Raw genomic sequence first — 57,671 nt, forward strand, 5'->3', positions numbered from 1 at the left:
ACCATACCTTTTTTGAACATAACAGTCATATGATTAAAGGCACTTCTCATACGTTGGTAGGTAATGATATCCTCATGCTTAGTCGGTACACGACGGTAAGACACAATCTCGTCAGGTTGGTCGATAAACTCTGCGATATGACCACCTAGCAGGTCTAAGTTTTCTTTTTCCATCAATTCGAACTGTTGTTCGAAACGGTCTTCAACAGCAATATCATCTGTATCCATACGAGCAATGACATCATATTGGCACTGTAAGACACCGTACTGAAGAGCTAAACCTAAGCCACGATTTTGCTCAAGTGGGCAACGTTTGATTGGAATACTTGACTGTGCTTCTAATTTCTCCAAAACTTGATACAGTTCAGGTGTCAGCGAACCATCTTCGACGATTACCACTTCGCTAGGTTTGAGCGTTTGATGTAAGATGCTCTCTACTGCCTCTTCCAGAAAGGCTGGATTTTCTTTAACATAGACTGACATCAGGACGCTAAATTTACGATTTTCAGACACAGTAGTTCTCCAATTTATAGATTTTCTTTCACTATTTTATCACAATTTCCCTGACTTTCCTATTTTTATTTGAATCCCAGAAAAAAACTAGTAAATATATTGTCCTTCTTTACTATGATTTCTATCGGCCACGTAACGAATCACGTCAGGTCAACTTGACATCTATAGGAAAAAAAATTAAAATAAGCTGTTATCAAAATCAGCTTATTGAGGTTCACATGAAAAAACGATCACTCTTTTTTATTCTAGGAATTATCTTAATCGGAGCGGTCTTAAGAGCTCCTTTCACAGCTTTACCAACTGTTTTGGGAGATATTGCCCAAGGTTTAGGCGTGGAAGTTAGTTCACTTGGTGTTTTGACCAGCCTCCCTCTCTTGATGTTTGCCCTCTTCTCCTCTTTTGCGACTCGTTTAGCTCAAAAAATTGGACTCGAGCACCTTTTCACCTATAGTCTTATCGTATTGACCATCGGTTCAGTGATTCGTATCTTTAATCTTCCTCTACTCTATCTAGGGACTTTACTCATCGGAGCAAGTATTGCGATCTTTAACGTGCTCCTTCCTAGCGCCATTCAGGCCAATCACCCACAAAAGATTGGCTTTCTGACAACCATCTATGTGACCTCTATGGGGATTACAACGGCTCTTGCTTCCTATCTCTCTGTACCCATTACTCAGGCGACATCTTGGAAAGGCTTGATACTCTGCCTATCCTTGGTCTGCCTACTAACTTTAGTTGCCTGGTTCCCCAATCATCGTCACAATCATTTTCTAAAAGGAAGTGAGAAAAAACAAAAGAAAGAGAATATCTTAAAAAACAAGGAAGTTTGGGCTATTATTGTATTCGGTGGACTTCAGTCCTTACTCTTCTATACCAGTATGACCTGGTTACCTACCATGGCAATCAGTGCTGGCTTATCTCACACAGATGCCGGTCTTTTAGCTTCGATCTTTTCTCTAACTAGTATCCCCTTCTCGATGACTATTCCAAGTTTAACGACTCGTTTGTCCAATCGTCACCGTCAAATCATGCTGATAGTCATCTCTATCGCTGGATTGCTTGGAATTGCCATGCTCTTATACCCGAGCAAGAGTTTCCTCTACTGGTTAGTAGCGCATCTCTTGATTGGTACTGCCTGTAGCGCTCTTTTCCCTTATCTCATGGTTTGCTTCTCCGTCAAAACTAGCTCCCCTGAAAAGACAGCCCAATTGTCTGGGCTTGCCCAGACCGGAGGCTACATTTTGGCAGCTGTCGGTCCAACTCTCTTTGGTTACAGCTTTGACATGTTCCATTCCTGGATCCCAGCTGTATTGGCTCTTCTAGTTATTGATATCATCATGACAATCTCCCTATTTATGGTAGATCGAGCAGATAAAATCCTCTAATCTTCTAGTTTTCACTAGAAGATTTTTTATATATAAAAATTTTATACATATTGCTTGACAGGGCTTACATTTAGATGTATGATGTATGTGTAGAATAATTATATATAAAATTTTTATATACTATAAAGGAGGTGCCCCATGTATTTTCCAACATCAGCGGCCTTGATTGAATTTCTCATCTTGGCCATCCTAGAACAAGGGGATTCCTATGGTTATGAAATTAGTCAAACCATTAAACTCATTGCCAAAATCAAGGAATCTACCCTCTACCCCATCTTGAAAAAACTGGATACCAACCGCTACCTGACTACATACTCTCGCGAATACCAAGGTCGGATGCGGAAATACTACTCCCTAACAGAGATTGGGGAGGAGCAACTATTTGTACTCAGAGAAGAGTGGACACTCTATACTGACACTATCAACGGCATCATAGAAGGGAGCATTCGCCATGACAAGAACTGAATATTTGAATCAGCTTGAAGCCTATCTGATGAAGCTTCCTCAATCTGATCGTATCGAAGCTATGGACTACTTCAAAGAACTCTTTGATGATGCTGGTCCAGAAGGTGAGGAAGAACTCATAGCTAGCCTGGGTAGTCCTAAAGAAGCTGCCCACGATATACTGACAACGCTTCTTGATAAGAAAATCAACGAAGAAAATTCAAGTAATAATAACCGTCAAGTGATACAAATCGCTATCCTAGCACTTCTTGCGGCTCCTATCGGAATTCCTGTCGCAATTGGAATTCTCATGACTATCATCGGGATTTTTATCGCAGCGATCAGTGTACTGTTGGCCTTCTTTGGCGTATCCGCAGCTGGAATGGTGCTCGGAGCTGTCCTCCTATTTGAAAGCTTCTACGTTCTGGCTGAATCTACATCTGCCTTTATGCTGATTTTTGGTGGAGGTTTACTGGCAATCGGAGCTTCGTCCCTAGTTTTGCTAGCAACTTCCTATGTGACCCGTTTCTTTGGAATACTAATCCTTCGACTCATTCAGTGGATTCTTAATAGAGGAAAGAGAGGTGAAAGTCATGCGTAAATTAACAAAAGGATTTCTTATCTTTGGTGTTGTTACTAGTATCATCGGTTTTACCATGATGATCATCGGCATCCAAACCGATGGTGTCAGAAGCCTACTTGCAATGTCTCAAAATCCAGTCTTTGAGAGCCGAATGGAAGAGCTTACATTTGATCAAGATATCGAAAATCTTAACATCTCACTAACACAACATTCTCTAGTTATTACGGAGTCAAACGACGATAAGATTCACATCCAGTATCATCCAACCATCTCTGAAAAAGAGAATCTTCAACATTCTAGCAAAGAAAAAACTCTTGAGATTTCCGACACCAAGTCAACTACACGTCCTTCTGTTGGTTCTAGTATCCAGGGTATCCTCTATATCGTAAGCGGAGTTTCTAGTCGCAATGATGAAGTTGTTCTCTCATTACCAAGAGGAAAGGACTTAAAAAATCTAACTGCCCAGGTAAACCATCGTATCCTTTCAATTTCCAATGCAAAAATCAGCAATGCCAAAATTCTGTCAAATGGATATCTCCTTCGTATCACTGATAGCGAGATTAAAAATAGCCAACTGATCACAACTGGAATTGTCAATGTATTTGAAACCAGTCTAACAGATAGTCGCATCCAAGCAGACCATGAACATATCTCTGCTGACGACATCCAAGTCCATGGTCGTGTGGAATTAGAGGCAGAAAAAGACATGACCCTAAAGCTAACCCAAAAAGAATTTGACAGAATCAATCTAGAACTTTCTTCTGACCATGGTTCCATCTACCATCGCAGTCGGGAAGGATATAATCCGTATGAGGAAAACAAGGAAGATGAAGAGTTCTCTAATCCTTACAATTCAGAGAAAAAAGATACACAAGATTTACTTGTCGCAAAAGCTGGTCAAGACATCAATCTACCAAAAGAGGAGGTTCGCTCGCCTTCTTATAGACATCATGAATAAAAAGTTACTAATCAAAAAGGAGGTCTCATCATGACTCAAGAATGGTTCGAAAGTGCTGATTTCGAGAAAACAGCCAACAATGAAAAAAAAGATAACCCATCTGACCCAGTCATTCCCCGAGAAGAGTTAAAAGAAAAAGAAGAGTTGCCAGTGGTTGAGGAAAATCCTCAAGCCAATCCAGAAGATAAGGAAACTGACCTAGAGAAAGTAGAGAGTGACGAACACGAAGAAATCGTGGAAAATACAGAAAAGATAGACAAGTCAGAAGAACCTGTAGAGACTGAAGAACAAGAAGAACTGGTAACAAAGACAGATCAAGCAGAAAAACCAGTTAAGGAAGCACCTCAGCCTAGCAAATCTTTGGAAAGTCCATTTGTCCCAGATCCTGTCCCTACAAAAACTACAATTTTCAGGGAAGAAATGGCTGATTTTTGGACTTGGTTACAGGGTGCTATTAAAGAACCGACCTCTAGTGTTTACACAGATAAAAAACACAGTTACACCGCCTTTGCGCTCCTATCTATCTTTTCTGCTACGAGTTTCTTCTTTTGCATCTATCACATCAAGCAAGCCTACTACGGCCATATGGCAGCCATCGACTCTAAAGCTCTCCAGCATTTCCCTTCACTGAATCTCTTTTCTATCTTCTCTATCTTGGTAGCTACAAGTCTCTTCTTCTTTTCAATCCTTATGGGTGGATTTGTAGTCAAACGCTTTGTCGACCAGGACAGTGACTGGACACTAGATAAAACCTTCCAAGAGTACAGCCGACTCTTGGCCATCCCAGTTCTCTTGACAGGTATTGCTAGTTTCTTCGCTCTTTTTAATGGTCTACGATTTGCAGTATTGCTTTGCCTGATTAGCATTGGTCTGGTACTTCTTGCCAACCTCTATACCATCTCAAAACCAAGTAAAGATAGCCAAACCGACTCCTTCTATCGCCTTCTCTTGGCTTTCCTAGTCAACGGAAGCATCCTATTTCTCTTTTTCCTAGCAGAAATGGCACTGGTTTTTGATTATCTCCGAATCCTAGCTTTTATGTAAGATAAAATCCTGTCACTCTTGACAGGATTTTTCTAATTTTGCAAATACTAACTCCCTATAAAGAATTAAATACTCTAGATTATCTCCACGATTCGTTTTGGGAAGTAGTAAGAAATGATTGTCTTTACACAAGCCAGCAAAGTTGCTTGTTTATAGTGACTAACCATTATTTTTTCCTTTTTCAACACTTATCTTACTATAGCCATCAACTTCAATGATGCTATTCGAAGTTTGATTTGTGGTAGGAACCCTTAAAATTTCTCCTGTATTATTTGTATGCAAAGTATAGATTCCATCAAAATCTTTAGGAACTGTAATAGATACATCGCCAACAAGAGTATCTATAAATATTTTTTCGAAAGTAGTATTTTTTCCTAAGGAAATAGTTACATATAACTTGTCTTTCCCTTCTGAACTCAGAGCCAAATTAAAGCCATGTTGCGAAAATGGAAGATACAGACTATCTGAACTTATCTTAACGTTTTTAGATATGTTATTCGCTGATTCTTCAGAAACATTTCCTTCTATTTGAACAGTTGTTTCATCTGAATCACTCTTTACAACTTTAACATCAATTGCTTGCTTTGATCCATAAAACTCTATCGTTTTAATACTTTTAGAGGAAAGAGTCCATGATTGTTTTATACTGATTGTTGTTTCTCCCCGCTTTAAGGTTAATAAAATTCCAGCTACTACAAACAGTAACAACAGCCCAATTACAATTCCTATTTTTTTCATCGCTAGTCCTCCTATTTAAATTCTTTTTTACTGAATACAGCTAACGCAAGTACAAGCACTGCTATACTCACCACTATAGGATAGCATACGTTTGTAAGGGTAAATTGACTAAAACTTGGTGATACTTTCAAATTTAAAGTCATTAGTAAATAGTCTCTCACACTCTCACCAGAGTTTGGAAGAACATAAACCAGTAGGTTATCAAATAGTAAAATGTAGAGTGTATAAATCATACATGATTCATAAACCTTATCAAATATTTGAAAAATCAATAAGGAGATACTGATAATAACCAAATAGTATGGTAGTTGATGTAAAAATGTCGAAACAATCAACACCATGTCCCCTTCCAAATAAACAAGAGCTGTTAAACTATAAAAAATAGTTACATATAGGAAAGACAAACAAAAGGTTCCCAAAGTTTTATATAAAAATAACTTCCATCGTTGTTTTTCTTTTGTGAGCAGAATATTGATCGTACGGAAACTATAATCTTCCCCCCAGAAAAATAAATTAGCAGAGATGAAAAGCAAAGGAATAAAACCACTCACATTTGAAATCAACACTCGAAATGCTGGTTCATTTTCATTTGATGACTTAAAAAATAGGTAGAATAACAAAACTAATAACCCTATCAACAAACTAGGAAGCACTCCTCTTTTTTCCCAGTAAAATTTATACATATCTGCCTTAAGAGAATTCATGACTCTCCTCCTTTCTTAAATCATCAGATAATATTACGCAAATAGTAGTCCTCAAAGCGTTCCTTCTTAATATAAATATCCTGTATCACTAGATTTGAACCAATACTATATTCCAAGATAGCCATTAACCTATCCTTTTCTGTCACAACCAGATAGTCATCCTGCTCAAAATGAACAATGCCCTCTTCTTCTAAAAATATTTTTAAAATCTGATTATCACTTGTTTTTAGGAAAATTTTTTCAGATAAATCATTCGCTAGCTCTTTTGAACTCATCACATTTAGAATTCTTCCCTTTTTCATGATGATATACTTATCTGTTATAAACTCCAACTCTGATAGGATATGGCTTGAAATTAAAAAAGTAACTCCCAACTGATCCCTTAAATTCAAAATCATTTTTCTTAAATCTGAAATCCCTTGAGGATCTAAACCATTCACTGGTTCGTCTAGGATAATGAGCTCTGGATTATCCAAAAGGGCAATTGCTATCGATAATCTTTGTTTCATGCCAAGAGAATAGTTTTTGACTTTTCGATCCCATGATGGTTCAGACAAGTGAACCAATTCCAACATTTCTATGATATCTGTCTTTAAACCAAATCTTGTCTTGTAATATTGCAAGTGTTGGCGTCCAGTCAGGTTTGGATAGAGGGCAGGTGATTCGATAATACTGCCAATCTTATGCTGAGAAACACTCTTGATTGCTCCCTTATCAGCTCGAATGAGTCCTAGGAGAATTCTCATTAATGTTGTCTTGCCAGCACCATTTTCACCAATAAGGCCACATATTTCCCCTTGCTCAATATCAAAGGAAATATTATGGAGAACCTGTTCTTTTCCATATGTTTTATCGATATTTTTAAGACTTAAAATCACACGATTCATAGTTTCTCTCCGTTCATTATATCTTTTGGCTTCATGAATTATCCTCCACCTCTGAAATTCCAAAATTCTTTACATCTGTAACTTCCTCAGGCAGAATTAAAACTCGCTCTTCGCCAGCATATAAAATTGCTAGGCGAAAGATTTCGTTATTTAATACTATCTCTACCAACTTTTGCTCAGTCGTGTTATTTCGAAACACCAAACTGTGGCGAGTATGTGTAAAAGTCTCTAGCGAGATACTAAGATTCTCCATCTCTTCCTCCTACTCTAAATAACTCAATTAACCCTTCATTACATCTCTAGTTTACCGCTTTCAAAAACAAAAAAACATGACAAAAATGTCATGTTAGCTCTTCATTTCCTCAAAAGTTTTTAAATCTCTTTCTCTCTCTCCAGAGATGCGCGCTTCTAATACTTGGTCTCCAAATGCTTGAGCGCAGATAATGGCTCTGTCATATAATTGGATAGCTTTTTCCTTATCCCGTTTATGAAATAAGGTACACATAGCTTCTAGCATATCTACGATTGGTTTCTTTTGAAAGTCCTGGGATAAAATCATCAATCTATTCATTGCCTTAACATAAGGCTCAAAAGTAGAGTAGGACTTTTCCATCCATTGAACAGCTAAAGAATCAAGCACCGTTTTCTTTAACATATAAGCTGTCTCTAAATCGGATGAATTCGTTTCTCTCAGAAGTTTTTTAGAAAGTTCCCAAAATAGTTCATGATTATACTCAGTCGGTCTTGCTATACATGAAACAAAGTACAATTTTATGAGAAGCAAATCATTCACCGAATAGTTTTTCCTTATCCTTACTTGCTCAAAATGCTCATCAAGCAAAGCATCGCCAAACCCTGCATCTTCACTTACAAAAACATCAAAACTAGCTTGTAAGGCACTAACTGCAATCTGCTCATCCTCAGGTAAGCTGTCATAATAGTGTTCGTAAACTCTGTCAAACAACTCTTCTTTAATATGGATTCTATCATCATCCCCATAAGTTTGGAACTTAATGAGTTTATCCTTTAATATCAAGTAATCTGAGGGTAAGATTATATGATCCATATCTACTATATGTGAAATTGGACAACCTAGTTTATAAGCTATATACTCTACCTTGGGTAAACTTGGAGAAGATTGACCTGATTCAATTCGTGCTAGTTGGCGTACTGTTATCTCGCTTTCATCATCACAAAGAGTTTCACGAGTGATATGTTTCATCTCTCGCAACATTCGGATTCTTTTCCCTACTTCCTTCTTAATATCCATATGCTCGATCTCCTGATAGTCCTTTGACAAACAATAGCATTTCTATTTTGTTATATTATACTGTCTTTTGCTAAGATAAGCAATGTTTAGAATCTCGTATTACGAAATATCACTAAGCTACTCTATCTATAAAATGAGATTGCATTCTAAGATATTCTGTGAAAACCTAGACTATGGCTTTTACCTACTTTTTCACATTTACTAAATTCTCAAAATCTTCCCCTAAAACAGGTCCTACCACTATTTGGTTGGCATCCAAGTCCTGATAAAGTTCTTTTGGAAGAGCTTCTAAGAAGGCTTTGTAATCTAATCTAGCTACTGCTTCATAGTCTTCTGGTTTTGAACCATCTCCAGAGATTTTTACCAAATCAATCTCCCAAACAAGTTCCTTGCCTACCAATTGCTCAACGTAAGGAGCTGGAATCACCGGTTCTTTTGGCAAAATGGTTTTTACACCCTGAGCTAGGTGGTAGACCCCATGAACCTTACCCTCACCATCTGGATAGAATTTAGCACTGGAAGGATAGGCATCAGACCCTTGAACTTTCTTGACCAACTCTTCAAAACGTGCCAAGCCATCTTCTTCCAAGAAACTTTCCAAATCCTTCTTATCAAAGTAAATAGTTGATAGAATACCCTGACAGAAACCTAAACGAGCAGCCTTATCAGCTAGATAGTTCTTAACCGTTTCTTGGAAATAGTTTTCCAAACCAAAGTCTGCCAAGCCTTCAACTGCTTCACCAACCTTGCTAGACAAAGCTCGCAAGAGCTCTTCTACTATCTCCCAGTCAGCTCTTGTAATCAAGTCAGGAATAATTACTTGATAGCCGTTTTGAGAGTCAAGGTAGCGAACTTTAAAGAGAAACTGAGATTTTCCCACAACAGCACACTCGATATACTCAAGGCGATTAAGAGGTTGACGGAGGTAAACAGCATCATAACTATGCGACTCTAGGCCTTCTACTAAGCCTAAAATTGATTTAGCTGTAAGGATCTCCTGTTGTCCTAAAATACTTTGTTTATTTGGAATAAAAAATGTTTTCACCATAATGGTCTCCTTTGAAATCGTTTACATATAGTATACACCATTTTCCTGAAAGATGCAGAAACAAATTTAAGATTTTTTGGTCAAAAGCATAGAAAAACAGCCCTTTAGGACTGTTAATATTTATTATACAACTTCAGAATGGTCTAGGCTCTCACCAATTGCTGCTAGACGCTCGATGACTTGATCTTGTGTCAATTCATGTTCCAAAACATAACGATTACGTGGGTGAACACGGCACTCGTGCGAGCAACCACGGAGATATTTGTCTTCGTTCTCTTCTGATGCCAAGATACGGCGGTTACAGAATGGATTTCCACAGTTGACATAGCGTTCACATGGTGTTCCATCAAACCAGTCTTTCCCTACAATGGTTGGATTGACATGGTTGACATCGACTGCAATACGTTCGTCAAAGACATACATTTTCCCATCCCAAAGTTCCCCTTGAACTTCTGGATCTTTCCCGTAAGTCGCAATTCCTCCATGCAATTGACCGACATCTTTGTAGCCTTCACGTACCATCCAACCTGAGAATTTCTCACAGCGGACTCCACCTGTACAGTAAACTACGACACGTTTATCCATGAATTTTTCCTTGTTATCACGAACCCATTGTGGTAATTCACGGAAGTTGCGGATGTCAGGACGGATAGCCCCACGGAAGTGTCCAAGGTCGTACTCATAGTCATTACGAGTATCAAGGACCACTGTATCTTCATCTAGGAGGGCTTCTTTAAATTCTTTTGGTGACAAGTAAGCACCTGTTGTTTCAAGAGGATTGATGTCGTTATCAAAGTTATCATCCTCTAAACCAAGATGAACGATTTCCTTTTTGTAGCGAACAAACATCTTCTTAAAGGCTTGCTCACTTTCTTCGTCAATCTTGAACCAGAGGTCTTCCATACCTGGAAGGCTGTGAACGTAGTCCATGTATTTTTGCGTTGTTTCGTAGTCACCAGAAACGGTTCCGTTGATCCCTTCGTCAGCCACTAGGATACGGCCCTTGAGGCCAATAGACTTACAGAAAGCCAAGTGGTCTGCAGCAAATTGTTCTGCGTTTTCGATGGGAACATATTTATAGTAAAGTAAAACTCGAATATCTTTTGACATTTGCTTCTCTTTTCTAAGATTAAATTATCAGAAATTTTCATTCAACTATATCAGTATACTCTCCCAAGAAAGCGAATGCAATTTATTTGACCGAAAAATAAAAAACAAGACTCATTTTCAGATCTTATTTTAATTAAATATTCGATGAAGAAAACTTAACAAAAAGATATCCATGGCCTGTCTTGAATAAATTACTAATCATGATGCCAATAAAAACAAGACTGATAAGATTTCGAATCCAGAAAAAATTGCCAATTTGAGAAGAAAATAGCCTATAGCTTTGGATTATAAGTGTTATCTGAGAAAGCCCATATACGAAAAATAAGTAAGTGGAATAAGATTGCACTAATTTTGAAAATAAGATGGTATTTTTCATGTACCTATTACCAACGCTATTTGTACGGCAAATGCTGGTTTTTAAATACATATAATTATATTCAAATACTCAAAAAAGAATCACCACCCCGTCTGGAAAACTCCAGACAAGGCAGTGATCGCATCTTTTAGGAATGAATACACGAAATCAATCTATCTTAAGATTTTTTGTTTTTCAAGAATTCGTCGTATTGTTTTTGCATTTCATCCAATACTTTTTGGTAAGCACCTTCAGATTTAAGTTTTTCCATCAATTCTGGAATAGCTTTTTCTGGGTCTACAGTACCAGTGTTGATAGCTGTATCGAATTGTTGCATAGTATTAGTGATAGCTGAGATTTCAGATTTCACGTTGTCAGTGTTAAAGATAAATCCAAGCGCTGGAGATTCTTTTGCAGTTTCCAAGTCTTTCTTAGATTGTGCAATTTGTTCATCTGTAACGTTTTCGTTGATGTAAAGGATCCAGTTGTTACCAGTATTCCATCCTGACATGTGAGTGTTTCCTTTGTATCCATCAAGGACTTTAACACGGTTTTCTTTACCTGCAACTTTTTCCCAGTTCTTGCCTTCTGGTCCATAAACAAGTCCGTTCAAGAGTTCTGGGTTAGTGTTCAAGAGGTTCAATACTTCCATTGCTTTTTCTTTGTTCTTAGAGTTATTTGAGATTACAAAGTTTGCAACTTGAGTTGTTTGGTTTTTCTTGATGAAGTTAGTAAATGGTTTGATTTGGATGTCTCTGTTAGCAACACGAGAAAGCAAGCTGCTACCGTAGTCAGCTGGTCCTACTGTTTCTTCACGAACAAGCCAAGTATCTTGAGTAAGATCATATGAAGTTTCACTTGTTGCTACGTCTTTTGGAATGTATCCTGCTTCATAGTATTTGTGAAGTGTCTTCAAGTGTTCTACGAAACGAGGAACTTCGTAACGGTTTACGATCTTAGTAGTATCACCTTCAAGGTCGATAACGAATGGAAGACCATTTGCAACTGGGTAGTCAAAGTTTTCTGATGGGATAAAGTTTTTACCAACAGCGAATGGCATTACGTCTGGAGCTTTTTCTTTGATTTGTTTCAATACTGGTTCAAGTGTTTCGTATGAAGTTACACCTGAGATATCGATTCCATATTTTTCAAGAAGTGGGCCGTTGAAAGCAAAGTTTTGTGAAGATGCAACGTTAGCTGCAACTGGAACAGAATAAATCTTACCGTTTATAGTGTTACCTTTGATGTAAGCTGGGTCAAGCGCTTTGTAAAGGTCAGCTCCTTCTTTCTTGTACAATTCTGTCAAGTCAGCATAAGCACCTTTTTGAGCGTTTACAACGTAGTTATCTGCAAATGCGATATCATAGTTTTCACCTGATGAAGTGATAACTGACATTTTCTTACCGTAGTCACCCCATCCAAGGTATTGGATATCTAATTTAGCACCAACTTTTTCTCCGATGATTTTGTTTGCATTTTCTAGCAACTCATCCAAGTTATCTGGTTTGTCACCGATTTGGTACATTTTGATAACAGTTTTGTCACCTGAAGCTGAGTCAGCAGCTTTTTGGTTGTTACCTTTAAGGTTTCCACAAGCAGCGAGGCTAGCAGCTAAAGCTACAAGGCTAGCAGATGCAAAAGCATATTTTTTCCAGTTTTTCATGATAAAAACTCCTTTTTTTATTTTTAAATTTAAAACAATTTTAGTGATCTACTTTTCAACATAGAAAGTTAGATAGGGTAGAGAAAGCTTGTTTCTCAGCGTCTCTTATTCTTTAACACCACCGATAGTTAAACCTTTTACAAAGTAGCGTTGGAAGAATGGATAGAGAATCGCAATTGGAACAGTCGCAACTACGACCATGGCCATACGACCTGTTTCTTTTGGTAGAGCTACTGCAAGTTGTCCTGACATCCCAACTGACTTAGCAATGTAATCCATGTTGTTTTGAATTTGCATGAGCAAATATTGCAATGGATACAAGTTGTCACTCTTGATGTAAAGAAGGGCATTGAACCAGTCGTTCCAGAATCCAAGTGCTGTCAAAAGTGTGATAGTCGCAATCCCTGGAAGAGAGAGTGGTAAACAGATTTGGAAGAAGATCCGCGCCTCGCTAGCACCATCGATACGAGCTGATTCGAGGATTGCTTCTGGAATGGTTTTCTTGAAGAAAGACCGCATCAACATGATGTTGAATGGTGATAGAAGCATCGGAACAATCAAGGCCCAAATAGTATCACCCAAGTGAAGTAACTGAGTTACCACGATATAGCCTGGTACCAAACCAGCATTGAACAACATACTAAGAAGAGCAAAGATTGTAAAGAATTTGCGATACTTAAATGTTGAACGTGAAATGGCATAAGCGTATGTTGTTGTGATGAATACGTTTGTCAATGTACCGACAACTGTCACAAAGGCTGAGATAAAGAGCGCTTGTAAAATTTTGTCTTTAAACTGAGCCAAGAATTGGAATCCATCTACACCAAACTTGGAAGGAAAGAAACTATATCCATATTGAACAATACTTTTTTCGTCTGTAACTGAAATAATGATTACGAAGATGAAAGGCAAGATACAAGAGAAGGCCAGCAAACCAGATATGATACTAAAGAAGATATCTGCCTTTTTGCTGAAGGAGTGTATGCCAACATTATCAATTTTTTCTTTTTGAATTTTTTTTGCCATATGCTCCTCCTTTCTAGAATAGTGCTGAGTTAGGATCAACACGTCTTGCAAGTAAGTTTGATAGAATAACGAGAATCAAACCGACGACTGACTGGTAGAGACCGGCTGCTGAAGCCATACCGATATCTGCTGTCTGAGTCAATCCGTTAAAGACATAGACGTCCAATACATTTGTTACACTATAGAGCTGACCTGCGTTGTGAGGGATTTGGTAGAAGAGACCGAAGTCTGCACGGAAGATGTTTCCGACTGCAAGGATGGTCAATACTGTCACAAGTGGTGTCAACTGAGGGATGGTTACGTTACGGATACGTTGCCATTTGCTAGCACCGTCCACTGTCGCTGCTTCGTAGTAAGTTGGGTCAATACCCATGATAGTTGCGTAGTACATCACACTACTGTATCCAAAGCCTTTCCAGATACCTAGGAAAAGGAGGAGGTAAGGCCAGATACTGATGTCAGCGTAGAAGTTAATACCCTTCATTCCAAGGGCTTCTAAGGTGTGGTTGATAAGCCCTTTATCGATATTTAGGAAAGCATCTGTAAAGAAACTGATGATAACCCAAGATAGGAAGTAAGGGAACAACATAGATGTTTGGTAGATTTTAACCATTTGCTTAGAGCGAAGTTCACTAAGAATAATGGCAATACCAACTGATACAATTAAACCGATAAAGATAAATCCAAGGTTGTAAAGGACAGTGTTTCGAGTGATGACAAAGGCATCCTTAGAACTAAATAAGAATTTAAAGTTATCTAGTCCGACCCATCTACTATTTATAATACTGTGGACGAATCCTTCACCAGTCATATGGTAGTCTTTGAAGGCAACCACATTCCCAAAAACTGGAATGTAGAAGAATAAAATCAACCAAATTGTTCCTGGTAAAACCATTAAGAGAAAAATCCAATTATCTCTTAAAGTTTTTGAAAACTTGTTCATAATTTCCTCCCTTTTTATTTTCTAAAACTTCATAATCTCACATTTTTAGATTTGATAACGTTTACAAAAATAGTATACTCTTATTTTTAGGACAGTTTAAACTACAAATTATAGAAAAAACTCCACAAATTATTTTATGTGGAGAACTTTTTTATATAAGAATAGGTTTCACGGGAAACTTTCTTCCTGAATAGAGTTTTTCTAGGTCGTATAAATAGTTGATGCTGTCGCAATAGTATGCCACTGATTAGCCGTTGTAGCTGCGAAGTCCTTGTCTGCATAAAAGTCAGTAAATGGAAGAATTTCGACTTCTAATTCTTCGATGCGGTCAATTTGACCAGCCAAATAAGCCTCGATACGGCTTTCTGCTCGCTTGATTCGTTGCAAGAGCCCACCCATACGGATATCTACTGTATCCAAACCAAAGACCTTGTTTTCTTTCAACCATTGCTGGCTAAAGAGCTTGTGAAAGGTTTCAATCTGGCTTCTTAATTTTGGTAATTCTTCTCTAGCAATTTGTTGCAAGCTCTCTTTATCACCTGTTTGATAGGCTTGACGAATGCGTCGTCCCACATCAACCTTGCTACTTAAAATGGCATTCAACTGGGCCTGTGTTTCAAAGAGATAAGCATAGTTTCCTGCTTTTTCTTTAATAGCAACAAGAGTCTCAGCTGCCTGGGCAAAGTGAGGCTTGTCCTGTTCAGGAGTCATGTGTTTATCAAGAATTGGGCAAAGAACATCCTGGTAAAAGACATAGCGGTTGGGGTTTATCCCGCTGAGATTATCTGGTAGATCTGGTAAAAGGTTGGCAATATCAAGTTGCATAAAGTCCTCAACGGATAGGCCTGTATTGGTCTTGAAATGAGCTGACAAACGGTCTAAATCATTGCGGTAGCTGAGTTCTGCCCAGATTTGCAAGCTTGGCAGAATAGAGAACTGAGCTGTTTCACCACCATTGTCCCCCCAACCAGTCACAATGACTTCCTTGATCTGATTAGCACGGCAGGCTTTGTTAGCTTCGACAGCGATGAGACGACTGAAATGGTTGTGTGGTGTAAAACCAATCCACTTCCAAGCACCACCTGCAAAGGCAATATCCTGGCTAATCTTGTGGTGATTACCGAAGTTACGGTTGTATTTTTCTTCGCTATCCTGATAATAATCCCAGTAAACCAAGGTCACACGGTCTTTGAGACGGTCTAAGTAAACACGAGTTTCTTCTGGAATTTCGACATCACGGTCGTACTGGCCATCTGCTGACATGAGTTTGAAGAACATATCGCTCCACATCTGGCAGTGGAAACCATACTTGTCTGCAATATCCAGCACGCGCTCCAAGTGTTGGCACATAAGGAGACTACGATCCACAACACCATTGAGAATCAAATAGCGACCCAAACCAACCAAGTGGGCTTCGTCCATGCCGATATTGACCTTGCGTGTCTGCAGTTTAGACAGAGTAGCAAACATGCCGTCGATTAGGTCGTAAACTTTTTCTTCGCCGATGAGAAGAATGTCCTCTACATCACGAAGTTGCTGGACTTCTTTAACACCCCATTTGACAAAGGCTGATAAGTGGGCCAAGGTCTGGATACATGGGACAAAAGTCATGTCAAACTGCTGGGCGTATGCTTCAATTTCCTGTAACTCTTCAGCTGAATACGCTCCACGGAAATAACCAAAGTAAGGTTGCCCCTCAATCTGATAGGTGTCTTCCATATAGAGCTCAAAGGTTGAATAACCCATGAGAGCCAAGACTTCAATCATCTGTTTGGCAGATGCGACATTTATCACGGCATTTCGCGAACAGTCCGCCATATAGGCTAAATCTTCATAGGCCGCCTGCTCTTCAATCTCTACCTTGTCCCCTTCTGCTAAAGCTGTTGCTAGCACAGATAAAGCACGGTAGAGTTGATGAGGTTTACGGTAGGTCAGTTGATACTGCCCCTTATCACCCTTGATAGAGATAGAAGCTTGGTCAGATTGAGCGACTGCCACCTCTACATCTGATAGAGAAATGTGACTTTTTAATACTTCGATAGCTTGCGCTTGTTTGGAACTAAGTCCTGTAAAACTTACCATTGGTTTTCCTCCTGTAACCAGTTGACAAGGGCACCGTAGAGATTGGCATCTGCCTGATAGGTGCAAGCTTGGATCACTGGCGCAATTGTATATTCTTCATATCTTTCCACAAAGGTGTCTACTGCTTTTTGCACCCCTTTGATAAAATCTGGGTTCTGACTGATAGAGCCACCTAGGCTAATCACATCTGGATCAATCAGGTACTGGATATTGAGCAGTCCTTGAGCTAGATTACGATTCATCCGCTCAATAGCTTCCTGGCAAAGAGTATTGCCGGCTGCCGCCTCTCGGTAAACCTTTCGGCCATCCCAGTCTGACTGACCTGATTTTTCAATTACGTAGCGAACCATGTTTCCTGTAGAAGCTAGTTGTGACCAGTTATTGAGTTTTTCTGCTGGTTCGATAGTAGTCATGTAACCAAACTCTCCACCCAAGCCATGGCGACCACGGTGAATTTTGCCATTGATAATCATGGCCCCGCCAATCCCTGTGCCAATGACAACACAAGCTGCATTTTCAATCTCAGGATGAGCCAGCAGTTCACTAAGTCCAACACAGTTGGCATCATTTTCTAGATGGACAGGGAGTTGGTGATGAGCAAGGGTCTCATACCATGAAAAACCATGGATATAAGGAATGGCACTAATTCCCTCAATCACACCTGTTTCTTGATTGACCGCTCCTGGAACACTCATAGCAATCCCACGATAGTCCTGTTCTGATAAGCATTGGTCCAACCAAGCCAACAAATCTTCTAGAGTTTCTGGAGTTGGGGTGCTGGTCTTATCTAAAATCTTTCCATCAGGAGTTAGACTAGCAAACTTAATGCCAGTCCCTCCGATATCAATCGTTGCAATGGTCATTGCTTTCACCTGCAAAAAGGAGCGAATCAGCAGTTGTTTCTTACTTTTTCGCTCCTCCTTTCTGTTTATGTTTACTTTTTGAAATTAAATTTCTTCTTTTTGAATGAGTTCTGTACGAATTTCCTGTGGTGCCAATAGTCCTGAATGGACTGGGTATGGGCGTTCCAACAAGTCAAGAATGGTTTGTTGTTTTTCAGACACACGGATATTTTCTTGACTCATATTGTAGTAACGGAGGACATAACCTTCTTCATTCTCAGCTACCTTAAAGGCTGTTGGGCAGACTTGTGGCAAGTTCAGTGCCGGATGGTTAAAGAGGCTACCCGTTGCTGCAACGCTACCCTCTTGTTTTGCAACTTGAAGAGCTGTAAATGGCACCTGGAAGGCTTTGGCACGACGGAAAGCTGAGAAGCGTTCCCCTGCTTGGTGACATTCTACTGCAAATTCAACTTCGATATCACGCAAGCACTGAGCTTCCGGCGTTGGGAAGTAGCCCCAGTCACCGAGTTCACCTGAAGCACGGAGAAGGGTTACAGCCATGGTGTCGTCTCCAAGGATTTCGTATTCGTGCAATCCTTTATTGGATACGGTCACTCCTTTTACATCATCATACAAGCTGACAAAGGCTTGTTGGTGTTGTGGATTTTCAGGATTTTCCCAAGAAGCTGCCGGTTTATTTGGTCTTGTCACAACTTCATAGATGCTTTCAGAATCATTGCTTGGACGAGTGTTATGAGTTTTCACCAAGAGACGGATGCGATGATCCTTGGCTGTGTTGGTAAAGCGAGTTTTAAAGCGAATCTGTGGATTGTCCACAAAGACAGTCATTTCTGTTTCAAGAGGAATGGTTGTCAACTCTTCTGAACGACCTGCATCTCGTTTCATGAACTCGATGATACCTCTTTGTTCTGCATCCAATTTTTCATCTGCGCTAACTGGAATAGTCAAGTCATGTTTGAGCAAGATTTTGGCATAGCGAGCATTATTTTCTAAGACTTCATAACCTTTCAGTTGAGCATAGATTGGATCAGTTCCTTTTGGTTGGAAGTAAATGTACTCGTTACCAATATCTCCACGGTCCTCGAATTGGATGAAATCTTCGTAGGCTTCGTTAGTAGTCTTGTCGTAGAGTGTAATTCCTTCATCTACACTCACTGTTACGAATGGTGTATCAATGACTCCATTTTGGTAAATACCATCTCTGTATTCTACTTGACCTTCGACCAATTGGAAGCTTGCCCAAGAAAGCGGAGCAAGGTGGACTGGGATTGTCACGCGCACTTGGCGTGCAATATATGGTTGGCGGAATTTATCCTTAGGCAAAGTATAGCCAAAACTTGCTCCCAAGTCTTCAATCTTGGCTTCAAGGACATGGCCATCCAAATCTTCAACATGGTAATCTGGCAAGGTCACGGCTGCCATCTTCTTGTAACCTTCAGTCGGATGCAATTCTTTAAAATCACAAGTCACAACATCCACTACAACACTAACTGTATCAACCTTGTCATGTAAGGTTGTGTTGACAACGGTAAAGAGGTGGTCGCTTTGCGCATTTTGAGTAGCTAATTTACCCTTCCATTCGTTAAGAAGGTTAGTCTTAACAAAATTCCCAACTTGATTAACCTTGGCAAAACGAGTTTCCATTTCACGGTGAACTTCGTCAATACTACAACCACAGATACTATCGTGCGGTGCATTTTGCAGAAGTACTTTCCAAGCGTAGGTCAATTGATCCTTGTGGTTGTGTCCACCAGTGATAATGGTTAATGGTTCCACTACTTGCTCCAGCAAGTTGCTATTTTCTTGGAAGGCTTGTTTGAGATAAACACGTGAAGAAGAGGTATTGGCAAGGGTGTACCAGCCATCCGTTTCCTGGCTAGTCAACTCACCTGTGACCGTTGATAATTGTTCAGGAAGGGCACTTTCCACTGCTTGGACATATTCGTCAAATGAGCTATGAATAAAGGTCACGTCAGGGAAGAGTTCGTTGGCCACGCGAATGGCTTCACTCAGATTTCTCTGAACAGGCTGGTGGTCACAGCCGTTCATCATCAACCATTGGTTGGTCGATGCATAGTCACGAACGTCTGCTAATTTTTGCTTCCAGAAAGCCAAGGCTTCGTCTTTATCCACTGGAATTTCATTCCCGTTACTGTACCAGTTAGCAAAGAGAATACCGAGGACACGGCTACCATCAGCCCCTTGCCAGTACATCTCAGAAAATTGAGAGGTAAACTGTTCATCTTCAAGGACTTGGTTATCAAATCCGATTGGCTTGACACCGCGACCAAAGGCTGCTACGTGAATACCTGATTTTTGAAGGATTTGAGGAGCCTGCCCCATATTTCCAAAGGTGTCTGGGAAGTAACCAATTTGAGTAGATTTGCCCCATTTAGCACATTCCGCTTGTCCAATCAAGGTATTGCGGACGTTAGCTTCACTGGAAATCAAGTAATCATCCTGCAAGATATAGAATGGTCCAATCTTCAATTTGCCTTCGTCGATATAACGCTGCACCTTGTCACGGTTTTCAGGGCGAATTTCTAAATAGTCATCGAGGACAATGGTTTGTCCATCTAGGTGGAAGCTCTTGAACTCAGGATCATTTTCAAACAGATCAAACAGATTGTCAAAAAGTTCCACCAATTGCATACGGTGACTTTCAAAAGGTAGATACCACTCACGATCCCAGTGACTGTGAGAGATGATATGTACAACAACATTTTCCATGAGTAAAACCTCATTCTAACTTAAATTTAAAAATATATTTGTGATTCTTTCCTAGAATCAGTTGAGCGAAAACGTGCTCCTTATACTCAATGAAAATCAAAGAGCAAACTAGGAAGCTAGCCGCAGGCTGTACTTGAGTACGGCAAGGTGAAGCTGACGTGGTTTGAATTTGATTTTCGAAGAGTATTAGCGAATATCTAGGTAATCCAAGACCAATTCGCAGAACATCATGTTGGCCCAAGAGAACCATTCACGAGAGTAGAGAGTCGGATCATCTACGTGGAAGCTTTCGTGCATAACCCCTGTTCCGCCATCACAGGCAACTAGTTGGTCTAGCAAGTATTTTTTCTCAGCTTTATCTGTAGCTGTTAAGCCTTGGATAGATAGGGCAATCGGCCAGATATAACGATAGAAGGTATGAGAGCTTCCGAGACCGCTAGCGTATTCTCCTTGGTAGAAGTAGGGATTTTCAGGGCTGAGAATGGTGCGACGAGTTGCTTGATACACTTCGTCATTGACATCACAGTAACCAAGATATGGAGCAGCTAACAAACTTGGTACGTTAGGGTCGTCCATGATGCTGGCATTTCCTAAACCGTCTACTTCAAAGGCATAGATCTTCTCGCCCTTGCTGTTAGTCGTGTAGGCGTAATTTTCGATCCCTTCTTGTATTTCAGCTTGCAGGCGTTTTGCATCTGCAATGATACTCTCACTATCAGCTAGATTCAATGTAGCAAAAATTTCCTGGACATATCCCAAAACAACCACCGCAAACATATTTGATGGAATCAAGTAGCTATACTGACAGCAGTCATCACTCGGACGAAAGGCTGACCAGGTCATCCCTGTCACGGCAAAATTAGGACCAAAACCATCATTTACCAAGGTATCTTCCTTACGATCAGTATCACGAACGAAACGGTATGGTGAGTTATTGTGATCTTGCTCCACCGTCCAGAGATGGAGAATCTCCTTAGTCGCCGTAACAAAAGTTTCATCAAACTGGCTAGTCTCACCAGTTTCCTTCCAAAGAAGGTAAGCCAATTGCAAGGGATAGCAAAGCGAATCTACTTCATACTTGCGTTCCCAAATCCAGCCATTGAGGTCTGTATGGTCTGTCTCGTGATGCCCTTTCCAGTTCTCCTCAATATTGAAAGAGTTAGCATAGGGATCCTTGAGGATCAAGGTCATCTGGCGTTTGACCAAACCAGCAATGGTCTGACGCAAACGAGGGTCTCTTTTAGCCACATGAAGATAAGGTCTAAGCTGAGCAGTTGAGTCACGAAGCCACATAGCTGGGATATCTCCAGTCAATACAAAAGTTGAGCCGTCGTCTAAGATTTCAACTGTATTGTCTAAAGTGTCTGTATAGCAACGTTCAAAAATATCTACCCATTCAGGATGATCTTTGGCACGGTCTGCTACCTCATCTAGCCACTCTCTAATAATTTCTTTTGAATAAACCATATACTATTTTGCCTCTTTCAAACAGATTTTCATTTTCAGTATATAGCTTTTAGCCCAGAAAATATATACACAAATGTTAGTCATTATTCTACAAAATTGTTATATTTGAAACTTCTTTTCTAAAGGCTAAATTTTCTGATATAATGTAGAAAACTACTGAAGGAACTACTATGAAACCTATACTTGAAACCATTGATACGCGTTTTGGAACAGCCAGTAAACACGCTTTTTCTCGAGGCAATACACTACCGTACACTGGAGTGCCATTCGGCATGAATTACTTTGTCCCCCAAACTAGTGACCAGGAAGGATCTTGGTTCTTTGATCCCCATCTTCCTATCTTTCAGGGTATTCGACTAACCCACCAACCTAGCCCTTGGATTGGTGATTACTCCTGGCTCTTACTGACACCAATTACAGGAGAAATCAGCGACGATACTCTCTTTCATCGTCAATCTTCTTATAATCTTGAACGTGCTATTTTTAATCCTCATTTTCTAAAGATTTTTTCTGAGCGTTATCAGATTGAAACCCAACTCACACCTACTTGCTATGGGGCTTCTATTCAACTAAGACAGATACAAGGCAAGAAGCTCTCACTCTATCTGCATGCAACTGATGATTTATCATTAGAGCAAGTAAATGAGCGTACTGTCAGCCTTGGTCAAAGCGGATTAACCGAAACCAACAAAAGTCCCCTCGTCATGTTTACTGCTCTCGCATTCTCTACGGATATTCTATCTATCAATCAAGTGGGGCAAGACTGGCGTATTGACTTGGCTGGAGCAGAAGCTCTAGTTCAACTAGCTACTTCTTTTATTTCTAAAGAACAGGCCCTCTTTAATCTGCCTAGAAAAGACTTTGAAGAAACGAAGTCAGAGGCTAAAGCAAGTTGGGAAGACCTTCTAGGCCGTTTTGATGTCGTGGAAACTGGCTCTGTAGACCGAACATTTTTTGATCACTGTCTTTATAGACTCTTGCTTTTCCCACAAACCTTCTATGAGGTAAATGAGCAAGGCGAGAATATTCATATAGACCTTGCTTCAGGGACTATCAAACCAGGGCTATTCTTTACCAACAATGGTTTTTGGGATACCTTCCGCACTTCATTCCCTCTCTTTGCCTTGATTGTTCCAGAGTACTATCGTCAATTTCTTGAGGGCTTCCTCAATAGCTATAGAGATACTGGGTATCTCCCTAAGTGGCTGGCTCCTGACGAAAGAGGAATGATGCCTGGGACTTTGATTGATGGTGTACTAGCAGATAGTGCTTGCAAGGATATGGCACCTGAACTTGAAGAAGAATTTCTCAAAGCCATGATCGAAACTGCGACAAAGGCAGATCCAAAAGTTATCAACGGGCGACACGGCCTAAGCCAATACCAAGAACTGGGCTATTTATCCACAGATTATCATGAAAGTGTCAGTCACACACTTGACTATGCTTACAGCGATTTTTGTATCTCTACTTGTTCAGAAAAATTAGGTCAAGAAGAGCTAGCCCAAACCTATGCTCACTATTCTAAAAACTATCAAAACCTCTTTGACTCTGAGACGGGTTACATGAGGGCGCGTGATGTAGATGGCAACTTCCGTCCTGACTTTTCTCCTTATAGTTGGGGTCGTGACTACGCTGAGTGTTCAGCTATTCAAGCCAGTCTCGGTGTCTTACACGATATTTCTGGACTTAGCCAACTAATGGGAGGGAAAGAAGTCTTTAGCAACTATCTTTTGAAAGCTTGTCAAAGTCTCCCACTTTTTGAAACAACGGGCTATGGATATGAAATTCATGAGATGAGCGAGATGGCAACAGCTCCATTTGGTCAACTAGCCATTTCCAACCAACCAAGTTTCCACATCCCTTATCTGTTCCGCTACAGTAGTTATCCTCAATATACCAGTCTCTTAATCAAGACCCTCCGTCAAAAAGCCTTCCGAGCTAGCTGGGATGCTTATCCGGGCGATGAGGATAATGGTAGTCTTTCGGCTTGGTATGTCTGGTCTGCTCTTGGACTTTACCCAACCTGCCCAGGAAAAGCAAGTTATGACCTTGGAATTCCGCTCTTTGATCACCTTCGTGTCTATCTGGCAGAAAAAAATCAGTGGTTGGATGTTCGTACTCAACAAAATTATGAACACTTCCACTTTGTCCAAGACTGTCAACTGGACGGAAAAGAAAAACAAAGTATCAGCCATCAGGAACTGCTCAATGCTAAGACTCTTGACTTTACCCTCAGCTGGTTACCGAAGCACTAATAGATCAAATCCCTTTGTCATGCACAAAGGGGTTTTCTTATCCATATAAAGTTATCCACAGACTGTGAATAACCTTCAACTTTTTTTCGGAAAAGATTTTCAAGTTTTTCCAAAATATCTTTCCAATCCAAGTTCATAGGATGTACAAGAGAATAAAGTCTATAAACCCTGTCCTAACAAGGTTTATAAACGATTGATTTGTTTCCTATTCTGTAAATTTCGTCTCTCTTTTTCCTATTAGAATTATAAAGAGACAGTTATTGTTTTCACCTCAAGTTATCCACAGGTTGTGGATAATCTTTTTCTAAACCAACAAGCCTTATTCCCTATCTGTTAGCTAGCTTTTACTTTTTTTATAGTAAATTTCAAATTTTGTTAGGCGCTTTCAAAAAAACATGATATACTAAAATTATTAGAAAAGGAGACATTATGAAAAAAGATCAACACCAACTTAATTGGCTGATGGTTTCGCTGATTGCTTTCAACATGGTTTGGGGGCTAGGAAACGTCGTCAACAACTATTCTCAACAGGGAATTTCAGTAGTCGTATCTTGGGTTTTAATCCTCGCACTCTACTTTATCCCATATTCACTCATCGTCGGACAACTAGGTTCTACCTTCAAGGAAAGCGGAAGTGGTGTTAGTGACTGGGTTGAAAAAACATCAACCAAACGCCTCGCCTACTTTGCCGCTTGGACCTACTGGGTTGTGCATATCCCTTATCTTGCACAAAAACCTCAAGGAATCCTGATTCCGCTTGGATGGGCCTTGCAGGGTAATGGACAATTTCTAAAACAAATCGACATCCACTTGATTGTTATTCTCTGCTTGCTAATCTTTGGACTTTTCCTCTACCTTTCTACAAAAGGATTGACAACTCTAAAAGTCATCGGTAGCTTGGCAGGAAGTGCCATGTTGATTATGTCTTTACTCTTTGTGCTTTTGGCTGTCGGTCTGCCTTTCATTAAGCCAGACATCCAGTTTGCGACACCGCACATGGATCAACTGAGCACCTACATTCCAAACTTTGATTTTTCTTATTTCACAACAATCTCATTACTGGTCTTTGCAGTTGGTGGTTGTGAAAAAATTTCCCCTTATGTGAATCAGACTCGTAATCCTGCAAAAGAATTTCCAAAAGGTATGATTGTCATGGCCATTATGGTAGGACTCTCTGCTATCCTTGGTTCAGTTGCCATGGGAATGCTATTTGATGGTAATAACATCCCTGAAGACCTCATGCGTAATGGTGCTTATCAAGCCTTCCAAATGTTAGGAAATTCTTGGGGAGTTGGAAATCTTTTCGTTGTGATTTACGCTCTTACAAATATGGTCGGACAAATCGCTGCGCTTGCCTTCTCTATTGACGCACCATTACAAATCCTACTCAATAACGCTGACGAAAACTACATCCCAAGCTGGCTTCGTAAACGTACTGAAAAAGGTGTCCTCATTAACGGCTACCTCCTTACAGGCGTCCTCGTTAGCCTTATCATCATCCTTCCAATTTTTGGTATCCAAGAAATTGATGGACTTGTAAAATGGATGACCAACCTCAATTCTATCGTAATGCCAATGCGTTATCTCTGGGTATTCCTTGCCTATATGATGCTCAATCGCGCTTGGAAAACATACAAAAATGCCGAATACAAGTTTGTTAACAATCCTAAACTTGGCTTTGTGATTGGTACTTGGTGCTTCCTCTTCACTGCCTTTGCTTGTATCCTAGGTATGGTTCCAAAAATTAGCTATGCTGAGAATCCGACTGCTTGGCAATTCTCTCTTCTTACAAACATCTTGACCCCAATTATTCTGATTGGTTTAGGTGTTATTCTACCAATCCTTGCAAAAAAAGAACAAAAGAAACAAATCAAATAAATCCTACTATTAGCTAGATAGTTTTACTTTTGTCTTTTCCTGAAAGAAAAATCCCCTTTGAACCATAATGTTCAAGGGGATTTCTTTTTTGTCTGATAGGCTATTTCTACTTAGCTTCGTACCAAGTTACGCCTTCATTTTCATCAGCAATCAGGGGCACACTGAGTTGAATGGCTTCTTCCATGGTTTGTTTCACTAGAGCTTTAACAGCTGCTAGTTCTGATTTTGGAACCTCAAGGACGATTTCATCATGCACTTGCAAGAGCATCTTGGTCTGATAACCACCCTCAACTAGAGCTTTGTCTAGCTGAATCATAGCAATTTTGAGAATATCTGCAGCCGATCCTTGGATAGGGGAGTTGATAGCTGTCCGCTCTGCAAAACCACGAATGTTAAAGTTACGCGAATTGATATCTGGTAACTCACGGCGACGTTTGAAGAGGGTCTCTACATAACCCTTATCACGTGCCTCACGTACCACTTCATCCATGTAATTTTTGATACCAGGGAAGCGTTCAAAGTAAGTGTCGATGTATGCCTTAGCCTCTTTACGGCTGATACCTAGGTTATTGGATAAACCAAAGTCTGAAATTCCGTAAACCACTCCAAAGTTGACAGCCTTGGCATTGCGACGGTCGTATGGAGTCACATCTTCAGGACGTTCAATTCCAAAGACCCGCATGGCTGTCGAGGTATGGATGTCAGCCCCCTCTTGAAAGGCCTTGATTAAGTGCTCATCTTTAGAGATATGGGCTAAAACTCGCAACTCAATCTGTGAATAGTCCGAACTGAGAAGGACACTATCCTCCCACTCTGGTACAAAAGCCTTACGAATGAGGCGACCTTGTTCCAACCGAACAGGAATATTTTGCAAGTTTGGATCGACACTAGACAAACGCCCTGTCTGAGTCAAATCCTGTACATAGCGCGTGTGAATCTTGCCATCAGCTAAAATCCAGTCCTGTAAACCAATCACATAAGTAGATTGAATCTTAGCAATCTGACGGTAATCAAGAATTTTCTTGACAATTGGTGCGATTGGGGCTAAACGCTCCAAGACGTCTACTGCTGTTGAGTAACCGGTCTTGGTTTTCTTAGTATATTCTAGAGGAAGACCTAACTTTTCAAAGAGTAGTTCTCCTAATTGCTTGGGTGAATTGATATTAAACTCTTCACCAGCCAGCTCATAAATTTCTTGCGTCAGTTTTTCAATGACCCGCTCATTTTCAGCTTGCATCTCCATTAAGGTTTCTTTTTTAACCTTAATCCCAGCGATTTCCATCTTAGCAAGGACAAAGGCCAGAGGTTGCTCCATGTCATAGAGGAGGTCTAGTTGCCCGTTTTCACTTAATTTCTCAAGTAAGACAGGCTCCGTCTCAACCAATACAGCAACCTTACGAGCCAAGTGTTCCAAGAATTTCTCTCGCTCTGGGATAGCTTTTTTGACACCCTTGCCGTAGAAAGTTTCATCATCGACTAGGTAAGTTTGACCATAGAGACTAGCAATGGTTGAAATTTCATTGTTCTCTACTGTCGATAGAAGATATTTGGCTAAACGACTGTCAAAAGCAGGGGCCTGCAAAGTCAAACTAAAACGATTTAAGAGAACTTTTGCTTTCTTAAAATCATACACTTTTAGAGGTGTTTTTCCTAGAAAATCTTTAAAAATCGGATTCTGCAGCAGTTCCAACTTATCTGTAGCGTAGAGCTGATCCCCACATGACCATGCAAAACCAATCAATTCATCTGTATGGTAGTTTTCCCCAAAGAGTTCAAAGTGGAAGATGGAGTCTTCAATCAGCATATCTTTACTCACTTTATCAACCATAGTAAAGTTCAATGCTTCAGTTTGATTGGTCTGAGAAGCATTCAAGGCTTGTTTGAGCTGCTTAAAGCCCATCTCATCGTAGAATTTACCAAGGTTTTCCACATCTGGACCGCTATAAACCAAATCATCCAGTCCAATCTCAATCGGTGCTTTCGTATCGATAGTTGCGAGTGTTCTAGATAGGAAGGCTTGTTCCTTGTCATTGACAAGATTTTCCTTCATCTTAGAAGCCTTCATACTATCGATATTTTCATAAATCCCTTCAAGTGAGCCATGTTCAAGCAAAAGCTTAATACCTGTCTTTTCACCAATCTTAGTTACGCCAGGGATATTATCCGACTTATCTCCCATGAGAGCCTTAAGATCGATAAATTGAGTTGGTGTGATGCCCATCTTTTCCATGAGATAATCCGGTGTAAATGCCTCAAACTCAGCTACACCTTTCTTGGAAATCTCAACCACCGTATGTTCATCCGTCAACTGAATTAAATCCTTGTCTCCACTGACGATAGTTACATCAAAAGATTCCTTTTCAGCCAAGCGACCCAGGGTACCAATGATATCATCTGCTTCATACTGGGCCAACTCATAATGGCGAATCCCCAGATGGTCTAGCAACTCACGGATAAAAGGAAATTGCTCCCGAAACTCATCCGGAGTCTTGGCACGACCACCCTTATAATCTGCATACATCTCTGTACGGAAAGTCGTCTTCCCCGCATCAAAAGCAACCAAGATATGACTCGGTTGAATACGCTCCAACAGATGATTTAGCATCAGGTGAAAACCGTAGATTGCATTGGTATGAAGTCCATTGTCATTTTTAAAACGATCCAGTTGCTGGTAAAGCGCAAAGAATGCTCTGAAAGCAACTGAAGAACCGTCAATTAGTAATAATTTTTTCTTGTCCATACACCCATTATAAAGGAAAGCAGGGAAAAATACCATTGCTAAGAGTTAGATTATAGGAGAAGGCTTATTGAGTTGATTTTTCTACTCGCGCACCGTTACTGTCGACTTGGAAACCATCTATTGTCGTATCTACTGCCAATTCTCCAGATACGTTTACGTAATAATATTTCCCTGAAACCTGGAACCACTGACTAGACTTCATAGCACCTGAGCTTTCGAGGTAATACCAAATGCCCTTATCCTTTAACCATCCCGTCTGCATTTCTCCAGATGATTTCAAGTAGTACCACTTAGATCCGTCTTTTAGCCATCCTGTTCTCATGGCACCACTTGTTTGGAAATAGTACCAACTTCCGTCTATTTTTTTCCAACCAAGAGCCACTTTGTCATTTTCATAGTAGTACCAGATTGTCCCCTGTTTTTCCCATCCATTCTTAGAGGTTTCCGTTTTAATTAACGGGATATAACGTCTATTCCCACTTCGTGACATATAACTAATCCATCTATAACCATCCTTTTCAAGAGTTTGATCATAATGAACACTCATTCCAGGTTCGTAGTAGTCGATGATAGTAGATGTCAATGATGGCTGATTCATAATAGCTGCTTTTTCTGTAAAATAATGTGTTCCACTAGAGGCTAGTACAGATTGATAATTTCCTACACTAGCATTCCCTACATCTTTAAAATGAATGAATCCAGTCATAGAACTTGCTTTTACTGTCCTACGATGATACGTTTCTGTATAATCGTAATTGTACTCCTCGATTTCAACCATATCTCCAATCACGTTAGAAACCCAAGCTACATGACCATGAGTTCCCCTCGTGCTCCAAGCAATAGCCCCAATCGCTGGTCTCTGATCCACACGATATCCTTCTTTTTGAGCTCGATAGCCCCATTCTTTCGCATGCCCATAAGCAGCTGGTAGTTCAAATCCATTAACACTACTTAATCGAAAAGCAGCAAAAGATGTACACTGTCTGGAGTATAGGCGCCATTTATCAATATTTTGACTTCCATTTTTATAATAATAGGGATAATCATCTCCACGTGCCAACGATCCATTGTTTGCCTGATTGGCATGAACAGTTCCACCACCAAACAGAAAAGCTCCTGCTAACAATAGTGAAGCTGTACCCACAGTCGTTCTTTTAAGCAAAGTTCTCTTTTTACTAAATGCCATTCATTCTCCTTCGAATAGATAAATTTTTGAGGTTGACCTCATTTATATCATTCGAAAGAAAAAGAAAAAAGTGAGAAAACTCCCACTTTCAACCTTAATCCAAATAGTGAATCAAATTCTTTTCTGTTAAAATATCAGAATAGGTGAAGGATTCAACATAGACATTGGCTTGTTTGTCCCCTTCAACATTTCCAAATTCAACGATAAAGAGTGATGGATAAACTTCGATAAGTTTTCCTAAGCGATTCTTTTGGCGTTTACGACCATTTTCTAAGGTCATTTCCACTACTTGTCCTTCATGCGCCTTGATTTCTTCTTTGATTTTTTTCATCTTGGCTACATCTGTAAATGCATCTGTCATCTTTGTTCCTCTCTCTTCGAAATGCTTGAGAATTTGTTATATTCTTTTTGGAAAATCAATTCTACCGTTCCACGTGCACCGCTACGGTTTTTCTCGATAATAACTTCTACTTTGTTATTAGGAAGACCTTCCTCTTCTTCGCCACCACGCTCATAATAGTCGTCACGATAAAGAAAGGCTACAATATCCGCATCCTGCTCGATAGATCCAGACTCACGAATATCTGATAATACCGGTCTTTTATCTTGACGTTGTTCAACACTACGCGACAACTGACTCAGCGCGATAACGGGAACCTTCAATTCCTTGGCCAAAATCTTCAACTGACGTGAAATCTCTGACACCTCTTGTTGACGGTTTTCTCTGCCTGTTCCTGTGATTAGCTGCAGGTAGTCAATCAAGATTAATCCAAGATTGCCTGTTTCCTGAGACAATTTTCTGGCGCGTGACCGAATTTCAGTAATCCGGATTCCGGGTGTGTCATCGATATAGATGCTTGCTTTAGCAAGATTCCCTTGAGCAATCGTATATTTGCGCCATTCTTCCTCAGTAAGTTGTCCAGTACGAATAGAGTGAGACTCTACTAGCCCTTCGGCAGCCAACATACGGTCGACCAGACTCTCTGCACCCATCTCGAGAGAGAAAATTGCAACAGTCTTGTCTAGCTTAGTTCCAATGTTTTGAGCAATATTCAATGCAAAGGCCGTCTTACCAACAGCAGGACGAGCTGCTATAATAATCAACTCTTCCTCGTGTAAACCTGTAGTCATATGATCCAAATCTTGATAACCAGTAGCAATTCCTGTAATATCAGATGTTTGTTGTGAGCGAGTTTCCAAATTTCCAAAGTTTAGGTTTAGGATATCACGAATATTTCTAAACCCACTACGATTGGCATTTTCGCTAACATCAATCAAGCCCTTTTCTGCCTGAGCAATAATTTCATCCACAGGACTAGACGCTTCATAAGCTTGATTAACAGATTCTGTCAACTTAGCAATCAGGCGACGAAGCATAGCCTTCTCTGCTACAATCTTTGCATAGTATTCAGCGTTTGCAGAGGTTGGTACAGAGTTGATAATCTCAACAAGGTAGGACAACCCACCAATATTTTGCAAATCACCTTGATCATCTAAGATCGTGCGAACAGTCGTTGCATCAATGGCTTCGCCACGATCTGACAAGTCAACCATGGCCTGAAAAATCAAACGGTGAGCATACTTAAAGAAGTCTCGAGAGTCTATATATTCTCGAACAAACACGAGTTTACTCTCATCGATAAATATAGCTCCCAATACAGATTGTTCTGCCAAAATATCCTGGGGCTGAACTCGTAGTTCCTCTACTTCTGCCATCAGACTTTCCTTCCTTTTACAAAATCAATACTCAAATCTAGCTTATCCTTCTTTTACACGAAGATTGATGACACTAGTTACATCCTGATAAATTTTTACCGGAACATCAATCAAGCCAACTGCTCGAATTGGAGATTGAACTTGAATATGACGTTTATCAATTTTAATTCCAAATTGTTTTTGGAGCTCTTCCGCAATTTTCTTGCTAGTAATTGAACCAAAAGTTCTTCCATCTGGACCAACTTTTTCAACAAACTCAACAATTGTTTCTTCTGCTTCAAGTTTCGCCTTAATTTCTTGTGCTTCTGCAAGAAGTTGAGCATGTGCTTTTTCTTCAGATTTTTGCTTCCCGCGCAACTCACCAATTGCTTGAGAAGTCGCTTCTTTAGCAAGGTTTTTCTTAATCAAAAAGTTTTGCGCATAACCTGTTGGCACTTCCTTGATTTCGCCTTTTTTTCCTTTGCCTTTTACATCTGCTAAAAAGATTACTTTCATTCTTCTGTCTCCTTTTCTCTAATTTCATTAGAAATAACGGTTTTTAGTTTATCACCTGCTTCTTGCAGAGTCATATCTGTCAGTCGGGCAGCTGCCAGGTTGAAGTGGCCTCCACCTCCCAACTCTTCCATAATCCGTTGCACATTGATCTTACTTCGACTTCGTGCAGAAATGGAAATATCACCTTGGCTGTTTTTAGCAATGACAAAGCTAGCTTCAATACCTGACATAGCTAACATAGTATCAGCTGCTTTACTAATCACTACAATATCATACTCCTTACCATCCTTGGCCTGAGCTACAAGAATAGAAGGTTGTACGGCCTGTCCTTGCAAGATTAGCTCATTAACCAATCGATACTCTTCAAAGTCAGTCGCCGCAAGTTCTTGAATTACAATACTATCACTACCACGTGTTCTTAGATAACTTGCCACGTCAAAGGTTCGGCTAGTTACACGAGAGGTGAAATTCTTAGTATCCAGCATCATACCGCCCATAAGAACACTGGCTTGGATACGACTTAAGCGAGCTTTCTTAGAGTTTTGGAATTGAATTAACTCTGTTACAAGCTCGCTCGCGCTACTTGCTCCACTCTCGATATAGGTGATAACAGCATTTTCCGGAAAATCCTGATCTCGTCTATGGTGGTCAATAATGATGGTTTGTGTAAACAAATCATAAAACTCTTTTGACAAGGTTAAAGCTGTCTTAGAGTGGTCGACCATCACTAGCAAGGAACGATTAGTGACCATTCCCATAGCTTGAGTTAGAGGTATGAGTTTTGTTACTCCCTCATTCTCTATGAATTGAATGGCACGATGAATGTCCGGAGACATTTGTTCTGCATCATAGACCACATAACTTTCATCCAAGACGTTACTCGAGAACAATTGCATACCAACAGCAGAGCCTAAAGCATCCATGTCTAAGTTTTTATGACCAACCACGAAGACATGGTCAACACTTCTCAACTTTTCAGAGATTGCCGTCATCATTGCTCTCGTACGTGTTCTTGTTCGCTTAATAGAAGCTGCAGAACCACCACCAAAATAAATTGGATTTTTCGTCTCATCATTTTCTTTTACAACGACCTGGTCTCCACCTCGAACTTCTGCAAGGTTGAGATTTGATAAAGCAACTTTACCAATACCCTCATGATCGCCATCACCGTATGACAAGCCCATACTCATGGTTAAGGCTAAATCTCTCTGCTTAGCTTCTTCACGGAAGGTATCAATTACAGAAAATTTATCCTGCATCAATTGCTCTAATACCGTATAGTCGGTAAATAAGTAGAAACGATCCATGGTCACTCTACGAGAAAATATCTGATGTTTTCCGGTAAACTCTGCGACAAAATTCGCAACAAAACTATTAATGTGACTGATGTCAGATTCAGATGTTTCGTCCTCTAAATCATCATAATTATCTACCGAAATAATACCAATAACAGGGCGACTTGTAACCAATTCTACTGTGGCTTCGTACTCTCCAGAAACGTCAAAAAAGTAGAGTACACCAGAATTTCTATCTAGATGTACCGCATAACGTTTTTCTCCCACATTTGCATAAATTCCAGGAGAAGATATGGATGTTTTTATAATTTCTTGAACTTGAGGAAGGTCAATTTCTCCATCTTCCGTTGTCAGCATTAACTCTGCGTAGGGATTGAACCACTCAATCTCACTACTTTCCATGTTTAGTTTGACAACTCCAACCGGCATCTGTTCTAAGAGTGAACTTAAACTATCTTCCGCCTGATGGTTTACGTATTGGATTTGTTCAATTTCTGTTTTTTGATAAGACTTCTTCTGAAAATAAAATAGCAAAAGAAATGCCACCATTAAGAAAAATAAGCATGCTATTGTGACTAGGTTATTTTGAAGAAAAATAACCAATACAGTCATGATTATAAAGGCAATCCCAACAAATAAGTATATAAAAAAGGGATTCATTTCATTTTTTTTCATTACAAACCTCTTGCGCAATATTATACCATATTTGCACTGAAAAAGCGACCTTTAAAGAAGGAGTAGCACTTGTGCTCAATGTAGTATTCATGAACACAAAAGGTGGTTTACACTAGTGTAAACCACCTTTTTAGTCTAAGCATATTACATATTATGATTCTTTTACTTCAAGAAGACCAATATCTCCATCTTCGCGTCGATAAATGACATTTGTAGTTTCATCTTCAACATCGATATAAATGAAGAAATCATGGCCCAATAAGTCCATCTGAAGAAGTGCTTCTTCAAGGTCCATTGGTTTTAAATCAATTTGTTTTGAACGAACAACTTTAGGTTGAGCAGCATCTGTCTCTTCTACCAAGGCATCTGTAAATAGTTGGCTAGTAGAAACTTTATTTCTGTTCTTACGTTCAATTTTAGTTTTATTTTTACGGATTTGACGTTCAATCTTATCTGTCACCAAATCAATAGATCCATACATATCTTGAGAAACGTCTTCTGCACGAAGAGTTATAGACCCAAGCGGAATTGTTACTTCTACCTTAGCAGTCTTTTCACGATACACTTTCAAATTGACACGCGTATCTAATTCTTGATCTGCTTGGAAGTATTTTTCGATCTTTTCGAGTTTAGAAACTACATAATCACGAATTGCTTCAGTTACTTCTAGGTTTTCACCACGGATACTATATTTAATCATATAAGTACCTTCTTTCTAAACATATTTGTTTTTCTACATTTATTATAACGCTTTCATTATCTTTTTGCAATCTTTTTCCTCATCTTACGAGGGAAAAAGTTTTAACCTCTTCTGCTCCTGCATTCTCTAGCATACTCTTGACACGGTTAACAGTCGATCCTGTCGTATAAATATCATCAATCAATAGAATCTTCTTTGGAATCCTACTGTCTTCTTTAATAAAAAACGGAAGTTCCGTGGCCAAACGCTCCGAACGATTTTTAGAAGAACTTGCTTTCTCTTCTCTTTTCCCTAATACATCCAGATGGGAAAGTCCTGCAGCTTCTATTAGGCCTGCAACCTGATTAAAACCTCTTTTTGCATACCTCTCAGGGCTTAACGGTATTAAAATAAAATGATAATCCTTGTATTTTTTTAAATTCTCATTTAAAATCAATGCAAAAACTTTTCGGAGAATATAATCGCCATCAAATTTGTAACGATTAAAGAAGTCTTTCATGGCTTGATTATAACTAAAAATCGCTTCATGGCTTACTTCAATCCCTTCTTTACACCAAAGTTGACAATCTTGACACAAATTTGACACTCCTTTTTTATGACAATTTGGACAATGTTCTTCCCCAATCATTTCAAAACTTGAGAAACAAGCTAAACAAAGTGAATCCTCCTCCTTTTTCAACAAAAGAAGATTGCTAAAAGTTAGCCTGCTTTTCAAATGCTGTCCACATAGTAAACAAGTCATAAGCTAGCCTCCTTGTTCATCAGTTTAATTTCCTTTATAGCATTCTTAATCGAACGATTTAATCCATTATGAAAGAAAATTAGATCTCCTGTAGGTCTATCCATGCTGCGACCTACACGTCCTCCAATTTGAATGAGGCTTGATTTTGTAAAAAGACGATGGTTTGCTTCTACGACACAGACATCAACACAAGGGAAGGTAACTCCGCGCTCCAATATTGTTGTGCTTATCAATATGGTCAATTCCCTATCCCTAAAAGCTTGAACTTGCTCTAATCTATCTTCAGTAACTGAGGATACGAAACCAATTTTCTCATCTGGAAGTTTCTCTTGTAAGATTTCCTTCAACTTTTCTCCCTTTGTAATTTCTGATGCAAATATTAGTAAGGGGTAGCCAGTTCTTCTCTGGTTTTCAACATATCTTTTTAGCTTTGGTGGTAGGCGAAACTCATCCAAACATTTATCCAGATCAGATAGCCAAACGGGTTTTGGAATAATTAAAGGATTTCCATGGAACCGCCTTGGCAGGCTTAGTCGTTTTAGCTCCCCTAAGCGAACCTTCTTATCCAACTCATCTGTAGAAGTTGCGGTGAGAAAAATTCTGAGTCCATTTTCCTTTACACAATTCTTTACAGCTTTGTAAAGCATCTTGTTGTCAACATAGGGGAATGCATCTACTTCATCTACTATTAGTAAATCAAAAGCGTGATAAAACTTTAATAATTGATGAGTTGTTGCAACAACTAGTGGTGTCCGAAAGTATGGTTCAGACTCACCATGCAGTAAAGCTATTTCGCAAGCAAAGTCATTCTGCAATCGCTTATACAATTCCAAACAAACATCTATCCGTGGACTTGCTAGACAAACTGCGCCACCATCATTAATAACTTTCGCAACAACTTTATAAATCATCTCTGTCTTCCCAGCGCCAGTCACTGCATGAACTAAAGTCGCTTGCTGCTTCTCTACTGCTTGAAGTAAGCCTTCTGATACTTTCTCTTGAAATGGAGTCAATTGTCCCTTCCATATAAGAACATCTTGTTTAGGAAAATCTTCTTGAGGGAAATAATATAAGGCCTGATCACTCCTAACTCGCTTCATCAACAAACATTCTCGGCAGTAATGAGCATTAATAGGTAGAGACCATTCATCTTGAATCATACTATCACATCGTTGACAGAAGAGTTTCCCCTTCTCTTTTCTCATGCTTGGCAGCTTCTCCGCCAGTTGTCGTTCTTCAGGGCTTAATTCTTGTTCTGTAAAAAGTCGACCAAGATAATTTGGATTTATTTTCATACTTCTTTATTCGTAAAATATAGAATTTTAGACTATTTTTTAGTACAATAAAAATATGGAATTTAGAACGATAAAAGAGGACGGACAAGTCCAAGAAGAAATCAAAAAATCACGATTTATTTGTCATGCAAAACGTGTCTATAGTGAAGAAGAAGCTCGTGACTTTATCACTGCTATCAAAAAACAACACTATAAGGCTACCCACAACTGCTCTGCTTTTATTATCGGTGAGCGCAGTGAAATCAAGCGAACCAGTGATGATGGGGAACCAAGTGGAACTGCTGGTGTACCTATGCTAGGAGTTCTAGAAAATCACAATTTGACCAATGTTTGTGTAGTTGTTACCAGATATTTTGGTGGTATCAAACTGGGAGCAGGAGGTCTTATTCGCGCTTATGCAGGTAGTGTTGCCTTAGCTGTCAAAGAAATTGGAATTGTTGAAATTAAAGAACAAGCAGGGATTCAAATTCAAATGAGCTATGCTCAATATCAAGAGTATGGAAATTTTCTTAAAGAACATAATCTTATGGAACTCGAAACCAACTTTACAGATCAAGTTGACACAATTATCTTTGTCGATAAAGAAGATGAAGAGGATACCAAAGCTGCCCTCATAGAATTTTTTAATGGGAAAGTTATCCTAACAGATCAAGGCTTACGAGAAGTTGAAATTCCTGTAAACCTTGTGTAAAGCACTTTAAAATACCTTCCCTCAATTTTTAGATTTACACTGACTATTTTTCTGATTGTTATAAAAAAATCCTATCGCTTCGATAGGATTTCTATATTTTACAAAAGTTTAAGATAGCGTTATACTAGAAGCATCTTATATAAAGAGGTGCTAACATGGCTATTTATAACAATATCACAGAACTTATCGGAAAAACACCGATTGTTAAATTGAATAACATTGTACCAGAAGGTGCGGCAGACGTTTACGTAAAACTAGAAGCTTTTAACCCAGGTTCATCTGTTAAGGACCGCATTGCTCTCAGCATGATTGAAAAAGCAGAGCAAGAGGGTAAACTGAAACCAGGATCTACTATTGTAGAAGCAACAAGCGGGAACACTGGTATCGGTCTTTCATGGGTTGGTGCTGCTAAAGGTTATAAAGTTGTCATCGTTATGCCTGAAACAATGAGTGTTGAACGCCGTAAGATCATCCAAGTTTATGGTGCTGAACTAGTCCTCACTCCCGGTAGTGAAGGAATGAAAGGTGCGATTGCAAAAGCGCAAGAAATTGTTGCTGAACGCGATGGTTTCCTACCATTACAGTTTAATAACCAAGCTAACCCAGAAGTTCACGAAAGAACAACAGGAGCTGAAATTCTAGCTGATTTCGGAGCTGATGGTTTAGATGCCTTTGTTGCTGGTGTAGGTACTGGAGGAACTATTTCTGGTGTCTCTCACGCTCTTAAATCGGCTAATTCAGACATTCAAGTTTTTGCAGTTGAGGCAGACGAGTCAGCAATCTTATCAGGTGAAAAACCAGGACCTCACAAAATTCAAGGTATCTCTGCAGGATTCATCCCAGAAACACTTGATACAGAAGCTTATGATGGTATTGTTCGCGTGACATCAGACAATGCTCTTGCACTTGGTCGCGAAATTGGTGGAAAAGAAGGCTTCTTGGTAGGTATTTCTTCTGCCGCAGCTATCTATGCAGCAATCGAAGTTGCTAAAAAACTGGGGGCAGGTAAAAAAGTCCTTGCGCTTGCACCAGATAACGGAGAACGTTACCTATCTACAGCACTCTATGAATTCGAAGTGTAGTCTCCTAAATACACTAAATAGAAAAAGCAACATGACCAGCATGTTGCTTTTTCTTATATTCTATTTTTAATGATTACTAATACGTCTGCGATACTTTGGAGGTTGTCAATTTCTTCATCACTAATCTCAATTCCAAATTCATCCTCAATGGTTAGGACAAATTCCATCAAATCTACTGAATCAGCATCCAAATCGTCCTTTAAGCTCAAGTTTTCGGTTACGACAAAGTCTTCTCCTTGACGCTCTTGAATGATGGTTACGATACGGTCAAAAATTTGTTGTTCTGTCATATTGTTCTCCTTATTCCTCTGAAAATTCACGCGCAGTTTGAGCAACTACATCTGTCTCAAGCATGGTACGAATCTGGCGTATTGTGCTATAGACAGCCTTGACATCACTTGAGCCATGAGTCTTAACTACTGGTGCCTTAACACCAAACAGAACCGCACCTCCAACATCTGAATAGTTGAGCTGTTTTTTCAAACCTCTGAGGTTATCCTTAAGAAGGAAAGCCCCTAGCTTGGCTCTAAGACCGCCACCTACAATAGCATTTTTAAGCAAGCCCATGATACCCATAGCAGTCCCTTCAATAGCTTTGAGAACAGCGTTTCCCGTGAAACCATCTGTTACGACTACATCAGCAACACCATCCATCAAATCACGCGCTTCCACGTTCCCGACGAAATTCAAACTCTCGTCAGCCACTAATAGGTCATAGGCTTCCTTGCGGAGTGGATCTCCCTTGCTGCTCTCTGTCCCGTTATTAAGCAAACCTACACGAGGTTTTTCAATACCACGAACATTTCTAGCATAGAAGGAACCTAGAATAGCGTATTGATGCAGGTGATGAGCTGTATTTTCTGCATTAGCACCAAGGTCAAGCATGTCAAAACCTTTTCCATCAATAGTTGGCAAGGTTGACATAAGACCTGGTCGATCGATATTTTTGATACGACCAACGATGAAGAATCCTGCTGCTAACAAGGCACCTGTATTTCCTGCAGAAAGAACTGCATCTGCCTCTCCGTCTTTGACAGCCTTGGCCGCCAATACCATGCTAGCATTTTTCTTCTTGCGGATAGCTTTTGTAGGCTCATCGTCTGAGTCGATTTTTTCATCTGTATGGACAATGCTAACGCGCTCTGCGGCTGTTAGATATTGTTTGATTTTACTTTCGTCTCCGTAAAGTTGAATCTCAATATCTGAAAAGTCAGCAAGGGCTTGATTAACTCCCTCTACAATAGCTTGTGGTGCGTAATCGCCACCCATTGCATCAACTGCGATTTTTTTCATTTGTCTTCCTCTTTCAGTAGTTGGCCCCAGTCGGCTAGGGAATCAATAAATTTCTTTGATTTCAGATGAATGCCGACATATTCCTCGTAGATTTGGTCCATAAACTTGCGCAAGTCCTGCTTGATTTCGGCCTTAAGTGAGATAGTCTCCAAGGTCTCAAAATCAATGGCTTGAAATTGATTGAGCAGATAAGGAATATTGGGATTTAAATGACATCGTTTCTCATCTTCATGGTAATGAGCGGGACAAAGACAACCCCCGTATTTGAAGGAGAAGTCAAAGGCTTGCCCCACACGATGACAAAAGGTACACTCATTAAAGTTGAGACTGATTCCAAAACGTGTCAATATTTGAATTTCAAAAATATTTGTCAAAACTTGATAATCCAGACCCTCTTCCATCAGCTCTAAAGTCTTTTGCAAAAAAGCAAATAAGGGAGCATCTTCTTGGTTATCCTGCAAACTCGCATCTGCCAAGGCTGCAACGTAAGTTGCATAAGCCATAACAAAGAGGTCACTATTGATTTTCGGAAAAGTCTTCACCTCATGATAATCTTCTATATAACTAAGTCCATCGTCATTGACTTTTAGGAGAAAATGAGCTAAGACTAAAGGTTGAATGACAGGAGCTAGTTTGGATTGGCCGGCGTGTTTGACAAAAAACATGCGCTTGCCTGCCTGTTCTGTAAAGATTTTAACAAGCTTATCATCCTCTCGAAAATTTCGATTGTAAAGTACTAAACCCTGACTCGTAATCGATTGAATCATGCTTCTCTCATGTACTCCTCAAGTCGTTTCATAGCTTCTCTAATGGTTCCCATGCTAGCTGCATAAGATAGGCGAACATAGCCTTCTCCATACTGTCCAAAGGCAGCACCAGGGATAAAAGCAACAGCCTTCTTCTGGGCAAAATCTTTCAGAAAAGCAAAGGAATCTTGATTATAGCCTGCCGGAATCTTAGCAAAGATATAAAAAGCCCCATCTGGTTTGATAATCTCAAAACCAAGGTCAGTCATCTTGTTGATAATATAGTCCCGACGCTGGATATATTCCTTCTTCATGGGTTCTGCATCGTTCTTACCAGCTGTTAAGGCTTCTACTGCAGCATGTTGCGCCATGGTGTTTGCAGCAGTTACCAAATACTGATGACTCTTGATGAGTTGAGCTGTGAAGTTTGCTGGTGCAAAGATAAAACCTAAACGCCAACCTGTCATGGCATGGGATTTAGAAAGACCGTTAATGATAATTGCCTGATCTCTCAACATAGTTCCCAAAGATACATGATTTTCCCCTGTATAGGTCAATTCTGAGTAGACTTCATCACAGACTACGAAAATCTCATACTTACGTAAAACAGCTGCCAAGGCTTCCAAGTGTTCGCGACTATAGGTAATTCCTGTAGGGTTGGCTGGATAGTTGAGAATAACTGCCTTGAGCTTGTCACCCTGCTCTAAAATCGCTTTTTCCAACATCTCAGGCGTCAAAACAAAACCATTTTCAGTTGTGTCAATCTCGACAATCTCTGAACCAACTAGATTAACTATTGGCTCATAGCCAGGATAGGCAGGAGCTGGCAAGAGAACCTTGTCTCCTTCCTCCAAAATAGCTGTCAGAGTGGCTGATAAAGCTTCTGTCGCACCAATTGTGACCAAGATTTCATTCTCTGGATTGTAGTCTAGCTGATATTTCTCTTTTACAAAATCACTCGCCGCCTGACGCAATGTCAACAAACCACTCATCCCTGTATAGTAGGATTGGTCTTGATCAATGGCTCGCTTTGCAGCTTCCTTGACATGATCTGGCGTTGTAAAATCTGGTTCTCCCAAGGTCAATCGCAGGACACCAGGAATCTCTGAAATAGCCTGGTCAAATTGACGAATCAAGGAAACTTGTATCTTATCTAATTGTTTATTAAAGCGTTTGGTTAAGTCCATATATATCCTCCTTGATCAAAGAACATATATCTATTATACTACAAAAGCTCTCTGACCGCAAAATTCCGTTAATTTACAACCTTATTCCTACTTTCTATTTTACTTTTCTGACAGACAAGATTATAATAAGAAGTGCTTATTTTCGGAGGTTTTTATGTCATTTCTATCAAAGAATTGGGCAGGACTGTTAGCCTGTCTTATTATATCTATCATTTCTTGGGTTTTAGGAGATTTTCTGCCTGTTGTAGGAGCACCAGTTTTTGCCATTTTTATCGGAATGATTCTCCATCCTTTTATCACTTCCTATACACAACTGGAAGCCGGCTTGACTTATAGCTCCAAAAAACTGCTTCAGTATGCTGTTATCTTACTGGGTTTTGGACTCAATATCTCACAAGTTTTCGCAGTTGGAAAATCTTCCCTCCCTGTTATCCTTTCGACCATTTCTATCGCTTTAATTATTGCTTTCTTTTTCCAACGATTTTTTAACATGGATACAAAGCTAGCTACCTTGATTGGAGTTGGGTCTTCTATCTGTGGAGGTTCTGCCATTGCTGCGACAGCTCCTGTTATCCATGCCAAGGAAAAAGAAGTGGCCCAAGCCATTTCTGTTATCTTTTTCTTCAATGTCTTGGCGGCTCTCATCTTCCCAACTTTAGGTTCTTGGCTTCATCTCTCCAACGAAGGTTTTGCTCTATTTGCGGGTACTGCTGTCAACGATACTTCCTCTGTAACAGCTACAGCTAGCGCCTGGGATAGTCTTTACAATACAAACACTCTTGAGTCTGCCACTATTGTCAAACTGACACGCACCCTGGCTATTATCCCTATTACTCTCTTTTTATCCTATTGGCAAAGCCGTCAACAAGGCAACAACCAAGGGGTAAAGCTTAAAAAAATCTTCCCCGTTTTCATTCTCTACTTTATCCTAGCTTCTCTGCTAACGACCATTCTCACTTCATTCGGTGTCAGCAATAACTTCTTTGCACCTCTCAAGCAACTCTCCAAATTCCTCATCATCATGGCCATGAGTGCCATCGGTCTCAAAACCAACCTCATCGCCATGGTCAAATCCAGCGGCAAATCTATTCTTCTCGGAACCCTTTGCTGGATTGCTATCATCCTGACTAGTCTTGGTATGCAGTCACTCATCGGTAGTTTTTAATAAAAAAAGTAGCTTTTCAGCTACTTTTTTATTGTTCTAGAATCAATCGTGTATGTTCTCTCTTTATGCAACGATTCATCACGATATCATTGCATCCTCCATCACGCAAGATTTCTTCTGCTTCCAAACTTTCAAGCCCTAGTTGCGCCCAAAAAATCTTGGCATCCGCTTTGAGAAAATCACGTGCTACATCCGGTAAAAATTCACTGCGACGATATACGTTGACGATATCTACAGGAAAAGGAAGCTCAGCTAGACTGGCATAAGCCTTTTCTCCCAAAATCTCGCCACCTGCAGCTTTAGGGTTAACTGGAATAATTTTATAGCCACGAGCCTGCATTTCTTTAGTCACTCGATTGCTAGTTGTTTCCTCACGATCGGATAAGCCTACTACAGCTAGAGTTTTACTGGTTGCTAGATACCGACGGATCACTCCATCACTTGGATTGATAAATTCTTGAGTCATAGAAACCCTCCTTTTTCATCAGTATAGCATATTTTGAAAGGGTTTGTAGAAATTTGCTATGAAAATAAAAAATCCTCTTAAAATTAAACTATTCATTTAATTTTAAGAGGATCATAAAGATTTTATTTAAAGATTATTCTCTTGTTGGTTTATACTGAAGGCTTTCTCCGTGTTGTTTGACAAAGTCACTCAACTCTGAATCAGGAATTTGTCGAAGGTAGAGATTGGCACGAATCGTATCATCTTCTTCACGACAAGTAGAAAGCACAAGATATTTATCCTTAGCTGATACCTTGACATTTGGTTTCTTAACCTCTGCAGTATCATAAATAGTAGTTAGCTGTTTCTCAAAATCTGCATCATCATCAAAAGAAGTACGGTAAAAAGCTGTTTCTTCTGGAACAATAATCATGGCAACAGCTTCATAATAGTACTTTCTCTCTGGAGTTTCAATGACAACATAAGGGTGTGCATCAAAATATTCTTGGCGACTGAAATAGTTCACATCTTTAAACATACGGTGATCAGGAACTTTACTACCACGAGCGTGACCAAATAACCAAGTTAATCGATCGCTAAAATCCTTCTTGTTATCAGCGTCCATAAAGACTGTCCCCATTAAAGGCTCGTTAACTCCATCAAAGCGCTTATCTAAATAAGTCGCATTATCCGTTGTTTGAACGACTGGTTCATCTAACTGTGTACCCGGAATATATACATACCCCACAGTTTCAGAGTTTGTTGCAAGTAAACCTTTAAATTTATTAGAGAGATATTCCTTTTCTTCCTCGCTAGCAGTATAAGCTTGCTTTGACGCTTCCTGGGTAACGGTAGTTTCAGTCGTCTTATTCTCACTTGATGCTGAGAAGCTGTTATTATATATAAACAAGCCTCCCAAAGCAACGATAGCTACTGCTGCGATAGAAGCAATTATTTTAGTAATTGGTGTTTTCTTTGTTCTAGAGTGTCCACTCATTTTTCTACCTCGTTATTTACTAAAAAAATCACTGAAACAAAGTTTCAGTGATAGTATACTTCACCAAATAAATAAATTATTTAACAGCGTGTGTTTTTGGAAGGGCTTTTTGACCTGCTTTTGCAGAAGCTCCTGCTTTTTTAGCTGCTGCATCTGCTTTTTTAGCTTGGTCTACAGCACCTGGTTTACCACCTTCTGGTTGAGTTGCTGCTTGGTCAGCTGCTGCTTGATCAGGAGATACTTGTTCAGCTACACCATGGTTAAGAGCTTTATCTTCTTGATCACGCATGTCTTTTGTTTTGTTGTCTTGAACGCCAGTTGGATCGTTCCAGTATTTACCTTCAGCATAAGCAGTGTCACGGTATGCATCTTGAAGGCGAGCTACATATTTGTTGCGTACAACATTACGTGCTTCAGTACGAGCTGCTTCAAGTTTAGCAACGTAATCGCCGTAAAGGTGACCTGATCCGTATGCTTCAAGAGCTTGTTTTGCTGCTACAACTGCTGCATCGTTTTCAGCTTCAGCGTTAATTTCAGCTTCGTGTGCTGCTACTTGTGTGTTTGCTTCGTCAGCGATGTCGCGTTCTGAAACGTAGTGTTTTTGAATCAATGCATTTGAGCTATATGAATTGTCAGATGCAAATGCTGGAGCTGCTACAGAAAATACTGCAAGAGCTGCTACTGATGATAATAAAACTTTCTTCATTGTTTTATCTCCTCTTTAATTTTAAAATTTAATTATAAGGATAATCCTTATTACATCAAATTATATCATATAAATCTAAGTTGTCAAGCTTTTTTTAAAATAAATTTATTTTTTTCTGGTAAAAAATAAGTAAAATTCATTCTAATTTAAAAAATCAAATAATATTCTTGAAACAATTGATACAAAAACATTTAAAATCCGAACAATACTGACATCTATGAGCGATAGGGTTCTGAATTAATGAGCGTTTTTTTATTTCCTCAACTGTAAATTTAAATAGTCTTATCAATACTAAATAATGGAGAAAGAGGACGTTTTTCATGGATACGTACAATAGCATCACCTAGGAGATGAGCGATAGAAATTTGTTCAATCTTATCAATCAAACGTTCTTCTGGAAGATAGATAGTATCCAAAACAACCAATTTTTTAATGGCTGATTTCTGGATATTCTCCATTGCTGGACCAGAAAGAACTGGGTGCGTACAACTTGCGTAAACTTCAACAGCTCCTGCTTCTGCTAGAGCATCCGCCGCATGACAAATGGTTCCAGCTGTATCAATCATATCGTCAATCAAGATACAAGTCTTACCTTCTACCTTACCAATGATATTCATAACTTCACTAGTATTCATCTTGTCTACACTACGACGCTTGTCGATAATGGCAATTGGAGTTTTCAAAAATTCTGCTAATTTACGAGCACGAGTCACCCCACCGTGGTCCGGGCTGACAACGACATAGTCGGAACCAACCATGCCACGACGCTCAAAGTAATCCGCAATCAATGGAGCACCCATCAAGTGATCCACCGGAATATCAAAGAAACCTTGAATCTGTGCAGCGTGCAAATCAATCGTCAACAAACGATCAACTCCAGCGACCTCAAGCATATTTGCAACGAGTTTTGCAGTGATTGGCTCACGCGCTCTTGCCTTTCTATCCTGACGTGCATAACCATAGTAAGGCATAACAACGTTGACAGATTCTGCACTCGCGCGCTTCAAAGCGTCAACCATAATCAAAATCTCAAGTAGATTATCATTTACTGGTGAGCTAGTTGATTGTAGAATAAAGACGTGTTTTCCACGGATCGATTCTTCGATATTAACTTGAATTTCTCCGTCTGAAAATTGACGAACAGTCGATTTTCCCAACTCTATCCCAATCTCTTGCGCCACACGCTCTGCCAATTCTCTATTTGAAGAAAGGGCAAACAGCTTTAAATCAGAAAAAGACATGATTTCCTCCGGTATTTATGTATCACTTGTGTTTTTCACAACATTTTTCCATCTACCATTGTAGCGCTTTTTTCTCAATTTTTCAATAAAAAATAAGACAAGAGTAGACTTTTATACTCTTATCTTATACTATCTTATATTAGTGATATCAAAGGTGAAACTTGTCAATTTTCTCATCCTACTTCATGCTACTCCAGAAGCTTTTAATTAGAAAGTTAGTATATCTCCCTCATACTACCTGTATCCACATCGTAAACTGCTCCTGAAATAATAACATCATCTGGAATTAAGGGGCATTCTCGCAGCAATTTCATATCCTCTCGAACACTCTCATCGATGTCTTGAAACGGTAAAAAGTCCTGCCCAGATACATCAACTCCCAATTCACATTTTAGGTGCTCTTGAAAATCCTCGTTATTGAAGGTTTGAGCCCCGCAGTCTGTATGATGAAGAACCACAATTTCTCTCGTCCCCATTTGTTGTTGGGAAATTACAAGTGAACGAATCATATCCTCAGTCACTCGACCACCCGCATTCCGTAAAATATGGGCATCTCCCAGAGCTAGCCCCAGAGCTGGCGCAACGTGTAGACGCGAATCCATACAAGTTACGATTGCAACCTTGGTCTTGGGTTTAATGGATAAATGCAAATCTCCATGTAGTTCTACATAAGCTTGATTGGCTTTTAAAAAATTTTCAAAATAGGACATGACAACTCACTTTCTAGCCTGCCAGATAATTTGAACACCAAATTATTTATCTCCTATCTTACCATCTTTTCTTTGTCTTGTCAGCTGTCAACTTTCATATAAAAAAACTGGGACAGAGACATCCAGCAACTAGCTTGGGTTTCTGTCCTAGTTTTTTAATATTATGAACTTTTTTGGATATACTTGTTAAGAGAGCCTGCAAAGCTCTGAAGATTGAGACTTTGTACATAGACCTCACCGGTACCTCGGAAGGTATTCACCACTCCTTCGCCCGTACCTATAGACTGCCAGAAGCCATTTTCTAAGTGGATATCATAGTCCAGAGATTGACTCCAAGCCACCACATGGGCATTGTCAATCGTTATTTCTTGGTTTTGCAACTCAATTTTCTTAATAGATCCAAAAGCATTGGCCAAAAGAGTTCCCTGACCTTGGGTTGTCATCACAAAGAGACCGCCTTGCCCTCCGAACAGAGCTTTCCCAATAGACTGGCGCTCCATTGTATAGAAAGCTGTACCATCAAGAGCTAAAAAGGCCCCATCATTCAATCGATACTGCTTTTCTCCTAGCTCAAGAGCAATCACTTGACCAGGAGTATCTGGTGCTAAAGCAAGGTTTCCGTTGTCAGACTCTGCAACAGCTTGAGTGATAAAGGTACTTTCACCAGAAACCATTGAACGCCCTACAGCTTTGACAAAACGTCCCAAACCAGAACCGCTTGCATTGAGCTGGGTATTGAGACTTACATTAGGTGTGTGGTAGACCATGCTACCACGCTGAATAAAGACCGTTTCTCCCTGGTTGAGCGACAACTCTACCAAAGGAAACTGCATGTGACTATCCATAGAAAATTTCATCAGAAATTCCTCCTTACTTTTAATAAATGTTAGCAATAAAATAATTAGTAATCTAAACCTGAGTAAAACGATTAGGAGAATACTTTTTTCAAGACTTCCTGAATAGTCGTCACCCCAATCACCTGAATTTCCTTAGGTGGCTTTATACCTGTTAGGGAATTTTTTGGTACATAGATTTTTGTAAATCCAAGCTTAGCAGCTTCATTGATGCGTTGCTCGATACGATTCACGCGCCGAATCTCTCCTGTCAAACCAAGTTCTCCTACAAAACATTCCTGAGGATTGGTTGGCTTGTCCTTGTAGCTAGAAGCAATAGCAACTGCAACAGCCAGGTCAATAGCAGGTTCATCTAATTTGACACCACCAGCTGATTTGAGATAGGCATCCTGATTTTGCAAGAGAAGCCCTGCACGTTTTTCCAAAACAGCCATAATTAAGCTAGCACGATTGAAATCAAGCCCTGTCGTCGTACGCTTAGCATTTCCAAACATGGTCGGCGTCACCAACGCCTGCACTTCCGCAAGAATTGGACGTGTTCCTTCCATTGTAACAACGATGGACGAGCCAGTCGCTCCATCCAAGCGTTCTTCCAGAAATACCTCACTAGGATTAAGAACTTCAACCAAGCCACCTGACTGCATCTCAAAGATTCCAATCTCGTTGGTCGAGCCAAAACGGTTTTTAACTGCTCTCAAGATACGGAATGTATGGTGGCGCTCCCCTTCAAAGTAAAGAACCGTATCTACCATATGTTCCAACATTCGAGGTCCCGCCAAAGTTCCTTCCTTGGTCACATGCCCTACGATAAAGATAGCAATGTTATTGGTCTTGGCCAGCTGCATGAGTTCAGCTGTAACCTCACGTACTTGGGAAACCGATCCTTGTACCCCTGAAATTTCAGGAGACATAATGGTCTGAATCGAATCGATGATAAGGAAATCCGGCTGGATACGTTCGACTTCTGCACGAACGCTCTGCATATTGGTCTCAGCATAGAGATAAAACTCACTGTCGATATCACCCAAGCGCTCTGCACGGAGTTTGATCTGTTGAGCAGACTCTTCACCACTAACATAAAGAACTGTTCCCACTTGAGACAGCTGGGTCGAAACTTGTAAAAGAAGCGTTGATTTCCCGATTCCAGGATCCCCACCAATGAGGACGAGACTTCCTGGGACCACACCTCCACCTAGTACACGATTAAACTCCTCCATCTCGGTCTTAGTTCGATTAACATTGATAGATGTTACTTCAGCCAGTTTCATTGGCTTAGTTTTCTCACCCGTCAAGGACACACGCGCATTCTTGACCTCTGCAACCTCAACCTCCTCCACAAAAGAAGACCAAGCTCCACAGTTTGGACAGCGTCCTAGATACTTGGGGGAATTATATTCACAATTTTGACACACAAATGTCGCCTTTTTCTTTGCGATGATAAACCTCTTTCTAAATCTCTATCTCACACTCAATCACTTGACAAAAATCAATCTTATCATTTGCCACAAACTGCCGTATCAGCATTCGATGGGCTATAACTACCACAGTTTGATGTTCCCGATACTTAGCCATGCATTCTAGAAAACGAGTCTTCATCTCTACAGCTGTCTCATATTGAACAGGAGAATTTGGGAGCAACTCCCCATTATTTTCTAAAAATAGTCTTCTAGCTTCTTCAAATCTATCTATGCCACTTTCATAGACCTGCCATTCATGCAATAATGGCTCCACTCTCAAAGGAAGCCCAGTAGCACAAGATACATAAGAAGCCGTTTCTAATGCTCGTGTCACTGCAGAAGACACCAGTATATCAGCTGAGTCAAACAAAGGATTTTTGCAAAGTTCCTGAGCTTGTTGTCTTCCTTTCACCGATAAAGGGGCCAAGTCTATCCCAAATCCCGTATAAGAACGCTCCTCTAACTCACGGTAATCTGGCTCTCCATGACGTACAAAGATAATCTTCATCTTAGTGCCCAGTTGATCCAAACCCACCAGTACGAACTCCGTCTGCCTCATCTCCATCAGCGATTAAAAATGGTGCAAAGACAGCCTGAACTACACGTTCTCCAACTTCAAGAACAACTTCTTGATCTGTGATATTCTTCATCTGCGCAAAGATATGTCCCTCATTCCCTGGATTACCATAATAGTCTCCGTCAATGACACCCACAGAGTTAATCAAGACCAAACCTTTTTTACGAGGATTTGATGAACGGTCATAAAGATAGAGCACTTCAGTCGGCTGCATATAAGCCTTAACACCCGTTGGGACGAGAACAATCTCTCCTGGAGCGATAACCGTACGCACCGCAACCTTTAAGTCGTAACCAGCTGCATGCGCTGTCTCACGCTTTGGTAGCAAATTTTCATCTGTAAAACTAGAAACTAATTCAAAACCACGAATTTTCATATTATTCCTCTTTTTAATCATTTATTCTAGGCTATTTTATCTTATTTATTCGAAAAAAGCACGAAAAAAGAGCACACAATTCACACTCGCTTAGGGCTGCTGGATTCCTCCCCTGACCCGCTTCACGCAGAACTGTTGCTCCACTGTTTATTATACCACATTCTCCTCTATTTTTAAAGAGAAATTATTTTTTACGTCTATTACGGAAAAAGTCCTGCATAATCCCTGCGCACTCATCCTCTAAAATCCCTGTTTCAACCTCTACACGATGATTGAGACGTTCATCCGTCAAGATATCGTACAGACTCCCAGCAGCACCAAATTTTTGGTTCTTAGCCCCGTAAATAACCTTTGGAATACGAGCAAGACCAATTGCCCCACTACACATGACGCAAGGCTCAATGGTCACAAAAAGGGTACAATCGAGCAAGCGCCAGCTCTCTTCGCTCAAATTAGCATTCTCTATGGCCATAATTTCCGCATGCATAACTGCCCGTTGCAACTCCTCACGAGCATTATGCCCACGACCAATAATTTGTCCGTCCTTAACAATGACACAACCAATGGGGATTTCATCATGCTCTAAAGCAATCTCTGCTTCCTTTAAGGCCTCTCTCATAAAAACTTCTTTTTCTTCAAGCGTGTAATCCATTTCTTCTCTCTTTCCTAGCTATCAACTCTACAATTATACCACGTTTTTTTAGACAAAAAAAGCCACCAAATGCGGTGACTTTATAGGGAGATTATTATGAAAAAGAAAAGTTTAGGAAATTTGTTACAACAAGTTAGGAGGTCTTCTTGTAACTGTCTTTAGTATATCCGACCTGTCTTAAACAAATCTTAAAAAATCTCCTATGACCAAACACTTTCTAAAATATTTGTCTGTTCACGACCAGGACCTACTGAGAATGTTGAAATACGAACACCCACCAATTCGCTAACACGGCGAACATAGTTACGTGCATTTTCAGGAAGGTCTTCCAAATTACGTACTCCAGTGATATCTTCAGACCAACCAGGCAATTCTTCGTAGATTGGTTTACAACGTTTCAATTGTTCGAGACTAGCTGGGTAGTAATCAATACGTTGACCATCAAGATCATAAGCCACACAGATTTTTACTGTATCCAAGCCACTCAAAACATCAATAGAGTTCAAAGAGAGATTTGTGATACCAGAAACACGACGGCTATGACGCATAACAACTGAGTCGAACCAACCCACACGACGAGGACGCCCAGTAGTTGTTCCATACTCATGCCCCACTTCACGAATACGATCACCAACTTCATCAAATAGCTCAGTTGGGAAAGGACCATCACCTACACGACTTGTATAAGCCTTACATACACCGACAACTTTGTCAATCTTGCTTGGACCTACTCCAGAACCAATTGTCACACCACCAGCCACTGGGTTTGATGAAGTAACAAATGGATAAGTACCTTGGTCAATATCAAGCATAACGCCTTGTGCACCCTCAAAGAGAACCCGTTTACCATTATCAAGCGCGTCGTTCAAGATAACAGAAGTATCAGTCACATATTGCTTGATTTGTTGGCCATACTCATAGTATTCTTCAAAAATATCATCAATTGAAATAGGTTCACTATCATACAATTTTACAAATTGACGATTTTTCTCAGCAAGATTACGTTCTAAACGTTCACGGAAGATTTCTTTATCCAAAAGATCCGCAATACGAATTCCAACACGAGCTGCCTTGTCCATATAGGCTGGACCAATTCCTTTAATTGTCGTCCCAATCTTGTTATCACCCTTAGCTTCTTCTTGAAGACGGTCTAACTCAATGTGATAAGGCAAAATAACATGCGCACGATCAGAAATTCTAAGATTATCTGTTGTAACACCTTCTTCATGCAAATAAGACAATTCTTTGACAAGAGATTTAGGATTTACTACCATCCCATTACCAATTACAGAGATTTTTTCTGGGAAGAAGATACCTGAAGGAATCAAGTGCAATTTAAATTTCTTTCCATCAATAACAATTGTGTGACCTGCATTATCTCCGCCTTGGTAACGAGCAATCACTTCCGCATTAGCTGAAAGAAAATCTGTAATTTTCCCTTTACCTTCATCACCCCATTGGGTACCTACAACAACAACTGAAGTCATAATAATTTTTCGTCTGAGCCAAAAGGCTCGTCCTTTCTCATATACATGGTGGGACTCTCACCCACAATAATATCTTACAATTTATTATAAGAAAAAAAGCCTATTTTATCAAGAATTAACACTAGAAAAGATTAGGGAATTCTTTTACTTTTGATTAAAAAAAATCCAAAAAATTAGTATAATCTAAATAATTTTTTATAAATTACTTAATATTGTTCGTAATAAATGAAATGAAATTTTATCAAAATGAATAATTTAAATTTTGCCCTAATAGATAATTAAGATAAATCCGGTATGCTGCTCTAAAATGACAGAGAAGAAAATCCTTCTCATTCTTAATCTTAAAACGAATTAAATAATAAAGTAAAAATTTAAGATGAAGTAATTCCCATTCATCAGTACTTTGAAATAAAATTGAATATTCATTTTCGATTTGCTTTAGAAAAACCAAAGATCGATCATAATATTTTTGAAGCATATAAAAAAACCTTTCTTATTGATAAAACAAGTTTATCAGAAAGGGTAAAAAAATAGACAAATATTTCTATAAAGTAAAAATTTTAAGCTGAACAAACCTAAAACAAAGAAAAAAAGTAAAAATAGATGAAAAAAACTCTGAAAAACCCTGGTAAATAAAACCGAGAAAACAAAAAAACGTTCCTTAGAACGTTTAACTACTCCGCCAGTAGGACTCGAACCTACGACATCATGATTAACAGTCATGCGCTACTACCAACTGAGCTATGGCGGATAAAAGCTAAGCGACTTCCATATCTCACAGGGGGCAACCCCCAACTACTTCCGGCGTTCTAGGGCTTAACTTCTGTGTTCGGCATGGGTACAGGTGTATCTCCTAGGCTATCGTCACTTAACTCTGAGTAATACCTACTCAAAATTGAATATCTTTCAAATTTCACTTAAAAACTAATCACGCTTCGTATTCTCAGTTACTTTGGATAAGTCCTCGAGCTATTAGTATTAGTCCGCTACATGTGTCGCCACACTTCCACTTCTAACCTATCTACCTGATCATCTCTCAGGGCTCTTACTGATATAAAATCATGGGAAATCTCATCTTGAGGTGGGTTTCACACTTAGATGCTTTCAGCGTTTATCCCTTCCCTACATAGCTACCCAGCGATGCCTTTGGCAAGACAACTGGTACACCAGCGGTAAGTCCACTCTGGTCCTCTCGTACTAGGAGCAGATCCTCTCAAATTTCCTACGCCCGCGACGGATAGGGACCGAACTGTCTCACGACGTTCTGAACCCAGCTCGCGTGCCGCTTTAATGGGCGAACAGCCCAACCCTTGGGACCGACTACAGCCCCAGGATGCGACGAGCCGACATCGAGGTGCCAAACCTCCCCGTCGATGTGAACTCTTGGGGGAGATAAGCCTGTTATCCCCAGGGTAGCTTTTATCCGTTGAGCGATGGCCCTTCCATACGGAACCACCGGATCACTAAGCCCGACTTTCGTCCCTGCTCGAGTTGTAGCTCTCGCAGTCAAGCTCCCTTATACCTTTACACTCTGCGAATGATTTCCAACCATTCTGAGGGAACCTTTGGGCGCCTCCGTTACCTTTTAGGAGGCGACCGCCCCAGTCAAACTGCCCGTCAGACACTGTCTCCGATAGGGATCACCTATCCGGGTTAGAGTGGCCATAACACAAGGGTAGTATCCCAACAACGTCTCCTTCGAAACTGGCGTCCCGATCTCATAGACTCCTACCTATCCTGTACATGTGGTACAGACACTCAATATCAAACTGCAGTAAAGCTCCATGGGGTCTTTCCGTCCTGTCGCGGGTAACCTGCATCTTCACAGGTACTAAAATTTCACCGAGTCTCTCGTTGAGACAGTGCCCAAATCATTACGCCTTTCGTGCGGGTCGGAACTTACCCGACAAGGAATTTCGCTACCTTAGGACCGTTATAGTTACGGCCGCCGTTTACTGGGGCTTCAATTCATACCTTCGCTTGCGCTAAGCACTCCTCTTAACCTTCCAGCACCGGGCAGGCGTCACCCCCTATACATCATCTTACGATTTAGCAGAGAGCTGTGTTTTTGATAAACAGTTGCTTGGGCCTATTCACTGCGGCTGACGTAAAGTCAGCACCCCTTCTCCCGAAGTTACGGGGTCATTTTGCCGAGTTCCTTAACGAGAGTTCTCTCGCTCACCTGAGGCTACTCGCCTCGACTACCTGTGTCGGTTTGCGGTACGGGTAGAGTATGTTAAACGCTAGAAGCTTTTCTTGGCAGTGTGACGTCACTAACTTCGCTACTAAACTTCGCTCCCCATCACAGCTCAATGTTATAGAATTAAGCATTTAACTCAATTCACACCTCACTGCTTAGACAGACACTTCCAATCGTCTGCTTTAGTTAGCCTACTGCGTCCCTCCATCACTACATACTCTAGTACAGGAATATCAACCTGTTGTCCATCGGATACACCTTTCGGTCTCTCCTTAGGTCCCGACTAACCCAGGGCGGACGAGCCTTCCCCTGGAAACCTTAGTCTTACGGTGGACAGGATTCTCACCTGTCTTTCGCTACTCATACCGGCATTCTCACTTCTATGCGTTCCAGCGCTCCTCACGGTACACCTTCTCCACACATAGAACGCTCTCCTACCATACCTATAAAGGTATCCACAGCTTCGGTAAATTGTTTTAGCCCCGGTACATTTTCGGCGCAGGGTCACTCGACTAGTGAGCTATTACGCACTCTTTGAATGAATAGCTGCTTCTAAGCTAACATCCTAGTTGTCTGTGCAACCCCACATCCTTTTCCACTTAACAATTATTTTGGGACCTTAGCTGGTGGTCTGGGCTGTTTCCCTTTCGACTACGGATCTTAGCACTCGCAGTCTGACTGCCGACCATAATTCATTGGCATTCGGAGTTTATCTGAGATTGGTAATCCGGGATGGACCCCTCACCCAAACAGTGCTCTACCTCCAAGAATCTCTAATGTCGACGCTAGCCCTAAAGCTATTTCGGAGAGAACCAGCTATCTCCAAGTTCGTTTGGAATTTCTCCGCTACCCACAAGTCATCCAAGCACTTTTCAACGTGCCCTGGTTCGGTCCTCCAGTGCGTCTTACCGCACCTTCAACCTGCTCATGGGTAGGTCACATGGTTTCGGGTCTACGACATAATACTAAAGCGCCCTATTCAGACTCGGTTTCCCTACGGCTCCGTCTCTTCAACTTAACCTCGCATCATATCGTAACTCGCCGGTTCATTCTACAAAAGGCACGCTCTCACCCATTAACGGGCTCGAACTTGTTGTAGGCACACGGTTTCAGGTTCTATTTCACTCCCCTCCCGGGGTGCTTTTCACCTTTCCCTCACGGTACTGGTTCACTATCGGTCACTAGGGAGTATTTAGGGTTGGGAGATGGTCCTCCCAGATTCCGACGAGATTTCACGTGTCTCGCCGTACTCAGGATACTGCTAGGTACAAAGACTATTTTAAATACGAGGCTCTCACTCTCTTTGGCTGACCTTCCCATGTCATTCTTCTATAATCTTTGAGTCCAAATTGCAGTCCTACAACCCCGAAGAGTAAACTCTTCGGTTTGCCCTCCTGCCGTTTCGCTCGCCGCTACTAAGGCAATCGCTTTTGCTTTCTCTTCCTGCAGCTACTTAGATGTTTCAGTTCACTGCGTCTTCCTCCTCATATCCTTAACAGATATGGGTAACAGGTAGTACCTGTTGGGTTCCCCCATTCGGAAATCCCTGGATCATCGCTTACTTACAGCTACCCAAGGCATATCGTCGTTTGTCACGTCCTTCTTCGGCTCCTAGTGCCAAGGCATCCACCGTGCGCCCTTATTAACTTAACCTTACTTTTTTGACCTTTCAGTCATAAACTCTTATTAATACTACAGCGTTTTCGGTTTATTTTCTTGTTACTATTTGATATAGATATTCAATTTTCAATGTGCATTACTTGGTGATCTCTCACCAATGGAGCCTAGCGGGATCGAACCGCTGACCTCCTGCGTGCAAAGCAGGCGCTCTCCCAGCTGAGCTAAGGCCCCACAAGACCTCTCAAGACTAAACAAGACCAATGTGCATTCCTTATCCTTAGAAAGGAGGTGATCCAGCCGCACCTTCCGATACGGCTACCTTGTTACGACTTCACCCCAATCATCTATCCCACCTTAGGCGGCTGGCTCCAAATGGTTACCTCACCGACTTCGGGTGTTACAAACTCTCGTGGTGTGACGGGCGGTGTGTACAAGGCCCGGGAACGTATTCACCGCGGCGTGCTGATCCGCGATTACTAGCGATTCCGACTTCATGTAGGCGAGTTGCAGCCTACAATCCGAACTGAGATTGGCTTTAAGAGATTAGCTTGCCGTCACCGGCTTGCGACTCGTTGTACCAACCATTGTAGCACGTGTGTAGCCCAGGTCATAAGGGGCATGATGATTTGACGTCATCCCCACCTTCCTCCGGTTTATTACCGGCAGTCTCGCTAGAGTGCCCAACTGAATGATGGCAACTAACAATAGGGGTTGCGCTCGTTGCGGGACTTAACCCAACATCTCACGACACGAGCTGACGACAACCATGCACCACCTGTCACCTCTGTCCCGAAGGAAAACTCTATCTCTAGAGCGGTCAGAGGGATGTCAAGACCTGGTAAGGTTCTTCGCGTTGCTTCGAATTAAACCACATGCTCCACCGCTTGTGCGGGCCCCCGTCAATTCCTTTGAGTTTCAACCTTGCGGTCGTACTCCCCAGGCGGAGTGCTTAATGCGTTAGCTACGGCACTAAACCCCGGAAAGGGTCTAACACCTAGCACTCATCGTTTACGGCGTGGACTACCAGGGTATCTAATCCTGTTTGCTCCCCACGCTTTCGAGCCTCAGCGTCAGTTACAAGCCAGAGAGCCGCTTTCGCCACCGGTGTTCCTCCATATATCTACGCATTTCACCGCTACACATGGAATTCCACTCTCCCCTCTTGCACTCAAGTTAAACAGTTTCCAAAGCGTACTATGGTTAAGCCACAGCCTTTAACTTCAGACTTATCTAACCGCCTGCGCTCGCTTTACGCCCAATAAATCCGGACAACGCTCGGGACCTACGTATTACCGCGGCTGCTGGCACGTAGTTAGCCGTCCCTTTCTGGTAAGATACCGTCACAGTGTGAACTTTCCACTCTCACACTCGTTCTTCTCTTACAACAGAGCTTTAC

50 protein-coding genes, 2 tRNA genes, 3 rRNA genes, 1 other RNA gene and 1 pseudogene (2 of these 57 only partly in view) are annotated in these 57,671 nt (G+C 40.5%); 10 read left to right on the plus strand and 47 right to left on the minus strand.

Annotation, left to right across the window (positions count from 1 at the left end):
- Positions 1-512, minus strand: partial view of a glycosyltransferase gene (locus QM859_RS08325; protein ID WP_414262750.1) — the 5' portion only. The gene continues 319 nt to the left of window position 1, outside the view; 512 of the gene's 831 nt are visible here — the first part of the coding sequence; the start codon lies at positions 510-512; its stop codon lies beyond the left edge, outside the window.
- Between the two features lie 218 nt (positions 513-730).
- On the opposite strand from QM859_RS08325, the gene QM859_RS08330 reads away from it, so the two are divergent.
- From QM859_RS08330 to QM859_RS08350, 5 genes are all read left to right on the plus strand, one after another.
- Entirely contained in the window at positions 731-1,897 is a 1,167-nt protein-coding gene (locus QM859_RS08330; protein ID WP_414262751.1) for a CynX/NimT family MFS transporter, read from the plus strand.
- Positions 1,898-2,035: 138 nt separating this feature from the next.
- Positions 2,036-2,362, plus strand: coding sequence for a PadR family transcriptional regulator (locus tag QM859_RS08335; protein ID WP_006149048.1), 327 nt, complete (start codon positions 2,036-2,038; stop codon positions 2,360-2,362).
- Positions 2,349-2,942 carry a DUF1700 domain-containing protein gene (locus QM859_RS08340; protein WP_414262752.1) on the plus strand — a complete coding sequence of 198 codons (594 nt, stop codon included), beginning with the start codon at positions 2,349-2,351 and terminating at the stop codon, positions 2,940-2,942. The genes QM859_RS08335 and QM859_RS08340 overlap by 14 nt, the downstream gene beginning before the upstream one ends.
- Positions 2,935-3,882 carry a DUF4097 family beta strand repeat-containing protein gene (locus QM859_RS08345; RefSeq protein ID WP_414262753.1) on the plus strand — a complete coding sequence of 316 codons (948 nt, stop codon included), beginning with the start codon at positions 2,935-2,937 and terminating at the stop codon, positions 3,880-3,882. The genes QM859_RS08340 and QM859_RS08345 overlap by 8 nt, the downstream gene beginning before the upstream one ends.
- A gap of 30 nt (positions 3,883-3,912) precedes the next feature.
- Entirely contained in the window at positions 3,913-4,926 is a 1,014-nt protein-coding gene (locus tag QM859_RS08350; protein ID WP_414262754.1) for a DUF6574 domain-containing protein, read from the plus strand.
- Between the two features lie 159 nt (positions 4,927-5,085).
- Here QM859_RS08350 and QM859_RS08355 read toward each other — a convergent pair whose 3' ends face one another.
- The 15 genes and pseudogenes from QM859_RS08355 to QM859_RS08425 all read right to left on the minus strand — a co-directional run bounded on the left by QM859_RS08355 (position 5,086) and on the right by QM859_RS08425 (position 21,812).
- Complete coding sequence (locus QM859_RS08355; RefSeq protein ID WP_414262755.1) at positions 5,086-5,664, minus strand: hypothetical protein; 579 nt, start codon at positions 5,662-5,664, stop codon at positions 5,086-5,088.
- A gap of 11 nt (positions 5,665-5,675) precedes the next feature.
- Positions 5,676-6,368, minus strand: coding sequence for an ABC transporter permease (locus QM859_RS08360; protein ID WP_414262756.1), 693 nt, complete (start codon positions 6,366-6,368; stop codon positions 5,676-5,678).
- A 23-nt stretch (positions 6,369-6,391) separates the two neighbouring features.
- On the minus strand, positions 6,392-7,255 hold the full coding sequence (locus QM859_RS08365; RefSeq protein WP_414262757.1) for an ATP-binding cassette domain-containing protein: 864 nt from the start codon (positions 7,253-7,255) through the stop codon (positions 6,392-6,394).
- A gap of 31 nt (positions 7,256-7,286) precedes the next feature.
- Positions 7,287-7,508 carry a hypothetical protein gene (locus QM859_RS08370; protein ID WP_414262758.1) on the minus strand — a complete coding sequence of 74 codons (222 nt, stop codon included), beginning with the start codon at positions 7,506-7,508 and terminating at the stop codon, positions 7,287-7,289.
- 93 nt (positions 7,509-7,601) lie between these two features.
- Complete coding sequence (locus tag QM859_RS08375; protein ID WP_414262759.1) at positions 7,602-8,525, minus strand: helix-turn-helix domain-containing protein; 924 nt, start codon at positions 8,523-8,525, stop codon at positions 7,602-7,604.
- 184 nt (positions 8,526-8,709) lie between these two features.
- A complete protein-coding gene (locus tag QM859_RS08380; protein ID WP_414262760.1) occupies positions 8,710-9,573 on the minus strand; it encodes a DUF4299 family protein in 864 nt (287 codons plus the stop codon).
- 123 nt (positions 9,574-9,696) lie between these two features.
- A complete protein-coding gene (gene trhO / locus QM859_RS08385) occupies positions 9,697-10,683 on the minus strand; it encodes an oxygen-dependent tRNA uridine(34) hydroxylase TrhO (protein WP_414262761.1) in 987 nt (328 codons plus the stop codon).
- A 160-nt stretch (positions 10,684-10,843) separates the two neighbouring features.
- A pseudogene (locus tag QM859_RS08390) lies at positions 10,844-11,042 on the minus strand (CPBP family intramembrane glutamic endopeptidase); the annotation flags it as partial.
- 174 nt (positions 11,043-11,216) lie between these two features.
- A complete protein-coding gene (locus tag QM859_RS08395; RefSeq protein ID WP_414262762.1) occupies positions 11,217-12,701 on the minus strand; it encodes an ABC transporter substrate-binding protein in 1,485 nt (494 codons plus the stop codon).
- 105 nt (positions 12,702-12,806) lie between these two features.
- Positions 12,807-13,727: a carbohydrate ABC transporter permease gene (locus QM859_RS08400; RefSeq protein WP_025170531.1), complete on the minus strand. Its 921-nt coding sequence runs from the start codon at positions 13,725-13,727 to the stop codon at positions 12,807-12,809.
- Between the two features lie 13 nt (positions 13,728-13,740).
- A complete protein-coding gene (locus QM859_RS08405) occupies positions 13,741-14,670 on the minus strand; it encodes an ABC transporter permease (RefSeq protein WP_414262763.1) in 930 nt (309 codons plus the stop codon).
- A gap of 201 nt (positions 14,671-14,871) precedes the next feature.
- Complete coding sequence (locus QM859_RS08410; protein WP_414262764.1) at positions 14,872-16,752, minus strand: beta-N-acetylhexosaminidase; 1,881 nt, start codon at positions 16,750-16,752, stop codon at positions 14,872-14,874.
- Positions 16,746-17,615, minus strand: coding sequence for an ROK family protein (locus tag QM859_RS08415; protein WP_414262765.1), 870 nt, complete (start codon positions 17,613-17,615; stop codon positions 16,746-16,748). The genes QM859_RS08410 and QM859_RS08415 overlap by 7 nt, the downstream gene beginning before the upstream one ends.
- 84 nt (positions 17,616-17,699) lie before the next feature.
- Positions 17,700-20,345, minus strand: a complete 2,646-nt coding sequence (locus tag QM859_RS08420) for an alpha-mannosidase (RefSeq protein WP_414262766.1) — start codon at positions 20,343-20,345, stop codon at positions 17,700-17,702.
- 186 nt (positions 20,346-20,531) lie between these two features.
- Entirely contained in the window at positions 20,532-21,812 is a 1,281-nt protein-coding gene (locus QM859_RS08425) for a glycoside hydrolase family 125 protein (RefSeq protein WP_414262767.1), read from the minus strand.
- 170 nt (positions 21,813-21,982) lie between these two features.
- Between QM859_RS08425 and QM859_RS08430 the strand changes: the two genes are divergently transcribed.
- Positions 21,983-24,067: a GH92 family glycosyl hydrolase gene (locus QM859_RS08430; protein ID WP_414262768.1), complete on the plus strand. Its 2,085-nt coding sequence runs from the start codon at positions 21,983-21,985 to the stop codon at positions 24,065-24,067.
- A gap of 429 nt (positions 24,068-24,496) precedes the next feature.
- Complete coding sequence (locus QM859_RS08435; protein WP_414262769.1) at positions 24,497-25,945, plus strand: APC family permease; 1,449 nt, start codon at positions 24,497-24,499, stop codon at positions 25,943-25,945.
- A gap of 106 nt (positions 25,946-26,051) precedes the next feature.
- Here the strand turns inward: QM859_RS08435 and polA are convergent, their stop codons facing one another.
- The 9 genes from polA to QM859_RS08480 all read right to left on the minus strand — a co-directional run bounded on the left by polA (position 26,052) and on the right by QM859_RS08480 (position 36,789).
- Entirely contained in the window at positions 26,052-28,685 is a 2,634-nt protein-coding gene (polA, locus tag QM859_RS08440; RefSeq protein WP_414262770.1) for a DNA polymerase I, read from the minus strand.
- A gap of 64 nt (positions 28,686-28,749) precedes the next feature.
- Positions 28,750-29,871, minus strand: a complete 1,122-nt coding sequence (locus QM859_RS08445; protein WP_006150528.1) for an N-acetylmuramoyl-L-alanine amidase family protein — start codon at positions 29,869-29,871, stop codon at positions 28,750-28,752.
- A gap of 94 nt (positions 29,872-29,965) precedes the next feature.
- The gene (locus tag QM859_RS08450; RefSeq protein ID WP_000128621.1) at positions 29,966-30,232 is read right to left on the minus strand and encodes a Veg family protein; all 267 of its coding nucleotides are present in this window, start codon (positions 30,230-30,232) and stop codon (positions 29,966-29,968) included.
- The gene (gene dnaB, locus QM859_RS08455) at positions 30,229-31,587 is read right to left on the minus strand and encodes a replicative DNA helicase (protein WP_006150520.1); all 1,359 of its coding nucleotides are present in this window, start codon (positions 31,585-31,587) and stop codon (positions 30,229-30,231) included. Before dnaB ends, QM859_RS08450 begins: the two co-directional genes overlap by 4 nt.
- A gap of 42 nt (positions 31,588-31,629) precedes the next feature.
- Positions 31,630-32,082, minus strand: a complete 453-nt coding sequence (gene rplI, locus QM859_RS08460; RefSeq protein ID WP_004250991.1) for a 50S ribosomal protein L9 — start codon at positions 32,080-32,082, stop codon at positions 31,630-31,632.
- The gene (locus QM859_RS08465) at positions 32,079-34,052 is read right to left on the minus strand and encodes a GGDEF domain-containing protein (RefSeq protein ID WP_462217806.1); all 1,974 of its coding nucleotides are present in this window, start codon (positions 34,050-34,052) and stop codon (positions 32,079-32,081) included. Before QM859_RS08465 ends, rplI begins: the two co-directional genes overlap by 4 nt.
- A 151-nt stretch (positions 34,053-34,203) precedes the next feature.
- On the minus strand, positions 34,204-34,752 hold the full coding sequence (hpf, locus tag QM859_RS08470) for a ribosome hibernation-promoting factor, HPF/YfiA family (protein WP_414262771.1): 549 nt from the start codon (positions 34,750-34,752) through the stop codon (positions 34,204-34,206).
- Positions 34,753-34,831: 79 nt separating this feature from the next.
- Positions 34,832-35,494, minus strand: a complete 663-nt coding sequence (locus QM859_RS08475) for a ComF family protein (protein ID WP_414262772.1) — start codon at positions 35,492-35,494, stop codon at positions 34,832-34,834.
- Entirely contained in the window at positions 35,491-36,789 is a 1,299-nt protein-coding gene (locus QM859_RS08480; RefSeq protein ID WP_414262773.1) for a DEAD/DEAH box helicase, read from the minus strand. Before QM859_RS08480 ends, QM859_RS08475 begins: the two co-directional genes overlap by 4 nt.
- Positions 36,790-36,844: 55 nt before the next feature.
- On the opposite strand from QM859_RS08480, the gene QM859_RS08485 reads away from it, so the two are divergent.
- Complete coding sequence (locus QM859_RS08485; RefSeq protein ID WP_414262774.1) at positions 36,845-37,480, plus strand: YigZ family protein; 636 nt, start codon at positions 36,845-36,847, stop codon at positions 37,478-37,480.
- Between the two features lie 155 nt (positions 37,481-37,635).
- Positions 37,636-38,562 carry a cysteine synthase A gene (gene cysK / locus QM859_RS08490; RefSeq protein WP_414262775.1) on the plus strand — a complete coding sequence of 309 codons (927 nt, stop codon included), beginning with the start codon at positions 37,636-37,638 and terminating at the stop codon, positions 38,560-38,562.
- 53 nt (positions 38,563-38,615) lie between these two features.
- Here the strand turns inward: cysK and QM859_RS08495 are convergent, their stop codons facing one another.
- Genes QM859_RS08495 through QM859_RS08510 form a run of 4 tightly spaced genes read right to left on the minus strand, consistent with a single transcriptional unit; the run spans position 38,616 to position 41,788 of the window.
- Complete coding sequence (locus QM859_RS08495; RefSeq protein WP_414262776.1) at positions 38,616-38,852, minus strand: acyl carrier protein; 237 nt, start codon at positions 38,850-38,852, stop codon at positions 38,616-38,618.
- Between the two features lie 10 nt (positions 38,853-38,862).
- Positions 38,863-39,855 carry a phosphate acyltransferase PlsX gene (gene plsX, locus QM859_RS08500; protein ID WP_414262777.1) on the minus strand — a complete coding sequence of 331 codons (993 nt, stop codon included), beginning with the start codon at positions 39,853-39,855 and terminating at the stop codon, positions 38,863-38,865.
- On the minus strand, positions 39,852-40,622 hold the full coding sequence (gene recO, locus QM859_RS08505; protein ID WP_414262778.1) for a DNA repair protein RecO: 771 nt from the start codon (positions 40,620-40,622) through the stop codon (positions 39,852-39,854). The genes plsX and recO overlap by 4 nt, the downstream gene beginning before the upstream one ends.
- Positions 40,619-41,788: a pyridoxal phosphate-dependent aminotransferase gene (locus QM859_RS08510; RefSeq protein WP_414262779.1), complete on the minus strand. Its 1,170-nt coding sequence runs from the start codon at positions 41,786-41,788 to the stop codon at positions 40,619-40,621. Before QM859_RS08510 ends, recO begins: the two co-directional genes overlap by 4 nt.
- 154 nt (positions 41,789-41,942) lie before the next feature.
- Here QM859_RS08510 and QM859_RS08515 point away from each other — a divergent pair, with 154 nt between their 5' ends.
- Positions 41,943-42,953 carry a YeiH family protein gene (locus QM859_RS08515; protein WP_414262780.1) on the plus strand — a complete coding sequence of 337 codons (1,011 nt, stop codon included), beginning with the start codon at positions 41,943-41,945 and terminating at the stop codon, positions 42,951-42,953.
- A gap of 28 nt (positions 42,954-42,981) precedes the next feature.
- On the opposite strand, the gene QM859_RS08520 is transcribed toward QM859_RS08515, so the two are convergent.
- The 18 genes from QM859_RS08520 to QM859_RS08605 all read right to left on the minus strand — a co-directional run.
- Positions 42,982-43,419, minus strand: a complete 438-nt coding sequence (locus tag QM859_RS08520; RefSeq protein ID WP_414262781.1) for a CoA-binding protein — start codon at positions 43,417-43,419, stop codon at positions 42,982-42,984.
- A 133-nt stretch (positions 43,420-43,552) separates the two neighbouring features.
- Complete coding sequence (gene srtB / locus QM859_RS08525; RefSeq protein ID WP_004250360.1) at positions 43,553-44,395, minus strand: class B sortase, LPKTxAVK-specific; 843 nt, start codon at positions 44,393-44,395, stop codon at positions 43,553-43,555.
- Positions 44,396-44,471: 76 nt separating this feature from the next.
- Positions 44,472-45,101, minus strand: a complete 630-nt coding sequence (abpA, locus tag QM859_RS08530; protein WP_414262782.1) for an amylase-binding adhesin AbpA — start codon at positions 45,099-45,101, stop codon at positions 44,472-44,474.
- A 272-nt stretch (positions 45,102-45,373) separates the two neighbouring features.
- Positions 45,374-46,342, minus strand: a complete 969-nt coding sequence (locus QM859_RS08535) for a ribose-phosphate diphosphokinase (RefSeq protein ID WP_414262783.1) — start codon at positions 46,340-46,342, stop codon at positions 45,374-45,376.
- Positions 46,343-46,557: 215 nt separating this feature from the next.
- Positions 46,558-47,052, minus strand: a complete 495-nt coding sequence (locus tag QM859_RS08540) for a beta-class carbonic anhydrase (protein ID WP_004250355.1) — start codon at positions 47,050-47,052, stop codon at positions 46,558-46,560.
- Between the two features lie 161 nt (positions 47,053-47,213).
- Positions 47,214-47,909, minus strand: coding sequence for a TIGR00266 family protein (locus QM859_RS08545; protein ID WP_414262784.1), 696 nt, complete (start codon positions 47,907-47,909; stop codon positions 47,214-47,216).
- 71 nt (positions 47,910-47,980) lie between these two features.
- A complete protein-coding gene (radA, locus tag QM859_RS08550; protein WP_080581389.1) occupies positions 47,981-49,342 on the minus strand; it encodes a DNA repair protein RadA in 1,362 nt (453 codons plus the stop codon).
- 13 nt (positions 49,343-49,355) lie between these two features.
- Positions 49,356-49,922: a histidine phosphatase family protein gene (locus tag QM859_RS08555; RefSeq protein ID WP_414262785.1), complete on the minus strand. Its 567-nt coding sequence runs from the start codon at positions 49,920-49,922 to the stop codon at positions 49,356-49,358.
- Entirely contained in the window at positions 49,873-50,316 is a 444-nt protein-coding gene (locus QM859_RS08560; RefSeq protein WP_000701988.1) for a dUTP diphosphatase, read from the minus strand. Before QM859_RS08560 ends, QM859_RS08555 begins: the two co-directional genes overlap by 50 nt.
- A 52-nt stretch (positions 50,317-50,368) precedes the next feature.
- Positions 50,369-50,468, minus strand: an RNA gene (ffs, locus tag QM859_RS08565) — signal recognition particle sRNA small type.
- Positions 50,469-50,500: 32 nt separating this feature from the next.
- Positions 50,501-50,968 carry a tRNA adenosine(34) deaminase TadA gene (gene tadA / locus QM859_RS08570; protein ID WP_303407645.1) on the minus strand — a complete coding sequence of 156 codons (468 nt, stop codon included), beginning with the start codon at positions 50,966-50,968 and terminating at the stop codon, positions 50,501-50,503.
- 200 nt (positions 50,969-51,168) lie between these two features.
- Positions 51,169-52,455, minus strand: coding sequence for an adenylosuccinate synthase (locus QM859_RS08575; protein ID WP_004250345.1), 1,287 nt, complete (start codon positions 52,453-52,455; stop codon positions 51,169-51,171).
- Between the two features lie 241 nt (positions 52,456-52,696).
- A complete protein-coding gene (gene comW, locus QM859_RS08580; RefSeq protein ID WP_006149115.1) occupies positions 52,697-52,933 on the minus strand; it encodes a sigma(X)-activator ComW in 237 nt (78 codons plus the stop codon).
- Positions 52,934-53,132: 199 nt separating this feature from the next.
- Positions 53,133-53,206, minus strand: a tRNA-Asn gene (locus QM859_RS08585).
- Between the two features lie 5 nt (positions 53,207-53,211).
- Positions 53,212-53,327: ribosomal RNA gene (gene rrf / locus QM859_RS08590) — 5S ribosomal RNA — on the minus strand.
- An 80-nt stretch (positions 53,328-53,407) separates the two neighbouring features.
- Positions 53,408-56,308 (minus strand): 23S ribosomal RNA (locus tag QM859_RS08595).
- Positions 56,309-56,433: 125 nt separating this feature from the next.
- A tRNA-Ala gene (locus QM859_RS08600) sits at positions 56,434-56,506 on the minus strand.
- A gap of 50 nt (positions 56,507-56,556) precedes the next feature.
- Positions 56,557-57,671, minus strand: a 16S ribosomal RNA gene (locus tag QM859_RS08605); it runs 431 nt beyond the window's last position.
- The 16S, 23S and 5S rRNA genes sit together here with 2 tRNA genes alongside, the layout of an rRNA operon.

Origin of the sequence: Streptococcus infantis (assembly GCF_047463175.1) — a bacterium.
Classification (GTDB): Bacteria; Bacillota; Bacilli; order Lactobacillales; family Streptococcaceae; genus Streptococcus; species Streptococcus infantis_AC.

Coding starts and splice junctions, on each gene's coding strand:
- QM859_RS08510 (WP_414262779.1), bottom strand. CDS start 41,788: ATGGACTTAACCAAACGCTTTAATAAACAATTAGATAAGATACAAGTT.
- recO (WP_414262778.1), bottom strand. CDS start 40,622: ATGATTCAATCGATTACGAGTCAGGGTTTAGTACTTTACAATCGAAAT.
- QM859_RS08370 (WP_414262758.1), bottom strand. CDS start 7,508: ATGGAGAATCTTAGTATCTCGCTAGAGACTTTTACACATACTCGCCAC.
- QM859_RS08495 (WP_414262776.1), bottom strand. CDS start 38,852: ATGACAGAACAACAAATTTTTGACCGTATCGTAACCATCATTCAAGAG.
- QM859_RS08410 (WP_414262764.1), bottom strand. CDS start 16,752: ATGGTAAGTTTTACAGGACTTAGTTCCAAACAAGCGCAAGCTATCGAA.
- QM859_RS08540 (WP_004250355.1), bottom strand. CDS start 47,052: ATGTCCTATTTTGAAAATTTTTTAAAAGCCAATCAAGCTTATGTAGAA.
- QM859_RS08365 (WP_414262757.1), bottom strand. CDS start 7,255: ATGAATCGTGTGATTTTAAGTCTTAAAAATATCGATAAAACATATGGA.
- QM859_RS08515 (WP_414262780.1), top strand. CDS start 41,943: ATGTCATTTCTATCAAAGAATTGGGCAGGACTGTTAGCCTGTCTTATT.
- cysK (WP_414262775.1), top strand. CDS start 37,636: ATGGCTATTTATAACAATATCACAGAACTTATCGGAAAAACACCGATT.
- comW (WP_006149115.1), bottom strand. CDS start 52,933: ATGCTTCAAAAATATTATGATCGATCTTTGGTTTTTCTAAAGCAAATC.
- QM859_RS08545 (WP_414262784.1), bottom strand. CDS start 47,909: ATGAAATTTTCTATGGATAGTCACATGCAGTTTCCTTTGGTAGAGTTG.
- rplI (WP_004250991.1), bottom strand. CDS start 32,082: ATGAAAGTAATCTTTTTAGCAGATGTAAAAGGCAAAGGAAAAAAAGGC.
- QM859_RS08345 (WP_414262753.1), top strand. CDS start 2,935: ATGCGTAAATTAACAAAAGGATTTCTTATCTTTGGTGTTGTTACTAGT.
- tadA (WP_303407645.1), bottom strand. CDS start 50,968: ATGGATTACACGCTTGAAGAAAAAGAAGTTTTTATGAGAGAGGCCTTA.
- QM859_RS08445 (WP_006150528.1), bottom strand. CDS start 29,871: ATGGCATTTAGTAAAAAGAGAACTTTGCTTAAAAGAACGACTGTGGGT.
- QM859_RS08535 (WP_414262783.1), bottom strand. CDS start 46,342: ATGTCTTTTTCTGATTTAAAGCTGTTTGCCCTTTCTTCAAATAGAGAA.
- srtB (WP_004250360.1), bottom strand. CDS start 44,395: ATGAGTGGACACTCTAGAACAAAGAAAACACCAATTACTAAAATAATT.
- dnaB (WP_006150520.1), bottom strand. CDS start 31,587: ATGGCAGAAGTAGAGGAACTACGAGTTCAGCCCCAGGATATTTTGGCA.
- QM859_RS08555 (WP_414262785.1), bottom strand. CDS start 49,922: ATGAGGCAGACGGAGTTCGTACTGGTGGGTTTGGATCAACTGGGCACT.
- QM859_RS08330 (WP_414262751.1), top strand. CDS start 731: ATGAAAAAACGATCACTCTTTTTTATTCTAGGAATTATCTTAATCGGA.
- QM859_RS08485 (WP_414262774.1), top strand. CDS start 36,845: ATGGAATTTAGAACGATAAAAGAGGACGGACAAGTCCAAGAAGAAATC.
- QM859_RS08430 (WP_414262768.1), top strand. CDS start 21,983: ATGAAACCTATACTTGAAACCATTGATACGCGTTTTGGAACAGCCAGT.
- QM859_RS08355 (WP_414262755.1), bottom strand. CDS start 5,664: ATGAAAAAAATAGGAATTGTAATTGGGCTGTTGTTACTGTTTGTAGTA.
- QM859_RS08340 (WP_414262752.1), top strand. CDS start 2,349: ATGACAAGAACTGAATATTTGAATCAGCTTGAAGCCTATCTGATGAAG.
- QM859_RS08415 (WP_414262765.1), bottom strand. CDS start 17,615: ATGACCATTGCAACGATTGATATCGGAGGGACTGGCATTAAGTTTGCT.
- QM859_RS08335 (WP_006149048.1), top strand. CDS start 2,036: ATGTATTTTCCAACATCAGCGGCCTTGATTGAATTTCTCATCTTGGCC.
- QM859_RS08395 (WP_414262762.1), bottom strand. CDS start 12,701: ATGAAAAACTGGAAAAAATATGCTTTTGCATCTGCTAGCCTTGTAGCT.
- QM859_RS08420 (WP_414262766.1), bottom strand. CDS start 20,345: ATGGAAAATGTTGTTGTACATATCATCTCTCACAGTCACTGGGATCGT.
- QM859_RS08400 (WP_025170531.1), bottom strand. CDS start 13,727: ATGGCAAAAAAAATTCAAAAAGAAAAAATTGATAATGTTGGCATACAC.
- QM859_RS08375 (WP_414262759.1), bottom strand. CDS start 8,525: ATGGATATTAAGAAGGAAGTAGGGAAAAGAATCCGAATGTTGCGAGAG.
- QM859_RS08450 (WP_000128621.1), bottom strand. CDS start 30,232: ATGACAGATGCATTTACAGATGTAGCCAAGATGAAAAAAATCAAAGAA.
- QM859_RS08425 (WP_414262767.1), bottom strand. CDS start 21,812: ATGGTTTATTCAAAAGAAATTATTAGAGAGTGGCTAGATGAGGTAGCA.
- QM859_RS08435 (WP_414262769.1), top strand. CDS start 24,497: ATGAAAAAAGATCAACACCAACTTAATTGGCTGATGGTTTCGCTGATT.
- QM859_RS08560 (WP_000701988.1), bottom strand. CDS start 50,316: ATGAAAATTCGTGGTTTTGAATTAGTTTCTAGTTTTACAGATGAAAAT.
- QM859_RS08520 (WP_414262781.1), bottom strand. CDS start 43,419: ATGACTCAAGAATTTATCAATCCAAGTGATGGAGTGATCCGTCGGTAT.
- QM859_RS08380 (WP_414262760.1), bottom strand. CDS start 9,573: ATGGTGAAAACATTTTTTATTCCAAATAAACAAAGTATTTTAGGACAA.
- QM859_RS08350 (WP_414262754.1), top strand. CDS start 3,913: ATGACTCAAGAATGGTTCGAAAGTGCTGATTTCGAGAAAACAGCCAAC.
- abpA (WP_414262782.1), bottom strand. CDS start 45,101: ATGAAGAAAGTTTTATTATCATCAGTAGCAGCTCTTGCAGTATTTTCT.
- polA (WP_414262770.1), bottom strand. CDS start 28,685: ATGGACAAGAAAAAATTATTACTAATTGACGGTTCTTCAGTTGCTTTC.
- QM859_RS08405 (WP_414262763.1), bottom strand. CDS start 14,670: ATGAACAAGTTTTCAAAAACTTTAAGAGATAATTGGATTTTTCTCTTA.
- plsX (WP_414262777.1), bottom strand. CDS start 39,855: ATGAAAAAAATCGCAGTTGATGCAATGGGTGGCGATTACGCACCACAA.
- QM859_RS08575 (WP_004250345.1), bottom strand. CDS start 52,455: ATGACTTCAGTTGTTGTTGTAGGTACCCAATGGGGTGATGAAGGTAAA.
- QM859_RS08465 (WP_462217806.1), bottom strand. CDS start 34,052: ATGAAAAAAAATGAAATGAATCCCTTTTTTATATACTTATTTGTTGGG.
- QM859_RS08480 (WP_414262773.1), bottom strand. CDS start 36,789: ATGAAAATAAATCCAAATTATCTTGGTCGACTTTTTACAGAACAAGAA.
- trhO (WP_414262761.1), bottom strand. CDS start 10,683: ATGTCAAAAGATATTCGAGTTTTACTTTACTATAAATATGTTCCCATC.
- QM859_RS08475 (WP_414262772.1), bottom strand. CDS start 35,494: ATGACTTGTTTACTATGTGGACAGCATTTGAAAAGCAGGCTAACTTTT.
- QM859_RS08360 (WP_414262756.1), bottom strand. CDS start 6,368: ATGAATTCTCTTAAGGCAGATATGTATAAATTTTACTGGGAAAAAAGA.
- hpf (WP_414262771.1), bottom strand. CDS start 34,752: ATGATTAAATATAGTATCCGTGGTGAAAACCTAGAAGTAACTGAAGCA.